Here is a 55,782-nt window from a genome sequence, read left to right on the forward strand (position 1 = left end):
TCGCTTGGTGGCCTTTTTGTCTAGTTGGGGGACGAGTCCCCCAACTAGACAAAAAGGATATTTATTCTCCCACAAACATTTTACTCATACAGTTTTTATTCTATCTAAAAAAAGCTTCGTTTCAGCCTTTACCTCTTCAATGATATTGTCTTTCCTCTCTAACAACATATGTAAGGCATCATCTACATAGCCATTTTCAAAAGTTTGCAAAGGAATTGGTAGTTCCTCTTGATCTAAAATATAATAAGTACCATTTGGTTTTACTACAAGATCAATGATTAAATCTTCAAACAATACAATATCATTTTGAATCCAATTTTTTCTAACAATATTAAAATATGCACCTAAATATTTTCCAGTTGTATCTCTCCAAAAATATAAATTATATGGCTGATCTAACCAATAATAGGCAAACGTAAATGTCCCTTTTGGAATAACTAGCTTTTGTTTCCCCTCCCTCATTTCAAACGGCTTTTCAACTTGATGTAAAAGTGTAATTTTCCTAGTATCAGCGTGAAGAAGTTTGCATGGATAATCTTCTGTTGTAGAATCATAACGAATTTTCCGTTCTGTTATCTTTTTACCATACTTTAATCGCATGTCTAACTCACTATCCTCTCCATTAATCATATCCCTATTTCTTTCCCTATCATATAAGAAAAGCAAACATTTATACAGGGCTAATACGAAGAGTGAAACTTCCATCAATGTAGGTGTTCCTTCCACCAACCCATCATTCTAACATTCATTCGGAGTCTTTCTGTCTATTAAGAACATATTATTTAGCGATAAAGAGAAAACATTTGGAAAGGTATATTAATAGTGGATTCAAAAAAAGGATAAAATCGAGGAATATAGTCAGAAAAACTTGGCATTAATTTAAGCATCTCAATCATTACTTTTCAAAAAAAACAATGCTATAAGAAGAAAATTATATGGAAATAAATTAAGAAGTAATAGTGATTTTAACTTGTATTGTTCAAATAAAAAATAGGTATCACTATTCCTATTTTTTATTTGAACAATTATTACTCAGTAGCTATTTGTCTAATTGAAAAATAACACTTTTCAATTCTGCTATTTCCATTGTTTTCTTCGTTTCGTTCATGTTAGAACGCACATAATCAAGGAGTACTTGCGCTTTCCCTGTTTCAAGTTGTATGCCTTCTTGTTCTAAAAAATAGTAGATTGCTTTTAAACCTGAATGCTTTCCTAAAACGAAATGGTGATTCTGGCCAACTTCCATTGGATCAAAGGTTTGATAGGTTTTACTATATTTTAATAAACCATCTACGTGTATACCAGATTCATGGGTAAACACCTTCGATCCTACAATAGGCTTCGCTTCGGGAATTTGTCTACCTGAGGATTGAAATACCATGTCGCTAAGTGAATGAAAATAGGTAGTATCTACATTTATCTTGCCGTTATATAAGTGCTTCCATGCCATAGCTACTTCTTCAAAAGCTGCATTACCTGCCCTTTCTCCGATTCCACCAACTGTGGTACTGGCCCATTTTGCTCCTGCCTGGATAGCAGCTAGTGTATTAGCTGTTGCTAAGCCAAAATCATTATGACAATGTATTTCCAGTTCAATATCTTCTGGGCAATTCCTTACTAATTCCTTTATATTCCTTTCAGCTGTATAAGGATATAATGCGGAAACTGTATCAGCATAACGAAATCGCTTCACTCCATTTTGATATAATAAATGAATTAACTCCATCAAAAAAGAAAGAGACGATCTCGAAGCATCTTCAAATCCAACAGATACATGTAGATTAAAAGATTGTGCATAAGCCACTACTCGCTGAATCTGGAGAGCTATTTCCTCCTTATTTCTCTTTAATTTATGCTTCATCATGATTTCTGAAGTTGGTATCGAGATATGAACCCAATTTACTCCCGTTTGTATAGATGCATCTATATCTGCCTTAACTGCTCGATTCCATGTGATTAATTGGATTGGAAGCTGCATTTCTACTAAAGAGTGAATAACTTTTTGTTCTTCTACTCCCATTGCAGGAATTCCAACTTCCGCTTGTTCTATACCTGCATCTGCTAAAAGTGTTGCAATCATTTGTTTTTCATAGGCTGTAAAAACAACTCCAGCTGTTTGTTCACCGTCTCTTAGAGTAGTATCACAAAATTGAATATTCACTATTACACCCCTTCTCCCTTTCCTTTAATTAAAAACAAACAGTGGAACAAGTTGAACAGTCAGAGGTTGTTTTCATGATAAATATCCCCTCTTTACCTTCTTGAATCGTAAAATAAACGACTGTATCCTCTAATAGCTGATGTGACTGTTTATCTATAAAAATATTTAATCCTTCCTGTTTTATTGTTTCATCAGTAGGCATTACTTGATGTTCCCAGTATAGCTCATATGTGAAGCCCTCTATATCATCAGGTTGAGCAATAATTCGAATGCCATTTTCTTTTCTTTTTTGTTTTTCTACTATTTCTATTAATTTGTTGGTTGCCTCCTCTGTCCAATACATCACTTTTTCTCCTCCCTTTGTCTAATTTGATCAAAAGGAAAAAAAGCTCCATTCTTTTTATAAAACTCTGGGAAAAATTTTTGTCTTATTGGGGTAGGTTTAACACAATCTCGGTATGCTCTAAATAATAAAGCTCTTTGAATATTCCATACTTCTTTTTCACTTTCATTACTTTCAAAGTAACCACTTTCTTTTAGATATTTTTGAAATTGCTTTAATATATGAACACGGGATACATTTAATATTTCTGGATGATATGGCACCTTAAAGAACTCAAAAAAATCTTCCGCATCATATAAATCTTGTAAGTTTTTATCGAACATCATTCATCCCTCTTTCCAACACAATGTGTGCATAATGGATTTCTTTTTAAAGAAAAAGTGGAAGACTGAAATTGTAAAGAATCAAAACGGTATAATTTATTGAAGTAAGGTTCACCGATACCTGTTATCACTTTTACTACTTCCATCGCGGCTAAACAACCTGCTATACCTGATGTTGCTCCAAGTACTGGGAATCCAAGCGGCTCCCATTTCGGGTCCTGCTGGGGAAATACGCATGCAAGACATGCCGTTTCTTTTGGTTTAATGGTTGTTAAGGATATCTCAAATCCTGACATAGCTGCTTCAACCATTATTTTTCCAGTATCTACACAAAGGCGATTTAATTCGTATCTTTCTGGAAAATCATAACGAGCATCTACTACAACATCAGCCCTTTTTACTAATGGATAAACCCTTTCATAACTAATTTTTTCCGGATAAGCTTCCACTATCACTTCTGGGTTTATCCGTTTAATGCTGTTAAGAGCACTTGGTATTCTTTGTTTTCCTACTTTATTGCTCTCCATTAAAATTTGGCGATTTAAATCTGGCAAAGCAATATTCCCTTCATGAAAAATGATTAATTTTCCGACTCCTGCTGCCGCAAGATAAATGGCTGTTGTTCCGCCCAATCCACCAATCCCAGCTATAAATACAGTTGCATCTTTTAACTTTTGTTGCCCCTCTAAGCCTACCAACTTTAACTGACGGCTATAACGACTAGAAAAATCAATCGGTTTATCTTGATTTTGTTCAAAACTCATACCTATCTCCTTTTCTTAATCCCTATAATTTACTCTCCTTTTCACTATTTAACGCTTTTGCTAACCACAATGGTGGCTTGCTTTGTAACAACAACAGCAATCGATCCAACTGCTCTTGTATTAACGTTCCTTCCTTAACTTTAATGGGCATAATCTTATTTCTAGTTACCCGAGCGGCTGCAGCTGGTCCTATTTGTGTAATAAAAAGTAATTTACAATCTACTATTATATTTATTCGATAGTCAATTCGATTATTTTCACTTATCTCGCTAGCACATGAAACAACTCTAGTTTGAACCTTTTCATATTTCTCCTTTGAAATATCATAAATATCAAAAGACTCTGTATAGCCAAAATGTGTGTCAACATGTTTTCCATCATCTGTAGCAAAGGCGATTTTCATATGTAACCCCCCACTTTCTTTTACATTAATAAATTACTCATTTTTATAATCAAATTCGTTGTTCCTCGGTATCCAACACTTGTAAATAAGGAACTACCAATTTGATGAAAAATTGGAAAACCTATTGGAAGGAATGCAACATTTTTCCTATCTGCTCCCTTTTCACCGTGAGAATTACTTATCCACAGATCCGCATTATCAGCCATGGTTTCTAAATCGTCTAAATCACCGATGAATATATCTTCCTCCATATTTGATAGCACCTTAGCTGAAAAGCTGCTGACTAATCCATCTATCGTTCCGCCTAATTCTTTGCAGACGTTAACAATAGAAAAAAGATGATCTGGTTCTAAGCCAATAACTATTTTTTTCCCAGAAAAGTAAAAATGGGAATCCAATATACAGTCAAGTAAATTATCCCTTTCCCACTGGTAAAATGAGTCTCCTTTTTTTCCACTTAACGATTGCAAAAAAGAAAAAAATTCATCATTAGCTTTTAATCCTGTTAAGCTAGGAAACAACCGATAAGGTATTCCTGCTGCTGCTTCCAACATTTGAGCTGATTTTTCCAAACTAGTTCCCACAGCAATTGTCATTTCCGATTCAAATAATCCTTGTAATTGCTCCCTCGTAGCCCCCCCTTGTGATAATGGGGAAAAACCTTTTTGTAAAGATCCTGTTAACGAAGTGGAGATATCTGGTGCAGTTATGACAGAAAATCCAAATGATTGGATAATTTTTTTTATTTCCATTACATCTCCTGCCGTTAAAAAAGATCCTGCTAGCAAATTAATTTGGTTTTGTTTCTTTTTCATCGGTAATGTAAACTTCTGCTGTTCCACTAAACCACGTATCATCGCTTCAACGGTTAATTGAAAGCCAGATTCTAACGATCCTTCAAAATCTGGTAACGCAACAGGGAAAATAAAACAGTTTGGTTCATTTGTTTTTAAATAGTTTTTAATGTTTCCTATTAAATCATCTCCAGCAGTTTCCGTTAAACCAGTACTTAATACTGCCATCAATGAAGGATGATGTTTGTTAAGAATTGTCTCCATTGCTTCTATTGTGCTTCTTTCCCCACCAAAGATAATATTCATTTCCTGAAGAGCAGTCGTTTGAATAGAAACTGGTTCCCGATAATGCTGTGTCATAAGTGCTTTAATGAAAGCAGCGCAACCTTGAGATCCATGTACAAGCGGGATAGCACGGAATAATCCCTGAAGCGCCAGAACTCCACCCAATGTTTGACTAACTTTTAGTGGGTTAATGGCAAGTTTCTTATCTAGTTTTACAATTGTCACTCTTTTCCTACCTCCTTCCAAGGAGAAGGAGATTGAAGTAATTCCCAAATTGGATGTTCCAATGCATACACTAATTGTTCTGCTAACCGTTTTAATCCAACATATCCAGCATAAGCATGATGGCGTTCTTGGTTTACATCAAGAAAAGGAATCTGTTCTTTTAAGGCAACATACATATTTCTCCCCCCAGCAATGATAATATCTGCTTTTTCATTACGAAAAGTTTCTAATATCTTGCTGGCTCCTCCGGATTCTATTAATTTTGCCGATTCTCCAATTCTTTCTTTTATACGTTCAATGTCATCCATCGTACTTTTATTTGTGCCAACTCCTACTACCTCTATTCCTAGTTCTTGGAGTGCAGAAATGATAGACCAACTTTTCACCCCACCAGTATAAAGTATTGCTCTTTTTCCTAATAATTTTTTACGAAATTTAGTTAAATCAAATGCTAGTTTTTCTTCTTGCGCTTTTGTAAAAGCTCGGACTTTTTTCATTAATTCTTGATTGTTAAGCATATATGAAATGGTTAGTAAAGATAGGGTTGTTTCTTTTGCTCCGTAAAAAGATCCTTCAAAATATGGAATATCGTATTTTTCTTCCATTTTTCTTGCCATGTTAATCAACGCTCTACTGCATACAACCATATTTAATTTCGCTTTATGCGCCCATCTAATTTTATGAAACCTTCCGTCTCCTGTAATATTAGCTAAAATGCGTATACCCACTTGATCGAAAAGTTCTTTTATATCCCACATTTCTCCGGCAATGTTATATTCTCCAATTAAATTTATATCAAATGGTGTTTCTATTGGAGGAGTATCTGTTCCAATTACATGGTCCATCAATGCGTTACCAGCTAATCTATTGCCCATATTCTTACTACCAACAAATCCTGGGCTATTCACTGGAATTACAGGAATTCCAATTACTTTGCTTTCGCTTTTACAAATGGAATCTAAATCTACACCTATTAGGGCGGTCACACAAGTCGAATAAACAAAAATAGCCGGTGGACTAAATCTGTCTGCAATTTCACGAATTGCCCCTCTCAATTTTTGCTCTCCACCGAAGATAATATCTTGTTCTTTAAGATCTGTAGTTAATCCATATTGATAAAGATAGGACCCCGAACTTAAACTTCCTCTCGCTTCCCAACTATTTCCGCCACACGCAATAGGTCCATGCACAAGATGTGCTGCATCGACAATGGGAAGAAGAGTAATTTGAGCGCCATCAAAAGAGCAACCACCTGATGCCGCACCAGGAGTTGGCTGAACACAACCTTTATGTGCCTGATTTACCGAGTTATGTTCACATGCTGGTTCAGCAAATGCCTCTACAACATATTTCTCCATGCTATAATCCCCCCCCTATCAAAAAATTTCCGCTTAATCCCTAAAAAGTTGATTGTCAGCGAGATTATAGATATCCCGCTGACAATTCTTACTTACCGTACTGTATCATAGCTATGATCTGGTGCCTCATCATCTAATTGTTGCAATATAGTATTAACAATTAACGTCAATACATTTAATGTCCCTTGATAACCGATAATTGGATATCGATGCATGTGATGACGATCAAAAATTGGAAAACCGATTCTTACCAAAGGAATTTTAGCATCTTTTGCACAATACTTCATATGTGTACTACCTATTGCAAAATCAACGGGTTCTGTTAACAATAAAGATCGCATATGCCATAAATCTTTTCCTATGTGAACTTTTCCGTCAATACCATATGGACTTTTTAATAAAAGCTCTTCAGCTTCCTTTTTGAATTTTTTATCTCCATTCGTGCAAACGATATGAATTGGTTCAATCCCAACTTCCAAGCAAAAGGAGATTAACCCAAGTAGTAAGTCTGGATCTCCTGCCAAGGCTACACGCTTACCGTGTAAATAGGCATGGGAATCAGTTAAAGCATCTACTATTCTTCCGCGTTCTTCTTTGAGAACAGCTGGTATATCTCTACCAGACAATTGTTTAATGTTTTCTAATAAAGTATCTGTATTTTTAATTCCTATCGGCATCCACGATGAAATCGTTTTTTGATGCCATGATGTCTTAATATACTTTTCTACTTTTTTAGTAGAATATTTTTGTAGCAAAATAGTTCCATTTGCATTTGGAGCCTGTGCAACATCTTCTAATTTGGTGCCACCATAGTAATAGTTATATTCACCATTTGCTGGAGAATCTAAATTGCCACTATGATCACCTAGAATGGTATAATCTACATTCATAAGTTCTAAAATTCTTTTTAGTTCTGCGAAATTACCTGTATACGTATCAAATCCAGGAATAATATTTATTTTATCTGTAGGAACCTTATTTTCTATATCTCCTTTTTTCTCGGACAAGTAGGAAAGTATCGAGCGCATCATAGAATCATAACCATGAATATGAGATCCTACAAAACTAGGAGTATTGGTAAACGGAACTGGAAATTCTTTATCGATTGCTCCTTCTATCCGTGCATTCTCAATAAATGCACTTAAATCATCCCCAATAACTTCTGCCATACAAGTTGTACTTACTGCAATCATTTTCGGTTTATATAAGGCGCTACTATTTTGAAGCCCCTCAATTAAATTTCTCATTCCTCCAAATACAGCTCCATCTTCCGTCATAGACGAAGAAACTGCTGGTACAGGTTCTTTAAAATGCCGAGCAAAGTGACTACGAAAATAGGCTACACAGCCTTGAGAACCGTGAACAAAAGGAAGTGTTCCTTCAAAACTCAAACCTGCTAATACTGCCCCTAGAGGTTGACAAGCTTTTGCAGGGTTAATGGTAGCTGCAGCTCTGCTAAAGTTTATATCTTTATATTCTTCCGTTTTTAAATAATCTTCTGTTTCTTCTACTTCCTGTATAGAACATGGCGCTTCAAATAGCAGTTTATTTTCTGCTTGTTTTTTATATTTCTCACTCTGAAATAAAGTATTATGATCTTGAATTTCAGGATTTTTTGCCATAATTATCCCCCCTCCTTTACTTAATATGGTGCTGCCAATAGATCCCAAACAGGGCTATTTATAGCAGTATCCATGTCTTTTGCAAATACTTTAAATCCATCAAACCCATGATAAGGACCGCTATAATCCCATGAATGCATTTGTCTAAATGGAATTCCCAATTTATGATAAACGTATTTTTCTTTTACACCAGCACCCATTAAATCTATATCTAATTTATCTGATAGAAATTCTATATCATATGCAGTTGGATCATCATACAATATGGTTCCATCATGTAATTCTGATAGTGTTTTCTCATAATCATCCTTATGTGCAAATTCATATCCAGTCGCTACAATTTTCATCCCTAAATCTTCATAAGCACCGATAGTATGGCGGGCACGCAATCCACCAATAATGAGCATTACTTTTTTCCCTTCTAACCGAGGACGATATTTTTGAATGATTTCATCCATCTCAAGTTGGTATTTAGCTATTACTCTTTCTGCATTTTCTTGAATTGTTTCATCAAAATGGGCCGCAATCGCACGCAAACTTTCTATTGTTTTCGTTGGTCCAAAGAAGTTATATTCCATCCAAGGAATACCATACTTTTCTTCTAATGTTGTAGCCATATAGTTCATGGAGCGATAACAATGTATCAGATTTAATTTTGATTTATGGGTAATTCCTAATTCATTGATGGATCCATCTCCTGACCATTGAGCAATAACTCTCAAGCCAATCTCTTCTAAAAGAATGCGGGAAGCCCATGCATCTCCACCAATATTATAGTCTCCAATAATAGCTACATCATATGGACCCGACTCTGCCAGTTCTCGAGTACCCATAACGTGATCTCTAATAGTGTCATTTGCAATATGATGGCCAAGTGACTGACTAACTCCTCGGAATCCTTCACAACGAACTGGAATAACTGGAATCCCCAGCTCATTGGTCATTTTCTTCCCAACCGCTTCAATATCATCACCAATTAATCCAACAGGACATTCAGATTGAATGGAAATTCCTTTTGCAAGTGGGAACATCTCTTTCACTTCTCTACATAATGCCTCTAACTTTTTATCTCCACCAAATACAATATCTCTCTCTTGGAAATCACTAGTTATTTGCATCGCGGTAAAATTATTTATGCCCAACTTACCGTTTGCGTAGTTTCTTCGGGTTCCCCAGCTATATTGGCCACACCCTACTGGTCCATGGCTAATATGAATCATATCCTTAATCGGTCCCCAAACAACTCCCTTTGAACCTGCATAAGCACATCCACGAATGGTCATAACGCCAGGACGTGATTTGATATTGGATTTAATAGAACATTTGCCAGATTCGATTGTCTCTTCATCGGCAATTTGAAAATGTTTTTTTCGGAATTTTTTTGTTTTTTCCGGATAAACCTCTAACAGCTCATCAATTAATGCCTGACTCTCCTCAACTTTTGTACTCATCAAATCTCACCTCTTTTCTAGTAATCTCTTTTATTTAGTAGCTGCTTCTTGCTCTTCTAATTTTTTGATTGCTGTTTCTTCATCCTCAATAACACCAAATTCCATTAATAGGGATTCTAGCTCTTCCATTTCTATTGGCGTAGGAATCGTCATCATATCGTTTTCCAATATTTTTTGTGCTAAATATTCATATTCCTTTGCTTGCTGGTCTTCTGGTTTGTATTGAGCAACTGTCATCTTACGCAATTCAGCATGCTGGACGACATTATTGCGTGGAACATAATGAATCATTTGTGTATTTAAACGGCGGGCAAGCTCTGAAATTAGCTCTGCTTCTCTGTCCGTATTACGGCTATTACAAATTAATCCACCTAATCGTACACCGCCACTATTTGCATATTTTAAAATACCGCGAGAAATATTATTTGCTGCATACATCGCCATCATTTCACCTGAACAAACAATATAAATTTCTTGCGCTTTATTTTCACGTATTGGCATTGCAAAACCACCACATACAACGTCCCCTAATACATCATAAGAAACAAAATCTAATCCTTCATAAGCTCCTTCTTCCTCTAAAAAATTAATAGAGGTAATAATTCCACGTCCAGCACAGCCAACCCCTGGTTCTGGTCCACCTGATTCCACACATAGGATATCGCCATAACCTTTTGCGATGACATCTTCTAATTCTAGATCCTCTACTGTTCCCATTTCTGCTGCTTGTTCTAAAACTGTACTTTGTGCTTTCGTATTTAGAATTAAACGAGTGGAGTCTGCTTTAGGATCACATCCCACAATCATAATTTTTTGACCAAATTTTGTTGCTAATTGTGCTAAGGTATTTTGTGATGTAGTTGATTTTCCAATTCCACCTTTTCCATAAAAAGCGATTTGACGCATTGTAATTCCCCCTCCATTTTAATTAAAACTTCCCAAATGAATTAAACATATTCTACTGACATATGGTTCATATACTTGTAATATTTACTACTCTCATAAAGCAATTCTTCAATGTTTCCTGATTGGATAATGGAAACTATTCCTCTATCCTGCAAATACTTTTGAGGTGCTTTGCCAATGCCAGAACTAATTAACATCTGACAATCTTTTAAAATCTCAGCGGTTTCTGCAAGTATTGGAACCTGTTTTGTATTGCAACCGACTTTTCCAACACAATAAGACTGAACCTTCCTAACACCGACAAACTTAATTTCTTTTTCTTTCACATCAAAAACCAAAAATTCTTTCGCATGCCCAAAATGAAGATTGACTCTTGCATTCCCTCTTGTCGTTACAGCTATTCTAAGACTTGAAGAACCTGATTCTATTTTTCTTTGTTTTAATGCCTCTCGTTCTTGTTTTTTCTTGCTTTTTTCTTTCACTTTCAACTCAAGTTCTTGCTGAATTGTTTCTCTTGCTATTGGGTCATATTGAATCGGAACATTCATAATCTTGTCCTTGGTATATTGTGCACTTCTGTCTTCTCCCAGCAATCCAATTGCATCAGCTCTGCATTGACGGCAATGTTTCATCATTTTCAAACTTCCAGAACATTTTTCTTGTATTTCTTGTATTTCTTTAGATGTTGGGTTCCTAACTCCATTTCTTTCAAAAACTGTATCAGGAGTAACAATTAAAGGCATGATATTATGGACAAACGCTCCCCTTTTCTTCACTGCCTTCGAAATTTCCTCCATATGCTGATCGTTTATTCCTGGAATAAATACTGAGTTTACTTTACATAGAATCCCTTTTTCAGTCAGTGCTTCTAGCCCTTTCAACTGATTATTAATTAGAATTTCAGCAGCCTCAATTCCCTTGTATTTTTTACCTTCATAAAAAATATACGAGTATATATGCTGCCCGATCTGTGGATTAACTGCATTAATCGTTATCGTTACATGATCAATATTTAATTCTTGAATCTGATCGATAAATTCTAAAAGTCTTAATCCATTTGTACTTAAGCAAAGTTTTAGTTCTGGTGCCTTTTCTGCCACCCCACGAAAAGTTGCAAAAGTCTTTTCTGGATTAGCCAATGGATCTCCAGGTCCAGCAACCCCAACTACTGATAACTGCGGAATCTCCCCTGCTACTACTAACACTTTTCTTACTGCTTCTTCTGGCTTTAATACTTCACTAACAACTCCCGGTCTACTTTCGTTTGCACAATCAAATTTACGACTGCAGTAATTGCAACGAATATTACATGCAGGTGCCACTGCTACATGCATGCGGGCAAAATGATGATGTGCATCCTCGCTATAGCAGGGATGACGGGCAATGCGATCTTCCACTTCTTGATTAATCGTTTTCACACTCTCTCCTCCCTGAAATAAATTGATACACGAATGCATTTCTTGTTTCTAGTAATTCCCTTTCTCATCCCCCTTCCTTTTAAAATTTCTAAGAGGTTTCCAACATCTCCATATTATTAATGTAAATATATGGAATTCTTTCGCTGATTACCTAAGATATTATTTTCTGTAAATTCAAAATTCAATATAATTGTCAGATTATTTTACAGGGTTTTTTCTTGCAATCGATTACAAATTGCATTTTTATTCATAATTTTGTAACATTCACACAAATATCCAGAAAAAATAGTTCTTAATTCCTAATTTATTTGAAAGAGGGATTTTGCTTTCATGAGCAAAATCCCTCTTTCTAACTTTATTGATTTAAATACTCCATTTCCTGCAATTTTCCATACTTCATATACAAAATGCGATTGCCTAAAATCTTTGCCTCCTCATAATCATGTGTAACCATAATTATCGGGATTTTCCATAGCTGATGAAGTCTTTTCAATTCTTCATAGCAAACATTTTTCGTAAATTGATCCAAACTAGAAAATGGTTCATCAAGCAATAATAATTGTGGTTCTGTTGATAAGGCTCTGGCTAAAGCCACTCGTTGTTTTTCCCCACCTGAAATTTGTCTTGGATACTTTTTCAGCAAATGTTCTATCCCAATTACTTGGACAAGATGATCTACTAACGACTGACTTTTCATTGCATAGGTGATATTTTTTTCAACGGTCATATGGGGAAAAAGGGCAAAATCTTGAAATAAATAACCTAGTTTTCTTTTTTGAATCGGCATTACTCCTCGATTTTTTTCAAAAAAAGTCTGCTCGTTAAATTTTATCAACCCATCATCAGGTACATCTAATCCAGCAATACAATTCAGAACGGTTGTTTTACCAGATCCAGAAGGACCAAAAAGGATTAAAATGTCATCTTTGGATTCAAATTGCAACTGAATCGTGAAATGTTGTAATTGCTTCTTCATGTTTAACATAAGCATTAATATCACCTGTTTTATTTTTGGAATATTTCTACCTAAATTGATTACCTCTTAATCTTTGTAAATGAAAGTCTTTGATTATTAATCTGTTTTATATTTTAATAAATTTCTTTTGCTCCACCAATTCAACCAGATATTCGCAACTAAACCCAATACAATTAAAATTACCACCCAAAAAGATGCTGTAGAAGTATTCCCAGCTTGTACAGCGAAGTAGATTTCAACTGGAATTGTATTTGTTCTACCTGGAATAAAGCCAGCAATCATTAATGTCGCACCAAACTCACCAAGTGATCTAGCAAATGTGAGAACAACCCCTGCTAATAATCCTGGCCAGGCTAGTGGAAACGAAATGGTCCAAAATACTTTAAACTTACTTGCTCCCATGATTACTGCAGCATTTTCAATATTTTTGTCATAATTTTGGAAGGCAGCAGAAGCACTTTGATACATAAGTGGGAAAGCAACGACAATCGCTGCAAGGATTGCTCCGAACAATGTGAATACAATTTGTATATTAGTCGACTCAAATAATAATTTCCCGAATATACCATTTTTCCCAAAAAGGTATAACAGGGCAAACCCAACAACGGTTGGTGGCAAAACTAGTGGTAACAATATAATTGCTTCTAACACACTTTTCCCCAAAAAATCTTCTCTAGCAATTGCTCTTGCACCAAAAGTACCTAAAATAAAAACAATAATTGTGGCAATGGAAGCTACTTTTAACGATAAGAATAAGGGTGTATAATCCATCTTTTTATATTCTCCCTCGAATACTAGAGAACTTTCTCCTTTCGCTTATTAAATTTATTTAATAAATCCGTATTCAGCTAAAATGGTTTGTGCCTGTTCTGAAAGTAGAAACTCGATAAATTTGTTTGCTGTGTCTTGTGTTGTGGAGTCAGTTAATACTGCGGCAGGATAAATAATCGGTGTATGCAAAGAGGAATCTGCTTCTGCTAAAACTTGTACCTTCTCTGAAATAAGTGCGTCAGATGAATACACAAATCCAATATCTGTATTTCCTGATTCAACATAGGTTAATACTTGTGTTACATCACTTCCGTAAACAAATTTATTTTTAAGCTCTTCCCATTTACCCAGATTTTCTAGAACTTCTTTCGTATATGTTCCAGCAGGTACACTATCTGGATCTCCTATAGCAATTTGTCCCATTTCATCCCCTTTTAAATTTTCAAAAGTTAAGAAATCTTTATCACTATCTTTTTCTCCTATCAAAACTATTTTATTGCCTGTAAAATCCTTTCTCGTTTCTTTTACAATTAAATTCTCATCTTCTAGCATATTCATCCATTTTTGATCAGCAGATAAAAAAATATCAACTGGCACACCTTGTTGTATTTGCTGTGCTAATTGACCAGAACTACCAAAATTGACAGTAATGGTTACTTGGGGGTATTCTTTTTTAAAAGCATCTTGTAATTCTCCCACTGCTTCTTTTAAACTTGCAGCAGCAGCAATCGATAGTTCCACTGCATCTTTCTTTTCCTTTTGAACTGATGCCTCCTTATCGTTGCTACATCCTGGTAACATAAACAAAATAAGAATGGCTAAAAAAATACAAACTTGATTTTTCATCTTGATCCTCCTACTCTATTTTTATCTAACTATAACTAGGTATTATATATAATAGAAGAAACTAGGAAATTAATTCTATTTAGTTATAAATAGTTATAATTAGTTATAACGATTATAGGAATAAATAATACCTTAGTAAATATAAAATACAGAAAATTCTAATAATAAAATCGAGGTGTTCACAAATGAGTCACAAAAAATCTTATACTACGGAGGAAATTGCAGATATTCTCAAAGTTTCAAAGCTAACTGTCTATGACTTGATAAAAAAAGGGAAGTTAGCTGCATATAGAGTTGGCAGACAAATGAGAGTAGATGAAGCCGACTTAGAGAAATTTAAATGGAATGCAAAAGAAAAACAACCCACAACAAATGAATCATCTAGATTGCCTATCCTTTCTCCCAATCACTTTCATGATCCTTTTACCAATATTCGGTCCATCATAATTAGTGGACAAGACCCTTCTTTAGATATACTCTCAAGACATTTGGATAACAGCGTAGACTATTTCCGCCCTCTCCGTTCATACGCAAGCAGTTTAAATGGAATCATTAGCCAGTATAATGGGGAGGTAGATATCGCCAGTGTTCACTTATTTGATGGGGAAACTTCCACTTTCAATCTGCCCTATTTAAAAAAGCTATTAGTAAGTCATTCTTTTATTGTTATTCGTTTTATAAACAGATGGGCTGGATTTTATGTAAAACATGGAAATCCAAAAAAAATTATTAGTTGGCAAGATATACAACGTTCTGACATTAAATTACTGAATCGCGAAATTGGATCAGGTGCTAGAACATTGTTAGATGAACATTTAAGAATGAATAATATTACAATCCAATCTATTTATGGCTATGAAGAAGTTGCTACAAGTCATTTTAGCGTAGCAGTCGGAATTGCACAGAATAAGGCTGATTTTGGAATTGGAATGGAAAAAATCAATTATCCATCTGGAATTGATTTTTTACCACTTGTAAAAGAAAACTACGATTTGGTGATTTTAAGGTCATCAGCAAACGAGCAGCTTATTCAATTAGTAGTTGAATTACTTAAAACAAAGGAACTAAAAAATGAACTTTCAGCTGGTGGGTATGATATTTCTGAAACGGGAAAGATTATTTATTCTCAATAAATGAATTAAACGAGCCTTCCTTATTTTCCTAGAGCGTTAAGTTTGTTTTGGTACTTTTCTGTATAAATAGATTTGTAGAATTATAGACAGAAAGAGAATATTTTTATAAATAAGTGCTACTTTTATTTAAAACCGTCTAAAAAGTTACGAAAATTGACACAGTTATAATTTTGAATTTCCCTTAAAATAGATATATTGATTGTTTATACTAAAAATTCTAAATTTTCATACTACTATAAGAATAGACAATCTGTTGATTTAACTTCTAAAGAGGGGGAGTAAAATGTCTATATTACCAACAAAAAATGAACTAGGTTTCTATGAAATTCGGTTAGAATCCATCGGAGGTCTTGGTGCAAACTTGGCTGGCAAAATGTTAGCAGAAGCTGGTGTTCTAGGCTTAGGATTAAACGGGTCTAACTTTTCTTCCTATGGTTCTGAAAAAAAAGGATCTCCTGTAAAGAGTTTCATTCGTTTCTGTGATGCCACCACAGATATCCGCGCCCACAGTCCTATTGAAGAGCCACATGTTATTGGCGTGTTTCATGAAGCCTTATATAAAACCGTAAATGTATCAAGTGGCCTAAAGTCAGATGGAATTATTTTAGTTAATTCTGCCAGAGTTTTTGACGAAGTAAAAAGAGATTTAAACCTTCAGCACGGTACATTAGCTATCGTTGATGCACTTAAAATTGCGGTTAAAGAAAAGACAAGAGTGAACACTGCAATGCTTGGTGCTCTATTTCGCATATGTGATTTTCTAGACCCAGAAGCTATTAGGAATGTTATTAAAAGGACATTCGAGAAAAAATATCCTCAATTAGTAGAAGCAAATATTAGAACATTTGACCGAGGCTATGAAGAAGTTGTATTTAAAAAATATGAAACACCTCAAGATACTCATCAAAATACTTTCTCTCGCCCTCTCTCATCATTAGGATTTGCGACCCAAACTATCGGCGGTGTCCTAACGACACAAGGAAATAGTATGGAAAAGGATTTAGGCGGCTCTCGCCAAGGTTATATTCCAAAATTCGACAAAGAAAGTTGTATTAATTGTGCTTCTTGTGATACTGTCTGTCCAGACCTCTGCTTTGTATGGGACAAAAGAGTAAATAAGCGTGGGAAGCAAATAATGACATTACAAGGAATAGATTATCAATATTGTAAGGGGTGCCTAAAATGTATTGAAGCATGTCCAACAAGTGCACTGAGTACAATCCAAGAGAAACAAGGATTCACGCATGATAACAAAGTATCCCAAAATTTTCCGTATATTTCAGGAGGGATTTCCTAAATGTCTATATTAGAAAATGATCTGTTAATCAAAAATAGACCAGTTCAAATAACCACATTCGAATCTGGAAATGAAATGGCTGCCATGGCTGCTGCGCAAATAAATTATCATATAATGGGCTATTTCCCTATAACCCCATCTACAGAGGTTGCACAATATTTAGATCAAATGAAAACAAGGGGCGAACACGACATACAATTAATCCCAGCTGATGGAGAACATGGATCTGCAGGAATATGTTACGGAGCAGCTGCAACAGGTGCCCGCGTAATTAATGCCACTAGTGCCAATGGCTTTATGTATATGCTTGAACAACTTCCTGTCCAATCTGGCACAAGATTTCCGATGGTATTAAATCTTGTTACCCGTGCGATAAGCGGTCCTCTCGATATTAGAGGCGATCATTCAGATTTATATTTTGCTCTAAATACAGGTTGGGTCATTTTAACAGCAAGAACGCCTCAAGCTGTTTATGATATGAATATTTTGGCCTTAAAAATTGCCGAGCATTCAAAAGTTCGATTACCTGTAATTGTAGCTTATGATGGCTTTTTTACCTCTCATCAAAAAAGAAAAGTCCATTATTTTCAAGATAAAGAAGTTGTCCAACGTTTTGTTGGTCCTTGCCCAACAGAATATCCAGCTATTCGAAATCCAAAGCAGCCAGTTACCATTGGCGCACACATGAATGGTGATGATTTATTAAACAACCACTTCCAACAATCGGAAGCAATCTACCGAGCAAAAGATGTTTTTATAGAGGTTTCAAAAGAATTCGAAAAAATTGCCGGGAGACACTATCCCCTGTTAGACCTATATAGAATGGATGATGCAGATGTTGCATTGTTCCTACTGAATTCTGCCGCTGAAACAGCTAAAGATGTGGTAGATCAATTACGTGAAAAAGGGATAAAAGCTGGGGTAATTAGTCCAAATCTAATTCGTCCTTTTCCTGCAGAAGAAATTAGAAAAGCTTTAAGAAATGTAAAGGCACTGTTAGTTGGGGAACGTGCTGATTCTTACGGTGGACATGGTCCAAATATTACACATGAAGTAAAATCCGCTTTGCAGGAAGATAAATCTAATAAAACCATTGTATTAAGTCGTGTTTTTGGATTAGGCGGAAAAGATTTTTATGCAGATGATGCAGAAAATTTATTTAATTTCGCCATTGAAGCGATGAATCAATCGAAAACTGTTAAAACGTTTGATTATTATGGACATTATCCAGGGGAGGTAGATAAAAAATTACAACCATTGATGGAACCACAATTTGGAGAAGACGACTTTAATACTGGATCAATTGAAGTTAACCAAGATGAAGAAACACAAACTATAAAAGTTAAAGTTCCTCCCCTTCGTACCCTTACTGCAAAACCAAAACGTTTTGCTCCAGGTCATGGGGCTTGTCCTGGCTGTGGAATTTTATCTGGTCTTGAACTCTTTTTTAAAGGCATTGAAGGAGATATTGTTGTATTATTCCAAACTGGCTGTGCTTATGTAGTGACAACAGCTTACCCCCATACTTCTCATAAGCAAACAATGATGCATAACTTATTTCAAAACGGACCTGCTACATTATCGGGGACATTAGAAGCCTTTTTGGAATTACAAAAAAGAGGAGAAATAGAGATTGCTGATAATACAACTTTTGTGATGGTCACTGGTGATGGCGGAATGGATATTGGCATGGGGTCAGCCATTGGAACAGCTTTAAGAAATCATCATTTAATTATGTTAGAATACGACAATGAAGGCTATATGAATACTGGTTCACAAATGTCTTATTCTACTCCAATTGGTCATATGACTAGTACAAGTAATATAGGACGTACTCAAAAGGGTAAAGGATTTCATCATAAAGATACCGCGCAAATTATGGCTGCTACAAATATTCCATATGTATTTACAGGAGCTGAAGCCTTTCCATTGGATTTAATAAAAAAAGGAGCAAAAGCACAATGGTATGCGCAAAATGTTGGTACTGTCTATGGGAAGATCCTTGTTAATTGTCCATTAAATTGGAAAACAGATGACAAATTCGGATCTAAAATAGTGGAAGCAGCCGTCCAATCATGTTTCTTTCCACTATATGAAGTGGAAAATGGTATAACAACCATTACTTATAACCCAGAAGAAAAAAATAAAAAAATTCCTTTAACAGAGTGGTTGAAATATATGGGGAAAACCAAGCATTTATTAAAAGATGAAAATACAGAAATGCTAAAAGATTTTGACCAAGAAGTAGAAAAAAGATGGACAAAATTAAAAATGAAGCATGAACATCCGTTACTTTAAATAAATAAGACTTGTAAATAAATAAGAGAAACATTAATGAGGAGATTCAATCCCTTTAATGTTTCTTTTTTTGTGATTAATTATCCACTATTCGATCATTATTTTTATAGTTTTAACAATGGAATTCTTTCCTAATCACTTTATGTTCCTTCCATTTATACTACTATACTTTATTCGAGACCCAATATTTCTGACTCTGGTAGCTGCGTTTTTGTTAATTCCTCTATTACTTTTTTAAAAGCATTATCTTTTTTCTAGAAGTTCTACTGAAGAAGAGTGATTAAGCAATAATTATTATTTATATTCATGATAATATATATACAAGACAATCGATAACATTGGAAAAGGAGAGAGAGTATGTATGTAAAAGTATATGAATTCCATATACAAGAGGATAAAATGGATGAATATTTTCGTATTCAAGAAAAAGCATGTAAAATTTATAAAAACTATCTGGACACAGAAACAACCTACTTACAAAGTCACGATGATCCAACAAAATGGATGGAGATGACAACCTATTCTAGTGAGGAAGACTATCATAAGAACATTGCTATTATCAATGAGAATGTGGAGATTCAGGCATTATTTAGGGAATTTCAGGCATTACTTTTACCAGAAAATAAACTTATAAAAGAAACAGATTTCACCAAAGTCATGGGATATGAAAAAAATAGCTTTTAAGATATAAGGAAAGGATACCATTAGCTAAAGCAAGGTATCCTTTTAATTCCTATTTAAAATCTTTCCAGTTCATGGAGTTTTCATTTAACAATTCTTCAAAGCTTTTATTTTTCTCTCTTTGTCTTCGTTCTTCCCGTTTTCTTTCTTCTTCTGCTTTTAGCTTAGCCTCTTCTTGTTCTTTAAGCTCTTGTTTTTTATTTTTGAGTTGAGTTGCTAATTGATCATTCAGAAGATCACCTAATGTAACAGGCTTATCTTGTTGTTTTTCTTTTTGGATATTTTTCCGCTTTTTTGCCATACGTTTATCCTCCAACTATCTGTTCTTTACTATGCAAGCTCAATGGTTTCATCTAGCTTGACTTCCACATTCCCTTTGATTGCTCTAGTAATCATACAGCTTTCTTCTGCTTTTTGTGCAAGTTTTGCTGCAAGCTTCATGTCTCTTTCAGTAGCCTCTTTTTTTAGTATTATCTTCGGGCGATGAATAATTTTTTGATAAGTGAATACACCGTTTGTCACATCCACCACTGCCTCTGATTCTAATGTTAAGCTTTCCTTTTCAAGTCGACTTCTTTCCATCATTGCTGCAAGTGTAATAATAAAGCAAGTTGCTGCAGCACCAAGTAGCATTTCATCTGGATTTGTACCGACACCAGGACCATCCATTTCTTTAGGAATCGATATTTTTGTTTTTAAATTTCCACTTTCAATTGTACCGACATCATTACGATAGCCTGGCCAATCTGCTTTTAAATAAAAATGATGTTCTGCCATAATTCAACCCTTCTTTTTTACTATGCTGTATGTATAATAACATATTTTTTTACTCAAGTTATATTAGAGAATTGGATACAGCACAAATAGTCTTGCTAGTATCACTATATTCATTTAGGAGGGATAGTAATGGGTCAAAAACGAGAAAAAGGGTATAGCCAAGCTGGGAAACCAAATGCAGATACTGTCAAACAAACAATCGCAGCAGAAGATTTGGAAAAAGCCATTCATCCGACAAATAGACAAAACTCCAAACAGTAGCTACTTATCTTACACCTTCTACTATTCCTAAAGAGGGTGTAGGATTTTCTTTATTTCTTACCTCCTATATATAAACTTCCGCCCTTTTAGTTCCATCATGTAACCATTTGATCATTTCTGCATAAGATTTTTTATCATAGGCGCCACTATTCTTTGTCTATTTTTTTATAATTGAAGCGAATGTCTATTTTGTTTCTCTTGGAAGAAGTGATACACTCAAATTAGTTTCTGCTAAATTTCTGTACTAACTGGAGGAATCGGTTTGAGAAAGCTGTTTCGTTATCTATTTTCTGTCTTATTGTTTATTACATCCATTGGAGTATATTGTTCTAATCGATTAATGTATATGAAGAAAAAGGATGATGCTTTTATTTTAAAAAGAGAGAAAGAAGCTGGCAGATATGATCCAGTTTCTTTTGAAAATTTAACTAAACAAGAAATTACAATTCCTTCTCCTTATGGCTATGAGTTAAAAGCTATTCTAGTGGAACCTTATGATACGAAGAAATATATCATCATCTCACATGGAGTAACGGAAAATAAAACGAGTTCGATTAAATACATGAACTTATTTTTAGAAAGAGGTTTTAATGGAATCATCTATGACCATCGTAGACACGGAGAATCTGGCGGAAAAAATACAAGCTTCGGTTATTATGAAAAATTTGATTTAAAACAAATTGTAGACTGGGTAAAAAGAGAAAAAGGAAAAGATATTATTTTAGGCATCCATGGGGAATCGATGGGTGCTGCAACGATGATTCTTTATGCTGGAGGAATTGAGGATGGCGCTGACTTTTATATAGCAGATTGTCCATTTTCGGATTTTACCGAACAGCTAAATTATCTAATTAAACAGGAGATAAAACTGCCTGGGAAAGTCTTCATCCCCATTGCTAATTTATTTCTGCGAGCAAGGGCTCGATATTCCATAAAGGATATCTCTCCTATTTCCGTTATTGATAAGATTAAAAGCCCAATGTTATTTATCCATAGTCAAAAAGATGATTTTATTCTGCCAGAAATGACTCAAAAACTTTTTGATAAAAAACAGGGTCCCAAAAAATTATTTTTCGCAGTAAATGGATTTCATGCTCAAAGCTATAATGAGAACAAAGAAGCCTATGAGAAAGCGATTGATGACTTTTTAACGGAATATGTAAAAAGTGATTAAAGAAAAGGAGATATGCTTTTCTTTAGCATGTCTCCTCTTTCTTATTATATCTTAAATTGTTTTATCTTATCCTGTAGATCGGTTGCGAGTTGTGCTAATGAAGTCGAAGATGCTGCTATTTCCTGCATCGATGCTACTTGTTCTTCAGTAGCTGAAGATACGTTTTCTGTACTAGCTGCTGCTTCACTTGCCATTGAATTCACTTCCAAAATCGAACCATTAATCGTATTAGTATGTTCTTTTAATTGATCAAGCGATTGACTTACTTCCTCTACTAATATAACTAGTTCTTGCACAGATTGTTCGATTCTATGGAATGATTCTCCTGCATCTTGAACAATTGTTAATCCTGTATCTACATCATTTGCAGCAGTTGTCATCGATAAAGAAGTATTCTTAGAATCAGTTTGAATCTGACTAATAAGGCTGGTAATTTGCTCTGCAGAACCAGCAGTTTGTTCTGCTAATTTCCTTACTTCATCTGCAACAACTGCAAAACCTTTTCCTTGTTCGCCAGCTCTTGCTGCCTCGATTGCTGCATTTAATGCTAGTAAATTGGTTTGGGAAGAAATATCCGATATTACCATTGTAATATCGGATATTTGATTTATTCTAGATTCTAATGTAGCTATTGATTCGGCAAGCGTCACCACATTATTATTAATGGATTTCATTTGTGTCGTTACTTCTGAAATACGTTTCGCACCCTCAAGCGATACTTCTGCTGTTTGCTCTGCTGTTTCTGCCACTTTTTTTGCACGTACTGTTATAAGTCCAGTCGTTTCATTTACATTACGAATATCGGCTGAGCTTGATTCCATCAATCTCATTTGTGTTTCAGAACCTTCGGCAAGCTCCTGAATCGTTTCAGAAATATGTTCACTTGCTTTGCTACTTTCTTCTGAACTAGAACTCAATTGTTCAGAAGATGAAGCAAGATGATGGGATGTTTCCGATAACATTTCAATAAGGCCCTTCATTCCATCAGCCATCCTATTATAACTATCAGATAGAGAACCTACTTCATCTTTCCCTTTATAACTCGACCTTTCTGAGAAATCTCCTTGTCCTCCTCTTTCCATTAAAGTTTTTAGACGTTTAATTGGGTTGACAATCATAGCAGAAATATAGAGACCAAATAATACAGCTAGTACTACAGCTATAATTATAACTCCCCAAGATAAATAGATCATTGTCGTATAATACTTGTTATTTTCATTGGATATCTGTTCTGCTTTTTCCTCATTTGCTTTTTGAAGTTCATCCAATTGTTCATTGATAACATTTGTTTTAGTTCGTAAATTTTTAGTATATAAACTATACGCTGAATCATTATAATTGTTGATTGATAAAGAAATAACCTGATCTTGTAGTTGATCAAAGCCAGCAGAAACATCTTTAAATATCTTATATGCCTTTGCCTCTTCCTCTGATAGTTTTATCGAATCAAGTTTTTTAATATACTTGTCGGACTCCTCCGTATTCTTTTTTATTGCTTCTAACAATTCCTGATTTTTCTTCTCATCTTCTGTAATCATTAACTCGATAATGTAGCTATCGCTTGTATATCGATATTTTTGTATTTTTGTAATATATGTATTAGGTAATAGTTTTTCTTCATACATCTTTTGAGTGTTTTTGGACATTTCCTTCATGCCATATATCCCAAATAGTCCGATTAAGATTAATGCTATTGCACTAAACATAATGATAATCATTATTTTTTTTGAAATATTAATATTTTGTAAAAATCTCATTGAAGCTACCTCATTTCACTAATTTAATCCCTTTATCATATCGACATACATCGACAATACTTTAGCCTAAAAAAACAAAAAAAATTTCGAATAACGAAACTTTCAGGAAAAAATATAGTAAAAAAACTTAAATAGATACAAAAAAGCAAATTTTGCTACATTCTATCATTAAAGATAGCTTGCTTAGCAAAATTCGCTTTTATCTTTTTACCAATGCTCTTTAATAAACACATCTCTTCCAGACTTTTCTCTATCTTCTTTATAATGCGTCTTATTTTTCTTATGATAATCCTGATGATAGGCTTCAGCTGGATAGAATGTCGCAGCTGGTTCTATTAATGTAACAATTGGCTTCTTAAATTTTCCACTTTCGGCCATTGCTTGTTTCGATTTCTCAGCAAGTTCTTTTTGTTTATCATTATGATAAAAAATGGCTGACCGATATTGAGGTCCACGATCATGAAATTGCCCATCTGGATCTGTCGGATCAATTTGTTGCCAATACAATTCTAATAACTGCTCATATGGGAATAAGTCTGGATCAAATGTAATTTCCACGACTTCAAAATGACCAGTTGTTCCTGTTTTAACTTGTTCATATGTTGGATTTTCCACATGTCCCCCACTATAGCCAGAAACAATTCCTCCAATCCCTGGCTGTTCTTCAAATGGAGATACCATACACCAGAAACATCCACCTGCAAACATTGCTTTTTCCATAATTCCCATCTCCCTAGCTGCTGCAATTAATTATTCAACATATTATTTTAAGAAAATTATCTATAACTCTCCTATTCGATTAAAATTAGTATATAATACTTTGGAGAAAGATACTATTTTATTGTATTAAGGAACATTATCAAGCTTTATGATATAGTTCAAGATGTTGTTTATGGTTATGTTACAGATTCACCTTATTTTTAGTGTGTTTATTTTTTATTCAAGATACCACCCACTAACTTATCAGCAATCCCTGGAAATAAATTATATAACACACTTCCCCAGTTCATCCAAACAGGAAGATTCAATTCACGTTTTGGGTGAATGATTAATTTTGTTACTTTATCTGCTACTTTTTCGGACGATAGCATATACTTTTGAACATTTTTGACATAGTTTCCAGATTTGTCTGCAGTAGTAAAAAAGGCCGTTTCGATTGGTCCTGGATTTACAGCAGAAATTTTGATATGGAATGGAGAAACTTCCATTCTTAAACTATTTGTAAAACCTAAAACAGCGTGCTTTGTCGCAGCATAGGCACTCGATTTAGGTGTGGCTAATTTACCTGCCTGTGATGCGACATTGATGATATGCCCACTGTTTTTTTCTAACATAGAAGGCAAAACTTCTTTTGTACAAGCTATAACCCCCATCACATTCACTTGAAACATATGATCAATATCCGTCATAGTGGCTTCATGCACCATATCAAATATGCCAAAACCTGCGTTATTCAGCAAGACATGAATAAAATCGACCTCTTGATATATTTTCGCAAATACTTCTTTTACTTGGTTCGTATTGCTAACATCTAAAGAAAAATAAATAGCTTTAACGGGAAATTGATTATTTATTTTCTCGCAAATAGAAGCAAGCTTATCTTCTGATCGAGCAAGAAGAATGGGACGAGCTCCCAAGCTAGCTACTTTTAAAGCAATTTTCGCTCCTATGCCAGATGAAGCACCTGTAATGACAATGTTCTTTCCTTTTAATACCTTCATCATTCACCTCAAAAAAGCGCAAACATATAGAAAAAATGCTGCGCACTATTTTTAATAGCAAATACTATGTTAAAATATTATAGTCTATATTTAGTCCTTGATCTTCACGTTCTTGATAAGAGAAATTTTCATAACTATATTTGCATAGAAAATAAAAAATAACAACCTAGCTCTTTACGCTTCTTTTTTCAAACAAACAAAATAGCGTCTCATATTCTTAGGGATACCTTTCATCTCAAACACGCCTGCATATACAAGGTGGCGAATCCGATATTCAAGAAAGTCAGGATCGATGTAAAGATTCTCTTCCTCTATCGTTTTCCAAATAAGCTGACTAGCCATTATGTATTCTATTCTTTCCTTCGCATACATTCTTTTCCATACTTTCAAAATTGTTTGATCATAATAACCCAGATTTACCGGTATAATCTCTTGATTTTCCCATATTCTTAAAAGCTCATCAGCGTTTGTTATTGATAGCCACTCCATTCCAAATCTTTTTTTTTGATTTGTTGTAATAACATAACTGCTATCAATATGTTCAAATATAGATTGTAATATCCCGCTTTTTATTTCTGCAGTATTTACCACTAACTTTTCAGTTGGTGCTATTTTTTCAAGGGCTTCCGATGTGTTGATAATGGAAATGGAATTAGTTTTTTTTTCCAACATAAAGATAAAAAATCTTAATGCTAACTGTTCTTCGATATTATTCCCACACCAGATATAGACGGGTCTTTCGTCATTGATTTCATCTAAACTATTTATTTTATTAGCTAGTGCAATCATGTATGGATTTTCGTCCTCAAATTCCCGATTTATGTTTTCAAAAATCCATTCAGACCGTTCTCTTTGGCCATAATGCTCATCAAGTTGACGAATTGGACCATACATAAAGGCTGCATCTAAGCCAATTACTTCGATATTCTCATTAAGGTCCATAGTTAATCTACTTGCAATATGTTGTGAGGCAACTAAATGAATCGCTTTCTTCTCTTTCACTGTCTCTCTCTTCTTTTGTTTTTTGATTACTTTATTAATAGGAGTAACTAATTCTTTTAAACTCTCTTCATCTAAAAATAATCCAGTACCTACAACTGCTTCGCTACTTTCATGTTCAAAATCTTGAAACGCTTGTTTATTGTTAATTTCATATAGAGCAGAATGGTTTGTGGTCTTTAAGTCATGTAAAGTAATATATGTATGTGACTCGATTTTGTAACTATAAATGAGATGATCATCTATCAAAAAATATACATAAGAACCGTTTGTTCTACTCTTCATTAGCAATCTCCTTATTTAAATTTACTTAGTTAAATTATACATTTTTGTAGCTAATTTTCCTACTACACAAATTTTCTATTGACAGACAAGCCCTCCATCTTGCATAATCAAATAAATTTATAAAATGAATGCGATGATTAAGAATAGTAGATGGTAATGGCTTGCAAGAGAGTGAAGTTCCTAAGGCTGAAAAACTACATCAATGTCCATTTCGTTACACCTACTTAGGAGTAGTTGGGCAAACCCAAACGTAATCCGTCGATACCGGTGAAGAGTTGTATAAACATGCACATTTGCTGTTTATATGGAAACTAAGGTGGTACCACGGAAAAAACCTTTCGTCCTTTCTTTTGGATGAGAGGTTTTTCTTGTTTCATAGTAACTGTAATTATTATAAAAAGGAGGAAAGAAAATGAACAATCTTGCTATCATTGGAGCTGGTTCCATGAGCGAAGCATTAATTTCCGGAATAGTTTCAAGCAAAATAATCGAACCAACCGCTATTACTGTCACAAATCGTGGGAATGTCAAAAGACTTACTGAATTACAGGAGCGTTATGGCATTCATTACTCCTTCAACTTAGAAAAAATCATTCCAGAAGCAGATGTCATCATTCTCGCAATGAAACCGAAAGATGTAAAGGAGGCAATTGCTCAATGGAAGGATTATCTCTCGGAAAAAACCCTTCTAATTTCTGTTCTCGCTGGTGTTAGTATGGACAGCCTACAACGATTAATCGGCACAGAAGTTCCAATTGCCCGAGCGATGCCAAACACATCGGCAACAGTTGGCAAATCTGCTACTGGAATTTCCTTCAACTCCTTTGTGGTAGACGAGCAAAAACAATTCGTCCATGAGATGTTTGAGACTGTTGGCTTCGTTACATTTGTGGAGGAAGAACAATTAGATGCAATAACTGGGCTCTCAGGAAGCGGTCCCGCATATATCTATTACTTAGTAGAAGCAATGGAGAAAGGTGGTCTTACAATCGGGCTAGATCGTGATGTAGCTAATGCATTAATTATACAAACATTACTTGGTGCTGCTGAAATGATCGCAAAATCATCTAAAACGCCTCTAGAGCTCCGTAAAAATGTGACAAGTCCTGGAGGAACAACGGAAGCAGGAATAAGAATACTAGAGGAATTTGATGTGCAAAAAGCCTTTATTACATGTATTCAAGAAGCAACTGCCCAATCGAAACGAATGGGAAAAGCACTTACGGACGATTTGAAGCTTCCTAAATAAAGGAAAGTAACCATTTCCCACCTATTTTTGTGCATTTCATATGCTTAAATCTTATTACTGGTGTTTAAGACACAGTGGGATAAATAGTGACTATCACTCTAATGTATTCATACAATACCAAAGGCTGTTGGCTTCAATGTGACAACAGCCTTTTTTCTTCTAAATATCAAACTCTGAAAAATCTTCTGCAATATATGTATTAGGAAATATGCCTCTTGCTTCTCTCAATAGCTGTATAGTTAACGATTGGTCATATCTTGCACTAATATGGGTTAATAGCAGACAATCAACATTAGCCCTTTTCGCTGTTTCGGCAGCTTGTACAGTTGTGGAATGATAATATTCGGTGGCAATAGAAGCTTCTTTTTCAGAAAATGTTGCTTCATGAACCAATATTTTTGCTTCTTTAGCTAATACTTCTGCAGCATTACACGTTCTTGTATCCCCTAAAATAGTAATAATTCTTCCTTTAATATTCGGCCCAAGAAAAGTTTGACTGCTTATGACTGTACCATCATCAAGCTTGAGGTCTTCTCCATCTTTAATTTTTTTATAAATAGGTCCTGGTTTTATCCCATATTCCAATAATTTGACGGTATCTAACTTTCCTGGGCGATCCTTTTCGATTACACGATAGCCAAAGCTTGTTACACCATGCTCTAATATTTTTGCTTCTACCATAAAATCATCGTCTTCAAAGATTACGCCTTCTTCTATCTCCACGACTCGTAGCTCATATTTTAAGTATGTCTGACTAACAGCAAGACTGGTTTGTATATAGTCCCTAATTCCTTTTGGTCCATATACTGTCAATGGTGTTTCTCCCCCTTGAAAAGATCTACTCGAAAGAAAGCCTGGCAATCCATAGATGTGATCTCCATGTAAATGGGTAATAAACACCTTCTCCACTCTTCTTGGTTTTATACTTGTATGTAAAATTTGATGCTGTGTTGCTTCTCCACAATCAAATAGCCAAATACTACCCTTTTCTTCTAAAAGCTTTAAAGCAATTGCTGTAACATTTCTCGATTTAGCCGGAATCCCTGCACCCGTTCCTAAAAATTGCAATTTCATATTTACTCGATAATCCCCTTTCATTTTTCTTCGTTGTACCTAATCCTGCTGTATAAATAAAACCGTATCATTAAATACTAAATCAGAATAGTTGCCTTAAGTATACTTTACAGCTGATGGAATATCCAAATTCCTAAATCTTTTAACTAGTAACTTTTGCTAATCTATTGTAATATCATGTTGGATGAATGAAAAATTTCTGCTGAAAATACAAATAGTAAAAATATTTGCAAAAATTACAAACAAATCTGTTGCCTTATCCTTCAGAAAAAGATAAAATTTTATAACTGTATAGGTACATGTCTTATTTTAAGAAAAATGTACTTTTGTAAAGCAGCAATTTAAAAATTTTCATACATATATAAATGAAATGAGGTACAAGAAAGTGAATGAAAAACAAACATCAAATGCACTTATTATGATCTTCGGAGCTACAGGAGATTTAGCCAATAGAAAGCTTTTCCCATCTCTTTATCGATTGTATAAAAAAGGTAAATTAGCAAATTTCGCCGTGGTAGGTGTAGGAAGAAGAACGTTAACACAAGAACAGTTCAAACAAAATGTTGTTAACTCTGTGTCTGAAGCCATTGCGGGTTCTAAAAATGATGACTTAGAGACATTCGCTTCTTATTTCTGCTATCATTCTCATGATGTTACAGATTCAAGCTCTTATGCGGAGCTAAAAAACATCGCAGATGAATTAGATGTCAAATATAGCTTAAACGGCAATCGTGTATTTTATTTAGCAATGGCACCAGAATTCTTCGGACCAATTGCGATTCATTTAAATCAGGATGGATTAACGGATGTAAAAGGATATAAACGTTTAATCATTGAAAAACCATTTGGACATGACTTAGAATCCGCTAAAGAACTGAATGAGCAAATCCGTACTGCTTTTTCTGAAGATGAAGTATATCGAATTGACCATTACTTAGGAAAAGCAATGGTTCAAAATATTGAAACGATTCGTTTTTCTAATGCGATTTTTGAAAACCTGTGGAACAACCGTTATATCAGCAATATTCAAGTAACCTCAAGTGAAGTACTTGGAGTGGAAGAACGTGGTAGATATTATGAAACAAGTGGCGCACTTCGTGATATGGTTCAAAACCATATGCTACAGATGGTTGCCCTTCTTGCAATGGAACCGCCAATTAAACTTACTCCAGATGAAATTCGCTCAGAGAAAGTAAAAGTTTTCCGTGCAATGCGTCCAATTGAAGTAGAGGAAATGGACAAATACTTTGTAAGAGGACAATACGGCAAAGGATTAGTAGAAGATTTAGAAGTACCAAGCTACCGTGAAGAACAAATGGTTGATCCTAATTCCAATACTGAAACTTTTGTAGCTGGTAAAGTAATGATCGATAACTTCCGTTGGGCTGGCGTTCCATTCTATATCCGTACAGGAAAAAGATTAGAAAGCAAATCAACAAAGATTGTTGTTCAATTTAAAGATATCCCAATGAATCTATATAATCGACCTGATCAAGAGATCACACCAAACCTTCTTGTCATTCATATTCAACCAGAAGAAGGAATCACTTTGCATTTAAATGCTAAAAAAGCAGGACAAAACATGGAAGCAACACCTATTAAACTGAGCTATGCAAATACAGGAATTGCAGGAATAAATACACCAGAAGCCTATGAGAAACTAATTGATGACAGCCTTCACGGTGATGCTACAAACTTTACCCATTGGGATGAAGTTGCGTTATCTTGGAGCTACGTAGATAAAATTTCACAAGCGTGGGAACAAACTCCTTCTACTCAATTCCCAAATTATGCATCAGGGACAATGGGACCAAAAGAGGCAGATGAGTTATTAGAAAAAGATGGCTTCTTCTGGTGGCCGGTCAATCAATTTGAAGTAGATGTTTGCTAAGTAAAACTTTTTCTAGAAACTTTTAAAAAACGTGAATCCTCATTTGAATTCACGTTTTTTTGCTTATCAAAAATGGAATAATAGGAGCTCCTGATGAAAAAAATAAAATTTGCCTTTACTATTTTGCTAGTATTTCTCATATATAATTTACTTGTTTATTACATTGGCTGGAATGGTTATGTATGGCTTAAATCCTTTCAACTGACACCCTACCCAGCTTTCTATATTGGAGCTATTATCCTTTTTTCCTATGCGTATTTTATTAGTCACTTCCTTAAATCAATTACGATCTTTAAAATAATGGGTGCCTATTGGCTAGCTATTTTTGAATATGGACTAATCCTTTTTCCCCTAGCCAATATTAGCTGGTTTATCTTAAAGATGTTGATGGATCCGATGGATGCGACCATAATCATAGGTACTATCACTGCATCCTTACTCTTATTTTTACTTGTTTTTGGAACATATAATGCTTATTCGCCAATTATTAGAACATATAAACTTACTGTAGAAAAAAAACAAGCAAAAAGAGACACTCTACGCATCGCTATGGCTTCTGATATGCACTTTGGCACTTTATCTGGGAAAAGTCATTTAAATCGGCTAGTAACGCAAATAAACAGCCTACAGCCTGATTTAATATTATTACCTGGCGATATCATTGATGACGACCCAATTCCTTTTATGAAAAAGAAGATGGGAGAGCAATTAAAGCAATTACATGCTCCATTAGGTATTTATGGTGTATTAGGCAATCACGAGTATTATGGAAAAATGATACCTACGTTTATTAAAGAAATGAACCGCATTGGCATTCACATCTTAATGGATGAAAAAATCACAATCGACGAAACTATTCGTCTAATTGGTAGAAAAGATAAAACAGATAAAGATAGGCTTTCCATTCCTGCACTATTAGAAAATGAGAGCAACCGCCTTCCAATCATCATGATGGATCACCAGCCAGATGAGCTTGAAGCTGCCATGAATGATGGAATTGACGTCATTTTATCAGGACATACACACAGAGGACAAATGGCACCAAATCATCTTATAACTAGAAGAGTATTTGAATTAGATTGGGGATACAAACAAAAGAAGCAACTTCATGCCATTGTTTCCTCCGGCTTTGGATTCTGGGGACCACCAATTAGAATTGGCAGTAGATCAGAGATCGTTTCTATTGAAATTAAATTTACTTAAAACGAGTTAACTATTATTATTTTGAAAAAATAAACACTCTTGTATATGCTGCTGAAAAAATATAGCAGCATATTTTTTATAGTATTTTTTAATTTAAGTAGGTAGAAGAAATGATTGGGTGCGGAAAATTTCTATTTGATGATACGCTTGATGAACACACTTTTCTCTTTCCAGCTCGTCTTTTGGTTTTCATTCCCTTGATAAATGCCACTATACCCTCAACTTCCGCTATACCCCCTTTTATCATTCCCATAATTTATGCATCTTCACCGTTGATATATCATTCAGTTTATTTAATCCCAACAAAAAAAACACACCACAATTAAAAGTGTGATGTGTTTTAACATATTTCTTATTTTTCCATCCAGTTTGTATGGAAAATTCCTTCTTTATCAAGACGCTCATATGTGTGTGCACCGAAATAGTCACGTTGCGCTTGTAATAAGTTTGCTGGTAAAGTTGCTGTACGGTAGCTATCAAAGTATGATAATGCTGCTGCAAAGCTTGGTACAGGAATACCGTTTAAGACAGCACCAGAAATTACTTCACGTAATGCTGCTTGATAGTTTTCAGTGATTTCACTGAAGTATGGATCCAATAATAGGTTTTTCAATTCTGGATCACGGTCATATGCATCTTTAATTTTTTGTAAGAATTGAGCACGAATAATACAACCACCACGGAAAATCATAGCGATTTCTCCATAGTTTAAGTTCCAATCGTATTCGTCAGATGCTTCTCTCATTTGTGCAAAACCTTGTGCATATGAAACAATCTTACTTAAGTAAAGTGCTTTACGAACAGATTCGATATATGCTGCTTTATCGCCTGTAAATGGTTTGATTTCTGGACCTGTAAGTACTTTACTTGCTTTTACACGTTCGTCTTTCATTGCTGAAATAAAACGAGCAAATACAGATTCTGTAATCATTGGAAGTGGAACACCTAAATCTAGGGCACTTTGGCTTGTCCATTTACCAGTTCCTTTTTGACCAGCAGTATCTAAAATTAGATCTACTAAAGGCTTACCTGTTTCTTCATCTATTTTAGTGAAGATGTCTGCAGTAATTTCGATTAGGTAGCTATCAAGCTCGCCTTTATTCCATTCTGCAAATACTTCATGAAGTTCTTGCGCTTCTAATCCTAGAACATGCTTCATGATAAAGTATGCTTCACAGATTAATTGCATATCTCCATACTCTATACCGTTGTGGACCATTTTAACATAATGGCCAGCACCATCTGGACCGATATAAGTAGTACAAGGCTCATCATTAACTTTTGCAGAGATATCACGGAAAATAGGAGCAACTAATTCATATGCTTCTTTTTGACCACCAGGCATGATAGAAGGACCTTTTAAAGCGCCTTCTTCTCCACCAGAAACGCCTGTACCAATAAAGTGAATACCAAGTTCACTTAATTCTTTGTTACGTCTTTGTGTATCTTTAAAGAATGTGTTACCACCATCGATAACAATATCCCCTTTATCTAATAAAGGTTTTAATTGCTCGATTGTAGCATCTGTAGCTGGACCTGCTTTTACCATTAACATAATTTTACGTGGAACTTCTAAAGATTGTACAAATTCTTCTAACGTATATGTTCCAACAATATTCTTGCCTTCTGATTCTTTAAGCATTTCTTCTGTTTTTTCTTTTGAACGGTTGAAAACGGAAACAGTATATCCTCTGCTTTCGATGTTCATCGCAAGGTTTTTACCCATGACCGCTAAACCGATTACACCAAATTGCTGTTTTGTCATTTTTTCCTAACGTCCCTTCTAAACTATGTATCCTTTATAGTAGAATTCACTTAACTTTAGCAAGATTTTTTAAGTTATGCAACTAAAATGCAACTACTTTTCCGGTTTATTTCAAAAAAAATTTTTTATTGAAAATAACCGTACTAAAATTTCTTTCCTTGTAGAAAATCTTTATTGAAGCTAGTCAGTGTACCGATATTTTCTTCCTTTTTTGAAATATTATTTCTTTCAGATGCTGGTTCGATTATGGATGAGCCATATTTTTCTTTTAGCTTATCAATAGCAGTCCAGAGGGGTTCTTTTTCTGCGTCCTTTTCAAAAGAAAAGAGATCCAGTTGTTTTACTACAATATTATTGTCTATTAAATCTCCTGCTGTTATTCCGAGTAAGCGGACTGGATTTCCATCCCATGCTGAAATAAAAATCTCTTTGCTTAATTGATGTATCTCTTCTTCTGTTTTAATTGGATTTGCTAATTTTTTGCTTTTGGAATAATTTTTACGGTTTCCGTAACGAATCGTGACAGTAACATGATTAGCATGCACATGTTTTCTTTTCATACGCGTAGCAACTTTATTTGCTAGTGTTTCCAAAACTTGAAATAATTCTTGTTGATTCTTTACATCACGAGGCAAAGTAGTAGAATTCCCAATGCTTTTAAATTCATTAGCTGCTTCCGGATCGACTGCCCGGTTATCTTCTCCATTGGCTCTTTCCTTTAAGCGAATACCATTAATGCCTATGGTTGCTTTTAGTGGAATGGATTGAGCCATCGCCAAATCTTGAATGGTTTGGATACCAATTGCCCTTAGTTTTTCCCCTGTTTTTTTTCCTATACCATGCATTTCTTCTACTTCCATTGGCCAAAGGATTTGTGGAATGTCCCGCTTTCTTAAAATGGTGATACCCATCGGTTTTTTTAGATCAGATGCCGTTTTGGCGAGAAATTTATTTGGAGCAATCCCAATACTGCATGGTAAATCTAAGCGTTCATAAATTCGTTTCTGGATTGTTTTTGCAATGTAAATCGGGGTTCCTAACTCATGACAATTCGTAATATCAACATAGCCTTCGTCGATGGAAACTGGCTCAACGATATCCGAAAATTCATGGAGAATTTGAAACATGGCAAGGGATGCCGTTCGATAACGATCAAAATTTGGAGGTAAAACGATTAAATCCGGGCATTTCTTTTTTGCTTCCCATAAAGGCATGGTTGTTTTTACTCCGAATTTTCTTGCTTCATAGCTACAAGTGACGATTATACCTCTGCGCTCTTTTTCATTCCCTGCAATTGCCAGTGGTTTCCCCTTTAACTGTGGATTATAGGCCATTTCTACAGATGCATAAAAACTGTTCATATCTACATGTAGTATAACTCGTCCCTTTTTTGGATAAAATTCTTTCATCTTACCTTCACCATTCTTTTGATCATTATAGATTAATTAATACATTTATTCTTCTGGAAGAAATTAAGCAGGCTGATTTTTCATATAGTCTTTAATTTCTCTTACCCCATCTAATGTTTCAATCAAAATAGTAGGGTCCAACATCAAAACCAAACGTTTTTCTAAATTAAGAACTCCTGTTATATATTCTGTTTTCTGATATGCAGAGATTCCCACCTCTTTAATAACCTCTTCTTTAATATCAATGATTTCCTTCGCGTCATGGACAATCATGGCAAAAGAAATATCCTCTGTTCTCACTACAATTAATTTATTTGTTTCATTTTCTTCTGTCCTTTGATTATATAATACCATCTGTAAATCAATAACAGGAATGAGCTCGTCTCTTACTTTTCTTATCCCTTTCACAAAGGAAGGCAATTGAGGAACAGGTGTAATTTGTTCTTCTTTCTCAATCGATATCACATAAGAAACATCTATTGAATATTCGCCGCTAGCAACTTTAAAAATAACAACCTTCTTCTCTTCCATCTATATTCCCCCAAAATTAGTATGTACAGTAGTATTTTCCTATAAAAATATTTTCCTCTGTTTTCTAAATAAATGCAAGTAAAATAGAAACATTTGTTTCGATAAATATACAAAAAAAAGAGTGAATCCTAAATTAGGACACACCCTTACATAACCTTGATTATTTACCTGTTACTTCTTCAATAATAGCTAGTACCATCTCAGCCAATTTATTCAATTCTTCAATTGGCATCTTTTCATTTGTTGTATGAATATCTTCATATCCTACCGCAAGATTAACTGTAGGAATGCCAAAACCGCAGATTACGTTGGCATCACTACCTCCGCCGCTTTGTTGTAATTCACAGCTTCTGCCAATTTTTGCAGCGGCTTTTTTAGCCACTTCCACGACATGGTCACCTTCACCGAATTTAAAACCTGGATACATTATATCCACTTCTACAATAGCTTCTCCACCCATTTCTTTAGCAGCTGACTCAAATGCATCCTTCATCTTAGCAACTTGTGCAAGCATTTTATCTTCTACTAATGAGCGTGCTTCTGCAAGAATATCTACATGGTCGCAAACGATATTTGTTTGTTTTCCTCCAGCGAAACTGCCGATATTGGCTGTTGTTTCTTTGTCTATACGACCTAAAGGCATTTTTGCTACCGCTTTAGAAGCAATGGTAATAGCAGAAACTCCCTTTTCAGGTGCCACGCCTGCATGAGCTGTTTTCCCTAGAATCGTTGCTTTGACTTTTGCTTGTGTTGGTGCAGCTACAACGATATTTCCTACTTTACCATCACTATCTAATGCGTAGCCGTATTTTGCTTGAATTAATTTTGGATCAAGTGCTTTCGCTCCTAATAATCCAGATTCTTCTCCTACTGTGATGATAAATTGAATGGTTCCATGAGGAATATTATTTTCTTTAATTACAGTAAGTATTTCAAGCATAACAGATAAACCAGTTTTATCATCTGCCCCAAGTATTGTCGTGCCATCTGTTACTATGTATCCATCTTTAATGGACGGTTTTACTCCAACTCCAGGAACTACTGTATCCATATGAGAGGTGAAGTAAATCGGATCAACATTTTCCTTTGTTGCCGGCAGTGTACAGATTAAATTACCTGCACCGTGACCTGTAATCGCAGTAGTATCATCCTCGAATACTTCTAAACCTAGCTCTTCAAATTTCTTTTTTAATACAATACTAATTTCTTTTTCAAACTTTGTTTCCGAATCAATTTGTACTAGTTCTAAAAATTGATTTAATAAACGCTCTTGATTAATCATTTTTTGTTCCTCCAAAAATTAGTGACATTATTAGTATACGCTTATAAAAATAGAACATCAAATGAAAATCACAGGGATAATTATTTTGATTTTCATGTAGATATGAAAATTTCGGACGGAATATCTACCTTTATTTTTAAGAAAAGATCTGTATTTTTAAAGAGGCTGGGACAAATCTAAATAACTAATCTTTAAAGACGAACAATCTCTAATTTAGCTCTTAAATAAAGCTACTTTTTCATATTAGTTATTTATGGTTTTAAATATATTCAAGTGTAAAAACTAAGTCGTTCCATTGCGCTACAGACGGTCGATGCGCCGGGGAGGAAACTGAGCCTCCCTCTAGAAATGTTGGAATATCAACCTTTAAAGCCGTTTTATGGCTCCTCGCTGCGAGGGCACTGAAAAACTGATAGCTATTGATGATTGGCCGTAACTGCCTTTTAAACTTAGATGTGTAAATTGTTTTCCGAGGTGCCCACATGACTCATTGGGGCGAGCGCCGAGCCGCTTCACAGCTCACGCTCCTGCAGGGTCTCGGACTTTCTCGCTGTTCCCATAGGAGTCAAGCGGTCACCTCTCCAAACCAACTTAATATTCGCTTTCAAATAAATAAATTCTTATTTAATTTGGAGATACTATACTTTTTCAGTGCCCTCCTCGCTGCGCTGCGGGGTCTCAGCCTTTCCTCTATTTCCCGCAGGAGTCGACCGTCCTCCGCTCCATTTCAGTTCATTTTTAAACCTTTTTTTAAAATATAAATACGAACGATCATGTAAACTTACCACATAATCGTTCGTATTTATTGTTAACTGAAATGTTTATGTCCCAGCCTCTTACCTTAAAAAAATTCCCTAATCAAAATTCCATATGTTTATAGTTGTACCATTCTTCTATTCTTAGTAAAATAGACAGTAAGAATGGTTAGACTATGGAGGATCCTATGAAGAAACGAAAAAATAGATTACAAAAGATTGTTGTATATTTAATGATCTTTATTATGCTAGCATCTACACTGTTAATCGGAATTGGAATGTTATTTTAACCGAAGACTATCTTACTAATGGAAGAACTAAGCAGTCTGAATACACGTAATCTCCTATGGGAGCTGCGTGAAAGGGAATACCCCTAAAGCCGAGAAGGCTAAAGCGCAGCCCCATGGTAAGCGAAATGTATTCAGACTGCGGGTAATACAACAAACTTTTTTTGAAAGCTTCTTGCCAAAAACAAAAACAGTTCGTGTTTATTACTAGCTGAAACGATGTTGTCCCAGCTCCTTTTTTATTCATGAATAGCCCCATACTCTTTTGCTAATTCCTCAAAGCTTTTATCTGACTTTGTTATTAGAACTTTGGTTCCTAATGGTATTAAATCATAAATCGATTCTACTGCCTCATTTTGCATACGGACACAGCCATTGGACACATAATTTCCAATAGTGCCTGGATTATTAGTTCCATGAATACCATATATTCTTCCATCTGTATTCTTCGCATCAAAACCAATCCACCGTGTTCCCAAAGGATTATCTTCATGTCCGCCAGCGATATTTTTTTTGCGATAATACGGTTCTACTGCTTTAACTGTAATGGTAAATAAGCCATCTGGTGTTAAGTCTTCTGTTTTTCCTGTCGATACACTAATAATAGTTTGAACTCTATTTTCATCTATTATGGATAATTGATTGGTTTTTTTTGTTTATAATAACAAAAGAATCTCCTGGTAAAGGGTTTTGCCCTAATGGCCATATAGGTGAGACAGTTAGGAAAATAGAAAGAATAAGTTTCAGCATACAATCACACTCGCTTTTTTTCTTAGTGTATGTGGATGCTTATTCTTTATACGATAAGGAATCGTAATCCTAATAGGATTCATTCAGCTTCACTGAGTACGAAAAAGATTCCTTCATCCTAGAGACGAAGAAATCTAATTGTATTCAATATTATAGCATTTTTTCCAAAAATTCTTTTGCGCGTTCTGTTTTTGGATTGGTGAAAAACTCTGCTGGCGGTGCATCCTCTACTACAACTCCACCATCAAGGAATAATACTCTGTTTGCCGCTTCTCTCGCAAAGCCCATTTCATGTGTCACAATTAGCATGGTAATGCCTGTATTTGCAAGTGATTTCATTACCTCAAGCACTTCTTTTACCATTTCAGGATCCAAAGCTGACGTTGGTTCATCAAATAAGATTACTTCTGGATTCATTGCAAGAGCACGTGCAATAGCGACCCTTTGCTTTTGTCCCCCAGATAAACGGCTAGGATAAACAGCTGCTTTATCAGCAAGGCCAACTTTAGCAAGAAGTTCTTTACCCATTTTTTCCGCTTCTCCCTTACTTAATCCCTTCACTTTAATCGGTGCATATGTTACGTTTTGCAAAACCGTTTTATGTGGGAAAAGATGAAAATGTTGAAATACCATCCCCACATTTTCTCTCATTTTTTTTATGTTTGTGTTTTTTGTCGTAATATCCGTCCCATCAATGATTACTTTTCCTTCTGTAGGCACTTCAAGCAAGTTTATACAGCGAAGAAAAGTAGATTTCCCTGAACCAGAAGGACCGATTATGGTCACTACTTCCCCTTTTTTGACCTGTGTATTAATCCCTTTTAAAACTTGAAGGGAGCCATAGGATTTATGCAAATTTTCAACATTAATCACTTCTTCTCATTCTCCTTTCAACGGCTTTTGCCAATGTAGTCAACATCATTACTAATACATAGTAGATAAGACCTGCTAGAATCATTGGCTCCAAATATGCATATTTTTCTCCACCCATAATATAGGCCCTACGCATAATATCTGTTACACCAATTACCGTTACAACCGCTGACTCTTTTGTTAAAGAAACAGCTTCATTGATTAATGCCGGAAAAATATTTTTTAAAGCCTGTGGCAAGATTAAGTCAAACATTGCTTGTCTAGGTGAGACACCTAATGCCATGGCTGCCTCTTTCTGTCCACGATCAACTGCTAAAATTCCAGCTCGAATAATCTCAGAAATATAAGCAGCTGAATTTAAGCCAAAGGAAAGAATCGCAGCAACCGAGGGTTCTATTTGTATCCCAGTTAATTGCGGAACCCCAAAATAGATAATCATTAATTGCAAAACAAGTGGCGTCCCTCTGAATACAGATGTATAAATAGCAGCTATCCAGCTTAATACTGGAATCTTACTTAGTTTAAATATCGAAAGTATAATCCCTAAAACAAATCCAATAATTCCAGCTACAATAACAATTTGCAATGTTACTGTTACTCCCTTCAGTAAATAAGGAAGCGATGGAATAAATTGTTGGAAATCCAAGCCCATTAATATCTCAATCCTTTCATAAAAAACAGGGTGTCTTCTATCTATTTAGCTTAAAAACAAGAAAACGTTTAGGGCAAACTTGCCCTAAACTGTCCCCGGCTTTCACTTCTCAATTAGTTATCAAACCATTTAACAATTAACTCATCAATTTCTCCGCTATCTTGCATTTTCTTTAATTCATCATTGAACTTACTTGTTAATTCACTGCCCTTTGGAAATGCAATCGCAGAACCTGCATCCTGATTAGCTTCTTTTGCAGGGAAGGATGTTAATGTATCCTCTTTATTTAAATAGCCAGTAGCAACAACATCTTCGATAATTGCAGCATCAAATCTTCCAGCTTTAATTTCTTGAATTAGTTGCGGGATTCGGTCACGATTTTCGACAGTAATCTTTACTGTTTCAGCAATTTCATTTGCTGCATCCTCTTGAATGGAACCTAATTGTACCCCAACTTTTTTCCCTTCAAGGTCTTTCACTGTTTTAATATTGCTATCTTTTGTCGTTATAACTAAATCTTTTGATGTGTAATATACATCACTAAAATCAACGTTTTCAGCTCTTTCTGGTGTTGGAGACATACCCGATAGTACTAAATCTACTTTTCCAGATTGCAAAGCAGAAATTAATCCGCTAAAGTCCATATCTTTAACTTGGATTTCATACCCAAGTTTTTCGCCTAATGCATTAGCTAAATCAATATCAAAACCGATAATGTCATCACTTTTTGCTGTATCAATATATTCAAATGGCGCATAGTCAGCTGAAGTTCCCATGACAAGTACCTTTTTATCAGAAGATCCACTATCACTATTTGAACTGTTTTCATCAGTAGAGGTTCCACAAGCGCTTAAAACAACTACGATTGATAACAGCATTAATGTTAATAATTTTTTCATTATTTATTATCCCCCTATACTTTCTAATGCTTCTATTCTCTATTAATATTGCTTATTTGTTGCAAATTATAAGATAATCTTTCATTTATATTCATGCAACAATATGAATTTTAACACATACTTATAAATATTCAATACAATTTATACAAATTCAATAAATGAAATACTATTCTGAAAAAATTTAATTTTTAAATAAATATAGTTATATTTTTTTGAAAATTCTTTTTTCTCACAAAACGAAACCATGGACATAATCGCTCTTTATGTTGATTAGCTACTTAATATGTAGTTTTTTCTCTTACATGCCCGAATTTTTGCATCAAAAAAAGCTCAGATACCTGAGCTTTTTGAGCAAATATACAATTCTTATTTAACTTCTTCACAGTATTCTTCAAATGCAGTTTGTAGTTTTTCTACTACTTGCATAGGATCATGACCTTCGATTTCATGGCGCTCCACCATCTTCACAAGTTCGCCGTCTTTCATTAATGCAAAAGAAGGAGAGGATGGAGGAAAACCAGTAAAATAGGAACGAGCTTGTTCTGTTGCTTCTTTATCCTGTCCTGCAAATACAGTTACTAATTGATCTGGTCTTTTTTTATAATGTAACGAGTAGCTTGCAGCTGGTCTAGCAATTCCACCAGCACATCCACATACAGAGTTCACCATCACAAGAGTCGTACCTTTTTGGGATAATGCTTCATCTACTGCTTCTTTTGTCGTTAATTCTTGATACCCAGCTTCTACTATTTCTTGTCGTGCTTGACGGACAACATCATTCATGAATAAGTTAAAGTCAATATTCATCGTTTCGCTCCCTTTTATGAAATATTTTTCTTCCTACATTATTATAAAAAAAGTACTTATTTTCAATATATATGTTTGTATTAGCTGTATTCACCATTTTACGGAACTGATTTTTCCCATTTCTTAATAGATCGGTGTTGTTTCCTCTGATGTTGTTTCTAGTATTTCTTTAATTCTTTGTAAAAACCTTCCACAAACAAGTCCATCTAATACTCGATGGTCTAATGACATGCATAAATTCACCATATCTGAGATAGCGATCATATTCTCTTTAATTACAGGTCTTTTCACAATGGATTCCACTTGAAGGATTGCGGCTTGTGGATGATTGATAATTCCCATTGACTGAATAGATCCAAATGACCCCGTGTTATTGACAGTAAATGTGCCATCTTGCATTTCATCAATAGTAAGCTTACCCGTTCTCGCTTTGTTGGCAAGTTCTGTAATCTCTCTTGCAATTCCTTTAATTGATTTTTCGTCAGCGTTTTTTATAACAGGAACAAATAACGCACCTTCTGTTGCTACAGCTATGGAGATATTAATATCTTTTTTCTGAATGATTTTGTCTCCAGCCCAAGTAGAATTAATTTCTGGGAATTCTTTTAATGCACGGGCAACTGCTTTCACAAAAAAGGCAAAGAATGTTAAGTTATAGCCTTCTTCTTTCTTAAAGGAATCTTTTACTTTATTTCTATATTGGACAAGCTTTGTTACATCGACTTCTATCATTGTCCAAGCATGAGGAATTTCATGCTTACTTTTTACCATATTACTTGCAATTGCTTTCCTAACTCCAGTAATCGGCAACTCCTTGTCTCCCGCTTTTGTTTGAATACTACTATGTACAACCGTTTCTTTAGGGGGAGTTACTGCAACATTTACAGGTGCTTTTTCTTCTTCTTTTACCTGTGGAACGCCGTCGCTTATCGCTTTTTGAACATCTTTTCTTGTAATTCTTCCACCTGCGCCTGTTCCCTTTAATAGCGCTAAATCAATTCCAGCTTCTTGAGATAAACGTAATACAGCTGGTGAATATCTAGTTTTTTGACTCGTGTCAGCTTGAATAGATATATCCGCTTCTTTTTTTACTGTCTTTTCTTCCTGAGACTGTTCTTCCTGTGATTTATCCCCTTCTACTTCAATGGTACATATTACTTCGCCTACATCAAGGGTTTGCCCTTCTTCAGCAATTAATTCTTTAATCTTTCCAGAAAAAGAAGAAGGAATTTCTGCATTTACTTTATCTGTCATAACTTCAGCAAGAGGATCATATTTGTTAACGACATCCCCTACAGCTACAAGCCAATTGCTTATCGTACCTTCTGTAACACTTTCTCCTAGTTTAGGCATGGTAATTTTCTCGATTGGCATCTGTTTTCACTCCTTCTTATGCGACTTAAAATTCTGCTAGCTTTCTCATTTCTGTTTCTACTTTTTCTGGCGTAATTAAAAAGAATTTTTCCATCGTTGGGGCATATGGCATCGCTGGAACATCTTCTCCCGCTAATCGCATAATTGGTGCATCTAAATCAAACAAACAGTTTTCGGCAATAATAGCTGCAACTTCACTAATCACACTGCCCTCTTTGTTGTCTTCTGTTATTAAAAGGACTTTTCCTGTTTTCGAGGCAGCTTCCATAATTGCTTCCTTATCTAGTGGATAAACGGTTCGTAAATCTAAAACATGGGCAGAAATCCCGTCCTCTGCCAATTTTTCAGCAGCCTGTAGGGCAAAATGAACACATAAACCATACGTGATTACAGTTATATCTTCCCCTTCTCGTTTTATATCTGCCTTACCAATAGGCAGCACATAATCTTCATCGGGAACAAACCCCTTTATTAGTCTGTAAGCACGTTTGTGTTCAAAGAATAAAACAGGATCTGGATCTTGAATGGCCGCCTTTAATAAACCTTTAACATCATATGGAGTAGATGGCATGACGATTTTCAAACCAGGAGTATTAGCAAACATCGCTTCTACCGATTGAGAATGATAAAGTGCTCCATGAATGCCACCTCCATAAGGAGCACGAATGACAATAGGACAAGTCCAGTCATTATTGGAACGATATCTAACTTTTGCTGCTTCTGAGACAATTTGGTTGACAGCAGGCATAATAAAATCAGCGAATTGCATTTCTGCGATAGGCTTTAAGCCGTACATTGCTGCTCCAATCCCTACCCCTGCGATAGCTGATTCAGCTAAAGGAGCATCAATTACTCTTTCTGCGCCAAATTGTTCGTAAAGACCTGTTGTAGCTTTAAAAACTCCCCCTTTTACCCCTACATCTTCGCCAAGGATAAATACTTTGTCATCTTTCTCCATTTCTTCTCGAATGGCTTGAGTTACTGCATCTATATAGGATATTACTGGCATCTACATTTCCCCCTTATTCACCATACACAAATTTAAGTGTATCTTCTGGTTGTGCATATGGCGCCTTTTCAGCATAATCCGTTGCTTCATTTATTTCTTCCGCGATCTTTTTATTTAAGCTTTGATCTAATTCTTCTGTTAATATTCCAGTCGACATTAAATAAGCTCTAAATGTAAATAGTGGATCTTTTCCTTTTGCTTCTGTTACTTCTTCTTTTGCACGATAGCTACTATCATCATCATCAGAAGAATGTGGGGTTAAACGGTACGAGACAGTTTCAATAAGAGTTGGCCCTTCTCCTCTTCTTGCGCGATCCACCGCCTCTTTTGTGACACGATATACTTCAATTGGATCATTTCCATCCACTGTGTATCCTGGCATTCCATAGCCAATTGCTCGATCGGAAACATTTGCACACCCTAATTGCTTTTCGATTGGGACAGAAATAGCATATTTATTATTTTCGCATAGAAAAATAACAGGTAGTTTATGCACACCAGCAAAGTTTGCTCCTTCATGGAAGTCTCCTTGATTCGAAGATCCTTCCCCAAAGCTGACAAAGGTAACAATATCTTTCTTCTCTATTTTACCCGCTAATGCAATGCCAACTGCATGTGGTACTTGCGTAGTGACCGGGGAAGAACCTGTGACAATACGATTTTTCTTTTGACCGAAGTGTCCTGGCATTTGTCTTCCTCCTGAGTTTGGATCTTCTGCTTTTGCAAAGCCCGATAGCATAATATCCTTCGTTGTCATCCCAAAAGTTAGCACAACCCCTAAATCACGATAATATGGCAGCATATAATCTTTATCACGGTCAAACGCAAAAGCTGCTCCTACTTGTGCCGCTTCTTGGCCTTGACAAGAAATAACAAATGGAATTTTTCCTGCTCGATTTAATAACCACATTCTTTCATCAATTCTTCTAGCTAAAAGCATCTGCTCATACATAGCCAATACTTGGTCGTCTGTTAAACCAGCTTCTAAATGGCGATTATGGACCATAGTCATATTATTACCTCCTAATGGAATCAATTTTTGCCTTTATTATTTACTTTCCCTTTACTTGTTTAGCTTTTTATTTAGCCATGAATTGCTTTGCCTTCTACTGCAAGCGCTGCCTCTCCAATTGCTTCTGACAGTGTCGGATGTGGATGAATCGTATTTCCAATTTCCCAAGCTGTTGCATCGAGCATTTTTGCAAGAGCTCCTTCTGCGATTAAGTCAGTAGCATGTGTACCGATAATATGAACTCCTAATAAATCTTCTGAATTTTTATCTGAGATTATTTTTACAAATCCATCTTGCTCCCCGTAAATAAGCGCTTTTCCAATTGCTTTAAAGGAGAATTTTCCTTTTTTAATCGAATATCCAAGCGCAATTGCCTCTTCTTCTGTATAACCTACACTAGCTATTTCTGGACTAGTATAGATGCATTTAGAAACTGTTTTATAGTCTAGAGGATGTGGCTTTTGCCCGGCAATATGTTCAACGGCAATTATTCCTTCATGTGAGGCTACATGTGCCAGTTGCAATCCTCCAATACAATCGCCAATTGCGTAAATATGCGATTCCTTTGTTTGATAGTATTTATTTGTTTCAATTACGTTATTAGAAACTGCAATTTCTGTATTTTCCAGACCAATTCCTTCTACATTTCCAATACGTCCAACAGATACAAGCAGTTTTTCTCCTTCAAACGACTGTATATCGCCATTTTTTTCTGCTTGGATAGTTACATTAGATGGATTCTTCTGGACGGTGTCTGCTAAAACCTTGGCACCTGTAACTATCTTGATCCCTTTTTTCTTTAGGATTCTCTGTAATTCTTTACTTATTTCCTTATCTTCTGTTGGCACCAATCGATCACTATATTCTAAAATAGTTACTTTCACATCAAAATCTGAAAGCATGGAAGCCCATTCAACTCCTATTACTCCTCCGCCCACAATAATAATGGATTTAGGAAGATCTTCCATTTGTAATGCTTCCTCCGAACTAATGACAGTCGAACCATCAATCTCTAATCCCGGTAAGGTTTTCGGTCTAGATCCTGTTGCAATGATTACATTTTTCGGAAGCAACATTTCATTTTCTTCTCCATTATTCATTTCAACTGAGATCGTTCCCGGCATCGGTGAAAAAATAGATGGTCCCATTATTCTGCCGTTTCCTTCATAAACATCAATTTTCCCTTTTTTCATTAAATATTGCACACCACTATGCAACTGGCTTATGATGGTTGATTTTCTTTCTTGCACTCGATTAAAGTCCAATCGGATATCTGATGTAATAATCCCAAATTCATCACTTTTTTTCGTTGTCGCATAAACTTCCGCACTTCTTAATAGTGCTTTACTTGGAATGCAACCATTATGTAAACATGTTCCACCTAATTTACCTTTTTCTACCACTGCTGTTTTTAAACCTAATTGGGAGGCACGAATTGCTGCTACATAGCCGCCTGTTCCACCACCTAGAATGACAAGATCATACTCTTTTGCCATTTTTTCACACCCCTTTACTTTCATACTCTTTTACTAATTCTTCCTTGCGTAATACTCGGAGTACTCCCTGTGCCAATGACTGTCGCTCATTTTCGCCTGGATATACCATTATATCTGCAATCCAATTAACACGTTCCATAATTAATTTTACAAATAAATTACTGTATGCAAGCTCACCTGTTAAGATAATGGCGTCTACTTCCCCTAATAGCACTGTACTTACACTGCCGATTTCCTTAGCGACTTGGTATGCTAGCGCTTCAATAATGTGATAACTTGGATTATCACCCTTTTTTAGTTCTTCTTCTATATCTAGTGATCCTCTACTTGGTTTATCGATATAAGCCATTATCCCTGAATGGTATAGTAATTCTTGCTTCATTTCTTCGTAGCTGAATTTTCCTGAATAACATAAATCAACTAAATCACCATGTGGTAGTGTTCCAGAACGTTCGATACTAAAAGGCCCTTCCCCATTCAATCCATTATTAACATCGATTACTCTTCCGTTCGAATGTGCTCCAATTGTAATCCCATCGCCAAGATGTGCAATGATTAATTGAACATCCTCATACTTTTTGCCAAGCTCCATCGCCGCACGTCTTCCTGTTGCTTTATGATTAAGGGCATGGAATATACTTTTTCTTGTAATTTTCGGGTAACCAGAAATCTTAGCGATATCGGCCATTTCATCCACAACAACTGGATCTACTATATAGGAGGGAATCTCGAAATGCTCGCCAATTTCATAAGCGATAAGTGCTCCCAGATTAGAAGGATGTTCTCCTCTTGTTTGTTCAAGCAATTCTTTACGCATAGCAGCATTTACCAAATAGGTTCCGCCATCGATGGGCTTAAGTAAACCGCCTCTTCCACAAACAGCAGCTAATTTCGAAAGATTGATTCCTTTAATTACTAGATAAGACAAAATTTCATCTGCTCTAAATTTATATTGAGAAGCAACAGAAGGAAATTCCGCTAACTTATCAGAATCATGAGATAAATCGTCTATTATTAGCGGAACCTCGTTTTCATAGAGGGCAATTTCTGTTACTAATGACCTCGGGTTTATTACCAATATGCGAAATTTACTCATTTTAAAAACCTCTTATTAAAAATTAATTTAAATGATACTTATCCAACTTATAATACAAATTGCGGACAGATAACCCTAATGTTTTTGCCGTCAACGTTTTATTCCCGTCTAATTTCTTCAAGGTTTTTTCTATAATAACCGTCTCGTATTTTTCGACTAGCTCAGATAGTGTTTGATTATCTTCATCGATTTCCTCATGGCTATCTATTTTTGATTCTGCACTCGTTTGCGAAAGAATAAGATGCTCCGCTTTAAGCACAGTATCTTCTTCTTTTGCTCTTATTACAGCTAGTTGTAAGATTGCCTTTAATTCGTGGACATTAGTAGAGTAAGAATAAGCTTCTAATGCTTTTTGGGCATCTAATTCAATCTCTTTTATCCACCTTCCGCTTTCTTTATTTAGTTCTAAAAGAAAATGCTTTGCTAATGGATAAATATCCTCCTTACGCTCGCTTAAAGGAGGTAAGTATATATGCGATTTCATTAGCTCGTCATAGAGTTCTTCTAAAAACATTCCTGCCATTAATGCTTTTTCTAGTTTGATAGGAGATGAAACAATAAGGCGAAGGGACGATTGTTTCTCTTCCTTCCCATCCTTTTTCATCATTTCTAGAAGCAAAGTTTGCTCCTCCATCGACAAACAAGTAACATTTTCTAAGTAAACCGTCCCTTTAGCGTTCCCGTTATTTTTACTTAAAAGTTCTATTAATTGTTCTCTGTTTCTCTTTGGATGTATACATTTAAACAAATGAAACTTATTTTCACTCCAATTGTGAATAGTATTAGCAAGCATAAACTTTCCAGTGCCTTCTTCCCCTCTAATAAATAGCACACGTTTGCTTGCTCCAATTAGCTTGGCCTGCTCAAGTGCAAATTTCATAGAAGATGATTGATAAATAAAGTCCTCAAATTGGTAACTTTGCTCTAGCCTGCGTATAATCGTTTTAGTTTGTTGAAGTTCCCTTTTTAACTGAACTATTTCCGTATAACTGTTGATGCTTTGCAGACAGCCTTTTAAGATTCCATCTACGATAATTGGTGTACTTTTTATGATAAGACTGTAAGAGTCCGTATTTATCGAAATTTCCGCATCCCGTCTTGTTCGGAAGACTTCTTCTCTATTCTTGATAATTAAGTTACGTGCTTTTTTCTGATTAAGTACTGAAAGCAACTCTTCATATGACGGATTTTGCATGATGATATGACCAAGATCATCGACTACTGCAAATGCTTCTGCATTTTTTTGCAAAATCAATGTAAGCAATACTCGGATGCTGTTATCATCAAACCATTCTCTTTTTTGATTGGCTTCTTGTAATACCGCCAATGCACCTATAACTTGATTTCCCTCTTTTTTTAGCGGATAACGAGAAATTAAAAGATTATCCTTATCAGATATAGCAAATATTTTCTGTTCTTCTTTTCTTTTAGTATGTAATACTCTCATCATCCCACTAGTAGGAATAATCGATAAAATATGTTGATCTATTTGAAGATGATAGTGTCCCTTTATCATTCTTTCTGCACTTTTGTTGAAATAACAGATGACTCCGCGATTATCCACTAGAATAATCCCTTCCTTCATTTCATCAAATAGGGCATAAGAGGTTGTCTGTATAGTTCGATCAATCATTAGTACACTTCCTATCTGTTCATCCGTGCAATTTATTTCATATCTATACTATACCTATCTCTCTGTTATTATGCAATTTTTTTCCCATTTTCTTTTATTTCTGAAAAAAAGATTTATTTGAATATACTATTGGTTGCAAATTTGTGGAGAAATGAGTTGGTGAAGGAGATAACCTAATAGTCGTTATTTAGGGATTATTTAGGCTATTATCTAAAAAAAAGGCTCTCCTCCCTCTCTCTAACAAATTGAAGATAGGTTGGAAAACCATCATTCTTTAAGGCAACGTTAATAATTCACGTGCAAGAATCGGCTCATCTGTTATTATTGCTGAGATTCCTTCATTTATTAGTGCTCTCATCGCTTTAGGACTATTCACTGTATATGCTCTAACTTTGATATTTTTTTCTATTGAGGATTGTATTATCTCTTGGTTAATGCGTTTGTAATTAGGATGAAACCCTTTGGCACCTATAGCATTTGCATATATCCAAGGCTGATATATTCCATCTGACAACAAAGGGGCTGTTTCAATTTCAGGTGCAATTCGATAACTATGTACGAGGCTATAATGATTAAACGAGGAAAAGATAATCCGTTTTTCAAAACCATATTTGCGAATAAGCTCAATTGTTTTTTCTTCCATCCCTTTATATGGAATCTTATTATTTTTCATTTCAATATTACAAGTTATCGTATTGTCTTGCATCCAATCGAATAACTCAATTAATGTGGGAATAGCTTCTTTCCCAATATGCTTGAATCGATGTCCTGCATTTAATGATCGTAAACCTTTATAACTTAATTCTTGCACATATCCTAATCCATTTGTTGTTCGATCAACTTTTTCGTCATGAATAATAACAACTTCCCCATCTTTTGTCATTTGAATATCAATTTCTATTCCATCAGCCTTTGCTTTTTCAGCTTCTTCAAAAGCTTTCATGGTATTCTCTGGATATTGGGAAGAATAGCCTCGGTGTGCAAATATTTTCGTCATGAAATCACTTCCTTATGTAGAACTCTTTCGCTACTGCTTTATAAATGATGAAAAAAACAGGCTCTAACATAAGTCAGAGCCTGTATCGGTTTTTGTTAAATTAGTTTTTTACTACGTTAGCAGCTTGAGGTCCGCGTTGACCTTCTTCTATGTCAAAAGAAACTTCTTGACCTTCATCTAATGTTTTGAAACCTTCTGTTTGAATAGCGCTGAAATGTACGAATACATCTTGTCCTTCAGCTGTTTCGATGAAACCAAATCCTTTTTCTGCGTTAAACCATTTTACTTTACCTGTAGCCATTTCTTGTTTCCTCCTATGTGCTTTATGCACAAATGTATTACTATCCTTGCTCGTAGTAAAAAATAAAGAAATATGTAAATCTCAACTATTTTCTAGAGAACAAAAATAAGTCTTCTTTATAGTAACAGGTTAATCAACAGAAAGCAAATCTTCCGATGATAATTTTTCAATTTTTTAAAACAAATTCCTTTTTATGGTTTTTAATTCCTAACAATTTTATCAATTTCACCTTTATAATTTATTCAGTTAGCAATTAGATGAGCAGACAGTTAATATTAATGAGAGGTTTTGTGTGCAGTCTTTTTGAGATTGTCAATATCTCCTGTTCCACTTTTAAATAGGACTAAGATTAGCTTTTGACTCTGCTTATAAGATGCTACAGTCTTGCTTTGACAGGAAAAAATAAATCATCTGCATGAAATTGTAGTTCTGTTAACTTCACTCTGTACATCTTCATCTCCAACAAAAACAAAACCCAACAAATCAAAATGATTTATTGGGTGAGAAGGTAAAAATTTATTGGCTTAAATCCGCAAAAAAAGTTGTTTTTCAAAGAATTGGTTGGATTAGCAATAACCAAAAACCCTTTATTCTAACCCTCTCAAGAAGCCTTATGTTCCAGCCTTAACTTATCTGCCACAATCGCGATAAATTCTGAGTTCGTTGGTTTTGCTTTAGACATGCTGACAGTGTAGCCGAATAAGGATGAGATGGAATCGATATTGCCTCTGCTCCAAGCGACTTCAATCGCATGACGAATTGCACGCTCCACACGGCTTGCAGTTGTATTAAATTTTTTAGCGATATCTGGATAGAGTACTTTTGTAATCGATCCTAATAGTTCTATGTCATTATAGACCATCGAAATGGCTTCCCTTAAATAAAGATAGCCTTTAATATGGGCTGGGACACCAATCTCGTGAATAATACTTGTAATGCTAGCATCTAAATTCTTTGTTTTTGGTTCCTGTTGCGTTTTAAAGGAAGAAGAAGATTTTCGCACAAACCCAGTTGTTTTACCGCTAACTTGGCGAATATGACCTGCCAAATAATCCATATCAAACGGTTTTAAAATAAAGTAAGATGCTCCTAATTCAACAGCCTTTTTCGTGACATCCTCTTGTCCAAAAGCTGTTAGCATAATGACATTAGGCATTTTTTTATTCATTTGGCGCATTCTTTCTAATACAGCTAAGCCATCGAGATGAGGCATAATGATATCGAGAACCATCACATCTGGTTCTAGTTGTTCGATCAATTCCAGACACTCTTGACCATTATGCGCAACACCGATTACTTCCATGTCATCTTGAGTATCTATATACTCTTCCAATAAACCTACTAGTTCACGATTATCATCAACAATACAAACTTTTATTTTTTTCAACAGTTGTTTCCTCCCTTAGGTCCAAATGTCTCTAATTTTATCTATATTTTTTATTCTAAAGGACATTTTCGACAAAGCAACCCATAATCCTTTGATTTTATAAAAAAAACTTAAAAAATAGGGAAAAACTCATTATTTCTCTCATTTTCTCATGTTTTCGACCGAATTCGATACATTTCATCATTTTGTCGAAAAATCTTTATATCAATATTATACCCCACTTCTTTGCATAGAAAAAGAATACATCTAAATTAACTTCTTTTTACCTAAACACTTCTTTTTCTGGAAGAAAAAATTATGACTTTTTTATGAATATATTCTTGTTGAGTTGTTACTTTAACGGTATTATTAAAGTTGGACAAAAAGCATTAATTTTTTTGGGCCAACTTATCTGTTATTTTCAGATAAAAGCTTAGCACAATGGTAAAAGTACTTGTGCTTTTTAATTTGCTCAATGATAGAAAGGATTTTTATATGGAGAATGCAACGAATGAAGTAAAACCTACTTTTAAAATACTATGGAAGCTAACAAGACCGCATACGTTAACTGCTTCCTTTGTACCTGTTTCCATTGGTACGGTTTTATCTTTCCCACACGCCTCAACAAAATGGGGTTTATTTTTTGCCATGATGTTCGCTTGTTTGATTATTCAAATAGCAACCAATTTATTCAATGAGTACTATGATTATGTAAGAGGCATTGATACTGCTGAGTCAGTAGGAATTGGTGGAGCCATTGTACATCATGGAATGAAACCAAAATTAGTTTTAAATATGGCAATTAGCCTATATGTTATTGCATTACTTTTGGGTATTTATATTTGTTCCCAAACTAGTTGGTGGATTGCTTTAGTCGGCTTACTTGGCATGGCAATTGGTTATTTGTACACTGGAGGGCCACTCCCAATTGCTTATACCCCATTTGGCGAGGTCTTTTCTGGTATTTGTATGGGATGTATCTTTATCCTTATTTCATTTTATATCCAGGCTGGTGAAATCAATCAAGAAAGTATAATGATTTCTGTACCAATCGCAATTCTCATTGGTGCAATTAATTTATCAAATAATATTAGAGATATCGAAGAGGATACTTTAGGTGGAAGAAAAACAATTGCTATCCTAATCGGTTTTAATAAGGCAGTCAATCTGCTTGCGGCATTATTTATTCTATCCTATTTATGGGTTGTTATCTTTGTTGCTTTCGGCATTTTTAGTCCTTGGCTATTAATAGTATTACTAAGCTTTAAGAAGCCGCTTGAAGCAATTAAAGGCTTTAGAGGTGATAAAAGCCAAACACCGATTGCTATGAAAAACACAGGATTGACGAATACAATGTTTGGATTGTTTATTACTGTTGGTTATTTATTTGATTTCATTATGCAAAATATGTAAATTCAAAAAGTATCATGGAAAGGATGAATAAAACTCCTTTTCATGATACTTTTTGTTTTTGTTGTTGCCCGTTTTTTCTATGACGCTTTTTGACCTTTTTCGTATATATCAATTCCTGCTTCATTTAACATCCATTCAATGTGAACTCCATAGCCACTAGTTGGATCATTTACAAAGACGTGGGTAACTGCTCCAATTACTTTTCCATCTTGGATAATTGGACTACCACTCATACCTTGGACAATCCCACCTGTTTTACTTAATAATTCTTTATCTGTTACTTTAATAACTAATCCTTTTGTAGCAGGATATTTTTGTGGTACAGAGCTTACTACTTCGATATCAAAAAGCTTCACCTGATCATTATCTACGACCGTTAGTATTTGTGCTGGTCCTTCTTTTACTTGGTCTGATAATGTAATCGGCATTGGCTCGTCCATGATTCCATTTTTAATGTTTTTATTTAGTTCCCCAAATATTCCAAAAGGACTATTTGTTTTAATGTCCCCGATAACTTCTTTATCTTCTGAAAATCTTGCTAATTTTTCACCTGGATTGCCATTACTGCCTTTTTCAATACTTGTTACAGTAGAACGCAGTACTTCTCCATCATCCACAACTATTGGTTTTTTTGTATCCATATCTGATATCACATGACCTAAAGCCCCATATTTCATGGAATCAGGGTGATAAAAAGTCATTGTTCCTATCCCTGCTGCTGAATCTCTTATATAAAGCCCTAATTTAAATGTGTTGTCCCCTTTTTCTTTAAGCGGCATTAACTTGGTTTTAAATTCTTTCTTCTCTCTTTTAACTGTTAAATCTAATGGTTTATTTTCTTCGCCTGCTTTTTGAACAAATGGTGCAACATCTGCCATTTTTTCGATTTTCTGTCCATTTATTTCAACAATCATATCGCCAACTTTGATCCCAGCTTTTTCGCCAGGCGATTGTTTTGCTTCTTCTGTATTAACTTGGTGATGCCCAACCACCAGTACGCCAACTGTATTTAATTTCACCCCGATGGATTGACCACCAGGAATGACTTTAAAGTCTTTTAGAACATTCACATCCACTTTTTTTATCGGAAAACCCGCTAGCTCAAGCATCATCTCTTCTTTCCCACTTACTTTTCCTTGCAAAGAAAGTTTGCCTTTTTCCTGGCTTAATGCAACAACCGAATCTTCGTCTGCTACATTTGCTGTCACAGGAATCGCCTCACTATTGTTGATTTCCATCGATTGCCCCTCAAACAATGTAATGCTTTTGGGAATATGAAGATATTCTTGAAATGATTGATTACATACTAAAGATATTAATGAAACAAGGAGAATCCCACCAATTATTTTTCTAAGGATATCACTTTTCAATTCTCTTCACTCTCCTCGCTTCTTTTCACCACGACTTCTCCCGGCTACATTTATAACTTTGCCTGTATGAGCCTCATTTATAACTGTTAAAAATTTTAAATACCTACCCATATTGGATAGCTTTGTCAATTTTTTCAACATTAACTGTATTTCACAATTTCTTAAAAAGAATCAAAACCACCAGTGTGAACTGGTGGTTTGCTCTGCGGCTAAAAGCCTCTCTTACCGGCCTCGGCCTTAAAGGCCCACTGAAAAGGTT

Annotated in this window: 51 protein-coding genes and 1 pseudogene; 11 read left to right on the forward strand and 41 right to left on the reverse strand. The window is 35.1% G+C overall.

What is annotated here, in order from left to right:
• Positions 1 to 84: 84 nt before the first annotated feature.
• From ACTNDN_RS13830 to modA, 15 genes are all read right to left on the reverse strand, one after another.
• Positions 85 to 630: a DUF402 domain-containing protein gene (locus ACTNDN_RS13830; RefSeq protein ID WP_251628764.1), complete on the reverse strand. Its 546-nt coding sequence runs from the start codon at positions 628 to 630 to the stop codon at positions 85 to 87.
• A gap of 409 nt (positions 631 to 1,039) precedes the next feature.
• Complete coding sequence (gene nifV, locus ACTNDN_RS13835) at positions 1,040 to 2,161, reverse strand: homocitrate synthase (RefSeq protein WP_251628767.1); 1,122 nt, start codon at positions 2,159 to 2,161, stop codon at positions 1,040 to 1,042.
• A gap of 28 nt (positions 2,162 to 2,189) precedes the next feature.
• The gene (locus ACTNDN_RS13840) at positions 2,190 to 2,504 is read right to left on the reverse strand and encodes a HesB/IscA family protein (protein WP_031538356.1); all 315 of its coding nucleotides are present in this window, start codon (positions 2,502 to 2,504) and stop codon (positions 2,190 to 2,192) included.
• Positions 2,504 to 2,827, reverse strand: coding sequence for a nitrogenase-stabilizing/protective protein NifW (locus ACTNDN_RS13845; RefSeq protein WP_235249585.1), 324 nt, complete (start codon positions 2,825 to 2,827; stop codon positions 2,504 to 2,506). Before ACTNDN_RS13845 ends, ACTNDN_RS13840 begins: the two co-directional genes overlap by 1 nt.
• Complete coding sequence (locus tag ACTNDN_RS13850) at positions 2,827 to 3,591, reverse strand: HesA/MoeB/ThiF family protein (RefSeq protein WP_235249583.1); 765 nt, start codon at positions 3,589 to 3,591, stop codon at positions 2,827 to 2,829. The genes ACTNDN_RS13845 and ACTNDN_RS13850 overlap by 1 nt, the downstream gene beginning before the upstream one ends.
• A 22-nt stretch (positions 3,592 to 3,613) precedes the next feature.
• Entirely contained in the window at positions 3,614 to 3,994 is a 381-nt protein-coding gene (locus ACTNDN_RS13855) for a NifB/NifX family molybdenum-iron cluster-binding protein (protein WP_441131331.1), read from the reverse strand.
• Positions 3,995 to 4,014: 20 nt separating this feature from the next.
• The gene (gene nifN, locus ACTNDN_RS13860; protein WP_235249581.1) at positions 4,015 to 5,298 is read right to left on the reverse strand and encodes a nitrogenase iron-molybdenum cofactor biosynthesis protein NifN; all 1,284 of its coding nucleotides are present in this window, start codon (positions 5,296 to 5,298) and stop codon (positions 4,015 to 4,017) included.
• Positions 5,295 to 6,656 (reverse strand): nitrogenase iron-molybdenum cofactor biosynthesis protein NifE, encoded by a 1,362-nt coding sequence (gene nifE, locus ACTNDN_RS13865; protein ID WP_235249571.1) that lies wholly within the window; start codon positions 6,654 to 6,656, stop codon positions 5,295 to 5,297. The genes nifN and nifE overlap by 4 nt, the downstream gene beginning before the upstream one ends.
• Before the next feature lie 92 nt (positions 6,657 to 6,748).
• The gene (nifK, locus tag ACTNDN_RS13870; RefSeq protein WP_235249569.1) at positions 6,749 to 8,278 is read right to left on the reverse strand and encodes a nitrogenase molybdenum-iron protein subunit beta; all 1,530 of its coding nucleotides are present in this window, start codon (positions 8,276 to 8,278) and stop codon (positions 6,749 to 6,751) included.
• Positions 8,279 to 8,298: 20 nt separating this feature from the next.
• Positions 8,299 to 9,729, reverse strand: coding sequence for a nitrogenase molybdenum-iron protein alpha chain (gene nifD, locus ACTNDN_RS13875; protein WP_235249568.1), 1,431 nt, complete (start codon positions 9,727 to 9,729; stop codon positions 8,299 to 8,301).
• Positions 9,730 to 9,759: 30 nt separating this feature from the next.
• Complete coding sequence (gene nifH, locus ACTNDN_RS13880; protein WP_031538364.1) at positions 9,760 to 10,635, reverse strand: nitrogenase iron protein; 876 nt, start codon at positions 10,633 to 10,635, stop codon at positions 9,760 to 9,762.
• 41 nt (positions 10,636 to 10,676) lie between these two features.
• The gene (nifB, locus tag ACTNDN_RS13885) at positions 10,677 to 12,053 is read right to left on the reverse strand and encodes a nitrogenase cofactor biosynthesis protein NifB (protein ID WP_235249566.1); all 1,377 of its coding nucleotides are present in this window, start codon (positions 12,051 to 12,053) and stop codon (positions 10,677 to 10,679) included.
• Between the two features lie 355 nt (positions 12,054 to 12,408).
• On the reverse strand, positions 12,409 to 13,044 hold the full coding sequence (locus ACTNDN_RS13890; RefSeq protein WP_031538366.1) for an ATP-binding cassette domain-containing protein: 636 nt from the start codon (positions 13,042 to 13,044) through the stop codon (positions 12,409 to 12,411).
• A gap of 81 nt (positions 13,045 to 13,125) precedes the next feature.
• Complete coding sequence (gene modB, locus ACTNDN_RS13895; RefSeq protein ID WP_235249559.1) at positions 13,126 to 13,800, reverse strand: molybdate ABC transporter permease subunit; 675 nt, start codon at positions 13,798 to 13,800, stop codon at positions 13,126 to 13,128.
• A gap of 54 nt (positions 13,801 to 13,854) precedes the next feature.
• On the reverse strand, positions 13,855 to 14,646 hold the full coding sequence (gene modA, locus ACTNDN_RS13900) for a molybdate ABC transporter substrate-binding protein (protein WP_235249550.1): 792 nt from the start codon (positions 14,644 to 14,646) through the stop codon (positions 13,855 to 13,857).
• 185 nt (positions 14,647 to 14,831) lie between these two features.
• Between modA and ACTNDN_RS13905 the strand changes: the two genes are divergently transcribed.
• The 4 genes from ACTNDN_RS13905 to ACTNDN_RS13920 all read left to right on the forward strand — a co-directional run bounded on the left by ACTNDN_RS13905 (position 14,832) and on the right by ACTNDN_RS13920 (position 20,058).
• Positions 14,832 to 15,779 (forward strand): substrate-binding domain-containing protein, encoded by a 948-nt coding sequence (locus ACTNDN_RS13905; RefSeq protein WP_235249542.1) that lies wholly within the window; start codon positions 14,832 to 14,834, stop codon positions 15,777 to 15,779.
• A 283-nt stretch (positions 15,780 to 16,062) separates the two neighbouring features.
• A complete protein-coding gene (locus ACTNDN_RS13910; RefSeq protein ID WP_349205111.1) occupies positions 16,063 to 17,076 on the forward strand; it encodes a 2-oxoacid:acceptor oxidoreductase family protein in 1,014 nt (337 codons plus the stop codon).
• The gene (locus tag ACTNDN_RS13915; protein WP_235252797.1) at positions 17,077 to 19,374 is read left to right on the forward strand and encodes a transketolase C-terminal domain-containing protein; all 2,298 of its coding nucleotides are present in this window, start codon (positions 17,077 to 17,079) and stop codon (positions 19,372 to 19,374) included.
• Positions 19,375 to 19,731: 357 nt separating this feature from the next.
• Entirely contained in the window at positions 19,732 to 20,058 is a 327-nt protein-coding gene (locus ACTNDN_RS13920; RefSeq protein WP_235252229.1) for a hypothetical protein, read from the forward strand.
• A 49-nt stretch (positions 20,059 to 20,107) separates the two neighbouring features.
• On the opposite strand, the gene ACTNDN_RS13925 is transcribed toward ACTNDN_RS13920, so the two are convergent.
• A complete protein-coding gene (locus ACTNDN_RS13925; protein ID WP_031538377.1) occupies positions 20,108 to 20,356 on the reverse strand; it encodes a YqkE family protein in 249 nt (82 codons plus the stop codon).
• Positions 20,357 to 20,385: 29 nt separating this feature from the next.
• Positions 20,386 to 20,832, reverse strand: coding sequence for an OsmC family protein (locus ACTNDN_RS13930; protein ID WP_349205112.1), 447 nt, complete (start codon positions 20,830 to 20,832; stop codon positions 20,386 to 20,388).
• Positions 20,833 to 20,961: 129 nt separating this feature from the next.
• Here ACTNDN_RS13930 and ACTNDN_RS13935 point away from each other — a divergent pair, with 129 nt between their 5' ends.
• Complete coding sequence (locus ACTNDN_RS13935) at positions 20,962 to 21,093, forward strand: hypothetical protein (protein WP_269320386.1); 132 nt, start codon at positions 20,962 to 20,964, stop codon at positions 21,091 to 21,093.
• Between the two features lie 262 nt (positions 21,094 to 21,355).
• Entirely contained in the window at positions 21,356 to 22,267 is a 912-nt protein-coding gene (locus ACTNDN_RS13940) for an alpha/beta hydrolase (RefSeq protein WP_031538381.1), read from the forward strand.
• Between the two features lie 44 nt (positions 22,268 to 22,311).
• Here the strand turns inward: ACTNDN_RS13940 and ACTNDN_RS13945 are convergent, their stop codons facing one another.
• The 4 genes from ACTNDN_RS13945 to ACTNDN_RS13960 all read right to left on the reverse strand — a co-directional run bounded on the left by ACTNDN_RS13945 (position 22,312) and on the right by ACTNDN_RS13960 (position 27,029).
• Complete coding sequence (locus ACTNDN_RS13945) at positions 22,312 to 24,024, reverse strand: methyl-accepting chemotaxis protein (protein WP_349205113.1); 1,713 nt, start codon at positions 24,022 to 24,024, stop codon at positions 22,312 to 22,314.
• Positions 24,025 to 24,231: 207 nt separating this feature from the next.
• Positions 24,232 to 24,744, reverse strand: a complete 513-nt coding sequence (msrA, locus tag ACTNDN_RS13950) for a peptide-methionine (S)-S-oxide reductase MsrA (protein WP_349205114.1) — start codon at positions 24,742 to 24,744, stop codon at positions 24,232 to 24,234.
• A 209-nt stretch (positions 24,745 to 24,953) separates the two neighbouring features.
• Positions 24,954 to 25,748 (reverse strand): SDR family NAD(P)-dependent oxidoreductase, encoded by a 795-nt coding sequence (locus ACTNDN_RS13955; RefSeq protein ID WP_349205115.1) that lies wholly within the window; start codon positions 25,746 to 25,748, stop codon positions 24,954 to 24,956.
• A gap of 171 nt (positions 25,749 to 25,919) precedes the next feature.
• Entirely contained in the window at positions 25,920 to 27,029 is a 1,110-nt protein-coding gene (locus tag ACTNDN_RS13960; protein WP_349205116.1) for a DUF1835 domain-containing protein, read from the reverse strand.
• Positions 27,030 to 27,441: 412 nt separating this feature from the next.
• Here ACTNDN_RS13960 and proC point away from each other — a divergent pair, with 412 nt between their 5' ends.
• On the forward strand, positions 27,442 to 28,278 hold the full coding sequence (gene proC, locus ACTNDN_RS13965; protein WP_349205117.1) for a pyrroline-5-carboxylate reductase: 837 nt from the start codon (positions 27,442 to 27,444) through the stop codon (positions 28,276 to 28,278).
• Positions 28,279 to 28,437: 159 nt separating this feature from the next.
• Here the strand turns inward: proC and rnz are convergent, their stop codons facing one another.
• On the reverse strand, positions 28,438 to 29,352 hold the full coding sequence (gene rnz / locus ACTNDN_RS13970) for a ribonuclease Z (protein ID WP_349205118.1): 915 nt from the start codon (positions 29,350 to 29,352) through the stop codon (positions 28,438 to 28,440).
• 418 nt (positions 29,353 to 29,770) lie between these two features.
• Here rnz and zwf point away from each other — a divergent pair, with 418 nt between their 5' ends.
• Positions 29,771 to 31,243, forward strand: a complete 1,473-nt coding sequence (gene zwf / locus ACTNDN_RS13975) for a glucose-6-phosphate dehydrogenase (protein ID WP_031538393.1) — start codon at positions 29,771 to 29,773, stop codon at positions 31,241 to 31,243.
• A gap of 93 nt (positions 31,244 to 31,336) precedes the next feature.
• Entirely contained in the window at positions 31,337 to 32,446 is a 1,110-nt protein-coding gene (locus ACTNDN_RS13980) for a metallophosphoesterase (protein WP_349205119.1), read from the forward strand.
• A 352-nt stretch (positions 32,447 to 32,798) separates the two neighbouring features.
• On the opposite strand, the gene gndA is transcribed toward ACTNDN_RS13980, so the two are convergent.
• The 4 genes from gndA to ACTNDN_RS14000 all read right to left on the reverse strand — a co-directional run bounded on the left by gndA (position 32,799) and on the right by ACTNDN_RS14000 (position 37,433).
• Positions 32,799 to 34,211, reverse strand: coding sequence for an NADP-dependent phosphogluconate dehydrogenase (gndA, locus tag ACTNDN_RS13985; RefSeq protein ID WP_048717795.1), 1,413 nt, complete (start codon positions 34,209 to 34,211; stop codon positions 32,799 to 32,801).
• A gap of 143 nt (positions 34,212 to 34,354) precedes the next feature.
• A complete protein-coding gene (locus ACTNDN_RS13990; RefSeq protein ID WP_349205120.1) occupies positions 34,355 to 35,620 on the reverse strand; it encodes a DNA polymerase IV in 1,266 nt (421 codons plus the stop codon).
• Between the two features lie 63 nt (positions 35,621 to 35,683).
• Complete coding sequence (locus ACTNDN_RS13995; protein WP_048717790.1) at positions 35,684 to 36,151, reverse strand: chemotaxis protein CheW; 468 nt, start codon at positions 36,149 to 36,151, stop codon at positions 35,684 to 35,686.
• Positions 36,152 to 36,311: 160 nt separating this feature from the next.
• Entirely contained in the window at positions 36,312 to 37,433 is a 1,122-nt protein-coding gene (locus ACTNDN_RS14000; RefSeq protein WP_048717788.1) for a tripeptidase T, read from the reverse strand.
• Positions 37,434 to 38,376: 943 nt separating this feature from the next.
• On the opposite strand from ACTNDN_RS14000, the gene prli42 reads away from it, so the two are divergent.
• A complete protein-coding gene (prli42, locus tag ACTNDN_RS14005) occupies positions 38,377 to 38,478 on the forward strand; it encodes a stressosome-associated protein Prli42 (RefSeq protein WP_152910842.1) in 102 nt (33 codons plus the stop codon).
• 236 nt (positions 38,479 to 38,714) lie between these two features.
• On the opposite strand, the pseudogene ACTNDN_RS14010 reads toward prli42, so the two are convergent.
• From ACTNDN_RS14010 to spo0A, 14 genes and pseudogenes are all read right to left on the reverse strand, one after another.
• Positions 38,715 to 39,225: pseudogene (locus ACTNDN_RS14010) on the reverse strand (L,D-transpeptidase).
• 150 nt (positions 39,226 to 39,375) lie between these two features.
• Positions 39,376 to 40,098, reverse strand: a complete 723-nt coding sequence (locus tag ACTNDN_RS14015) for an amino acid ABC transporter ATP-binding protein (RefSeq protein ID WP_031535204.1) — start codon at positions 40,096 to 40,098, stop codon at positions 39,376 to 39,378.
• Positions 40,091 to 40,750 (reverse strand): amino acid ABC transporter permease, encoded by a 660-nt coding sequence (locus tag ACTNDN_RS14020; RefSeq protein WP_031535205.1) that lies wholly within the window; start codon positions 40,748 to 40,750, stop codon positions 40,091 to 40,093. The genes ACTNDN_RS14015 and ACTNDN_RS14020 overlap by 8 nt, the downstream gene beginning before the upstream one ends.
• 113 nt (positions 40,751 to 40,863) lie before the next feature.
• Positions 40,864 to 41,649, reverse strand: a complete 786-nt coding sequence (locus ACTNDN_RS14025; RefSeq protein ID WP_349204644.1) for a transporter substrate-binding domain-containing protein — start codon at positions 41,647 to 41,649, stop codon at positions 40,864 to 40,866.
• A 366-nt stretch (positions 41,650 to 42,015) separates the two neighbouring features.
• Entirely contained in the window at positions 42,016 to 42,456 is a 441-nt protein-coding gene (locus tag ACTNDN_RS14030; RefSeq protein WP_031535210.1) for a BrxA/BrxB family bacilliredoxin, read from the reverse strand.
• Between the two features lie 123 nt (positions 42,457 to 42,579).
• Positions 42,580 to 43,830, reverse strand: a complete 1,251-nt coding sequence (locus ACTNDN_RS14035; protein ID WP_349204646.1) for a dihydrolipoamide acetyltransferase family protein — start codon at positions 43,828 to 43,830, stop codon at positions 42,580 to 42,582.
• Positions 43,831 to 43,855: 25 nt separating this feature from the next.
• Positions 43,856 to 44,839 (reverse strand): alpha-ketoacid dehydrogenase subunit beta, encoded by a 984-nt coding sequence (locus ACTNDN_RS14040; protein ID WP_235252239.1) that lies wholly within the window; start codon positions 44,837 to 44,839, stop codon positions 43,856 to 43,858.
• A gap of 13 nt (positions 44,840 to 44,852) precedes the next feature.
• A complete protein-coding gene (locus ACTNDN_RS14045) occupies positions 44,853 to 45,845 on the reverse strand; it encodes a thiamine pyrophosphate-dependent dehydrogenase E1 component subunit alpha (RefSeq protein WP_235252244.1) in 993 nt (330 codons plus the stop codon).
• 77 nt (positions 45,846 to 45,922) lie between these two features.
• Positions 45,923 to 47,347: a dihydrolipoyl dehydrogenase gene (gene lpdA / locus ACTNDN_RS14050; protein WP_441131332.1), complete on the reverse strand. Its 1,425-nt coding sequence runs from the start codon at positions 47,345 to 47,347 to the stop codon at positions 45,923 to 45,925.
• 4 nt (positions 47,348 to 47,351) lie between these two features.
• Positions 47,352 to 48,443, reverse strand: a complete 1,092-nt coding sequence (gene buk / locus ACTNDN_RS14055) for a butyrate kinase (protein ID WP_235252241.1) — start codon at positions 48,441 to 48,443, stop codon at positions 47,352 to 47,354.
• Positions 48,444 to 48,465: 22 nt separating this feature from the next.
• A complete protein-coding gene (locus ACTNDN_RS14060; protein WP_349204650.1) occupies positions 48,466 to 50,076 on the reverse strand; it encodes a sigma 54-interacting transcriptional regulator in 1,611 nt (536 codons plus the stop codon).
• 274 nt (positions 50,077 to 50,350) lie between these two features.
• A complete protein-coding gene (locus ACTNDN_RS14065) occupies positions 50,351 to 51,073 on the reverse strand; it encodes a glycerophosphodiester phosphodiesterase (RefSeq protein ID WP_031535224.1) in 723 nt (240 codons plus the stop codon).
• A gap of 100 nt (positions 51,074 to 51,173) precedes the next feature.
• The gene (locus ACTNDN_RS14070) at positions 51,174 to 51,374 is read right to left on the reverse strand and encodes a cold-shock protein (protein WP_016203255.1); all 201 of its coding nucleotides are present in this window, start codon (positions 51,372 to 51,374) and stop codon (positions 51,174 to 51,176) included.
• 601 nt (positions 51,375 to 51,975) lie between these two features.
• Positions 51,976 to 52,761, reverse strand: a complete 786-nt coding sequence (gene spo0A, locus ACTNDN_RS14075) for a sporulation transcription factor Spo0A (RefSeq protein WP_031535228.1) — start codon at positions 52,759 to 52,761, stop codon at positions 51,976 to 51,978.
• Between the two features lie 474 nt (positions 52,762 to 53,235).
• Between spo0A and ACTNDN_RS14080 the strand changes: the two genes are divergently transcribed.
• The gene (locus ACTNDN_RS14080; RefSeq protein WP_031535230.1) at positions 53,236 to 54,153 is read left to right on the forward strand and encodes a 1,4-dihydroxy-2-naphthoate polyprenyltransferase; all 918 of its coding nucleotides are present in this window, start codon (positions 53,236 to 53,238) and stop codon (positions 54,151 to 54,153) included.
• A gap of 77 nt (positions 54,154 to 54,230) precedes the next feature.
• Here the strand turns inward: ACTNDN_RS14080 and spoIVB are convergent, their stop codons facing one another.
• Positions 54,231 to 55,523, reverse strand: a complete 1,293-nt coding sequence (gene spoIVB, locus ACTNDN_RS14085; RefSeq protein ID WP_031535232.1) for a SpoIVB peptidase — start codon at positions 55,521 to 55,523, stop codon at positions 54,231 to 54,233.
• Positions 55,524 to 55,782 lie beyond the last annotated feature (259 nt).

Origin of the sequence: Niallia sp. HCP3S3_B10, assembly GCF_052064465.1 — a bacterium.
In the GTDB taxonomy this organism is placed as follows: Bacteria; Bacillota; Bacilli; order Bacillales; family Cytobacillaceae; genus Niallia; species Niallia hominis.

What these genes read in the sequence shown, in the direction of transcription:
- ACTNDN_RS13830 (WP_251628764.1), bottom strand. Translation starts at nt 630, where the DNA reads ATGATTAATGGAGAGGATAGTGAGTTAGACATGCGATTAAAGTATGGT.
- ACTNDN_RS13840 (WP_031538356.1), bottom strand. Translation starts at nt 2,504, where the DNA reads ATGTATTGGACAGAGGAGGCAACCAACAAATTAATAGAAATAGTAGAA.
- ACTNDN_RS13845 (WP_235249585.1), bottom strand. Translation starts at nt 2,827, where the DNA reads ATGTTCGATAAAAACTTACAAGATTTATATGATGCGGAAGATTTTTTT.
- ACTNDN_RS13850 (WP_235249583.1), bottom strand. Translation starts at nt 3,591, where the DNA reads ATGAGTTTTGAACAAAATCAAGATAAACCGATTGATTTTTCTAGTCGT.
- ACTNDN_RS13855 (WP_441131331.1), bottom strand. Translation starts at nt 3,994, where the DNA reads ATGAAAATCGCCTTTGCTACAGATGATGGAAAACATGTTGACACACAT.
- nifE (WP_235249571.1), bottom strand. Translation starts at nt 6,656, where the DNA reads ATGGAGAAATATGTTGTAGAGGCATTTGCTGAACCAGCATGTGAACAT.
- nifK (WP_235249569.1), bottom strand. Translation starts at nt 8,278, where the DNA reads ATGGCAAAAAATCCTGAAATTCAAGATCATAATACTTTATTTCAGAGT.
- nifD (WP_235249568.1), bottom strand. Translation starts at nt 9,729, where the DNA reads ATGAGTACAAAAGTTGAGGAGAGTCAGGCATTAATTGATGAGCTGTTA.
- nifH (WP_031538364.1), bottom strand. Translation starts at nt 10,635, where the DNA reads ATGCGTCAAATCGCTTTTTATGGAAAAGGTGGAATTGGAAAATCAACT.
- ACTNDN_RS13890 (WP_031538366.1), bottom strand. Translation starts at nt 13,044, where the DNA reads ATGCTTATGTTAAACATGAAGAAGCAATTACAACATTTCACGATTCAG.
- modB (WP_235249559.1), bottom strand. Translation starts at nt 13,800, where the DNA reads ATGGATTATACACCCTTATTCTTATCGTTAAAAGTAGCTTCCATTGCC.
- modA (WP_235249550.1), bottom strand. Translation starts at nt 14,646, where the DNA reads ATGAAAAATCAAGTTTGTATTTTTTTAGCCATTCTTATTTTGTTTATG.
- ACTNDN_RS13905 (WP_235249542.1), top strand. Translation starts at nt 14,832, where the DNA reads ATGAGTCACAAAAAATCTTATACTACGGAGGAAATTGCAGATATTCTC.
- ACTNDN_RS13910 (WP_349205111.1), top strand. Translation starts at nt 16,063, where the DNA reads ATGTCTATATTACCAACAAAAAATGAACTAGGTTTCTATGAAATTCGG.
- ACTNDN_RS13915 (WP_235252797.1), top strand. Translation starts at nt 17,077, where the DNA reads ATGTCTATATTAGAAAATGATCTGTTAATCAAAAATAGACCAGTTCAA.
- ACTNDN_RS13920 (WP_235252229.1), top strand. Translation starts at nt 19,732, where the DNA reads ATGTATGTAAAAGTATATGAATTCCATATACAAGAGGATAAAATGGAT.
- ACTNDN_RS13925 (WP_031538377.1), bottom strand. Translation starts at nt 20,356, where the DNA reads ATGGCAAAAAAGCGGAAAAATATCCAAAAAGAAAAACAACAAGATAAG.
- ACTNDN_RS13930 (WP_349205112.1), bottom strand. Translation starts at nt 20,832, where the DNA reads ATGGCAGAACATCATTTTTATTTAAAAGCAGATTGGCCAGGCTATCGT.
- ACTNDN_RS13935 (WP_269320386.1), top strand. Translation starts at nt 20,962, where the DNA reads ATGGGTCAAAAACGAGAAAAAGGGTATAGCCAAGCTGGGAAACCAAAT.
- ACTNDN_RS13945 (WP_349205113.1), bottom strand. Translation starts at nt 24,024, where the DNA reads ATGAGATTTTTACAAAATATTAATATTTCAAAAAAAATAATGATTATC.
- msrA (WP_349205114.1), bottom strand. Translation starts at nt 24,744, where the DNA reads ATGGAAAAAGCAATGTTTGCAGGTGGATGTTTCTGGTGTATGGTATCT.
- ACTNDN_RS13955 (WP_349205115.1), bottom strand. Translation starts at nt 25,748, where the DNA reads ATGATGAAGGTATTAAAAGGAAAGAACATTGTCATTACAGGTGCTTCA.
- ACTNDN_RS13960 (WP_349205116.1), bottom strand. Translation starts at nt 27,029, where the DNA reads ATGAAGAGTAGAACAAACGGTTCTTATGTATATTTTTTGATAGATGAT.
- proC (WP_349205117.1), top strand. Translation starts at nt 27,442, where the DNA reads ATGAACAATCTTGCTATCATTGGAGCTGGTTCCATGAGCGAAGCATTA.
- rnz (WP_349205118.1), bottom strand. Translation starts at nt 29,352, where the DNA reads ATGAAATTGCAATTTTTAGGAACGGGTGCAGGGATTCCGGCTAAATCG.
- zwf (WP_031538393.1), top strand. Translation starts at nt 29,771, where the DNA reads ATGATCTTCGGAGCTACAGGAGATTTAGCCAATAGAAAGCTTTTCCCA.
- ACTNDN_RS13980 (WP_349205119.1), top strand. Translation starts at nt 31,337, where the DNA reads ATGAAAAAAATAAAATTTGCCTTTACTATTTTGCTAGTATTTCTCATA.
- gndA (WP_048717795.1), bottom strand. Translation starts at nt 34,211, where the DNA reads ATGACAAAACAGCAATTTGGTGTAATCGGTTTAGCGGTCATGGGTAAA.
- ACTNDN_RS13990 (WP_349205120.1), bottom strand. Translation starts at nt 35,620, where the DNA reads ATGAAAGAATTTTATCCAAAAAAGGGACGAGTTATACTACATGTAGAT.
- ACTNDN_RS13995 (WP_048717790.1), bottom strand. Translation starts at nt 36,151, where the DNA reads ATGGAAGAGAAGAAGGTTGTTATTTTTAAAGTTGCTAGCGGCGAATAT.
- ACTNDN_RS14000 (WP_048717788.1), bottom strand. Translation starts at nt 37,433, where the DNA reads ATGATTAATCAAGAGCGTTTATTAAATCAATTTTTAGAACTAGTACAA.
- prli42 (WP_152910842.1), top strand. Translation starts at nt 38,377, where the DNA reads ATGAAGAAACGAAAAAATAGATTACAAAAGATTGTTGTATATTTAATG.
- ACTNDN_RS14020 (WP_031535205.1), bottom strand. Translation starts at nt 40,750, where the DNA reads ATGGGCTTGGATTTCCAACAATTTATTCCATCGCTTCCTTATTTACTG.
- ACTNDN_RS14025 (WP_349204644.1), bottom strand. Translation starts at nt 41,649, where the DNA reads ATGAAAAAATTATTAACATTAATGCTGTTATCAATCGTAGTTGTTTTA.
- ACTNDN_RS14030 (WP_031535210.1), bottom strand. Translation starts at nt 42,456, where the DNA reads ATGAATATTGACTTTAACTTATTCATGAATGATGTTGTCCGTCAAGCA.
- ACTNDN_RS14035 (WP_349204646.1), bottom strand. Translation starts at nt 43,830, where the DNA reads ATGCCAATCGAGAAAATTACCATGCCTAAACTAGGAGAAAGTGTTACA.
- ACTNDN_RS14040 (WP_235252239.1), bottom strand. Translation starts at nt 44,839, where the DNA reads ATGCCAGTAATATCCTATATAGATGCAGTAACTCAAGCCATTCGAGAA.
- ACTNDN_RS14045 (WP_235252244.1), bottom strand. Translation starts at nt 45,845, where the DNA reads ATGGTCCATAATCGCCATTTAGAAGCTGGTTTAACAGACGACCAAGTA.
- lpdA (WP_441131332.1), bottom strand. Translation starts at nt 47,347, where the DNA reads ATGGCAAAAGAGTATGATCTTGTCATTCTAGGTGGTGGAACAGGCGGC.
- buk (WP_235252241.1), bottom strand. Translation starts at nt 48,443, where the DNA reads ATGAGTAAATTTCGCATATTGGTAATAAACCCGAGGTCATTAGTAACA.
- ACTNDN_RS14060 (WP_349204650.1), bottom strand. Translation starts at nt 50,076, where the DNA reads ATGATTGATCGAACTATACAGACAACCTCTTATGCCCTATTTGATGAA.
- ACTNDN_RS14065 (WP_031535224.1), bottom strand. Translation starts at nt 51,073, where the DNA reads ATGACGAAAATATTTGCACACCGAGGCTATTCTTCCCAATATCCAGAG.
- ACTNDN_RS14070 (WP_016203255.1), bottom strand. Translation starts at nt 51,374, where the DNA reads ATGGCTACAGGTAAAGTAAAATGGTTTAACGCAGAAAAAGGATTTGGT.
- ACTNDN_RS14080 (WP_031535230.1), top strand. Translation starts at nt 53,236, where the DNA reads ATGGAGAATGCAACGAATGAAGTAAAACCTACTTTTAAAATACTATGG.